The organism is Nocardia sp. NPDC049526 (assembly GCF_044465765.1).
Taxonomy (GTDB): domain Bacteria; phylum Actinomycetota; class Actinomycetes; order Mycobacteriales; family Mycobacteriaceae; genus Nocardia.
In genome coordinates, this window is the sequence record NZ_JBITMA010000010.1 from 285,952 (window position 1) to 341,900 (window position 55,949).

The 55,949-nt window shown below is 64.3% G+C and carries 57 protein-coding genes (1 of these 57 running past the window's edge); 12 read left to right on the forward strand and 45 right to left on the reverse strand.

Annotated features, from left to right (window positions below):
• Positions 1-895 precede the first annotated feature (895 nt).
• The 4 genes from ACIBW7_RS30285 (at position 896) to ACIBW7_RS30300 (ending at position 3,651) form a co-directional block, all read left to right on the forward strand.
• Positions 896-1,372 carry a TetR/AcrR family transcriptional regulator gene (locus ACIBW7_RS30285; RefSeq protein ID WP_397052198.1) on the forward strand — a complete coding sequence of 159 codons (477 nt, stop codon included), beginning with the start codon at positions 896-898 and terminating at the stop codon, positions 1,370-1,372.
• Between the two features lie 610 nt (positions 1,373-1,982).
• Complete coding sequence (locus tag ACIBW7_RS30290; protein ID WP_397052200.1) at positions 1,983-2,723, forward strand: hypothetical protein; 741 nt, start codon at positions 1,983-1,985, stop codon at positions 2,721-2,723.
• Entirely contained in the window at positions 2,720-3,379 is a 660-nt protein-coding gene (locus tag ACIBW7_RS30295; RefSeq protein ID WP_397052202.1) for a cytochrome c oxidase subunit 3, read from the forward strand. The genes ACIBW7_RS30290 and ACIBW7_RS30295 overlap by 4 nt, the downstream gene beginning before the upstream one ends.
• Positions 3,376-3,651 (forward strand): cytochrome C oxidase subunit IV family protein, encoded by a 276-nt coding sequence (locus ACIBW7_RS30300; protein ID WP_397052204.1) that lies wholly within the window; start codon positions 3,376-3,378, stop codon positions 3,649-3,651. Before ACIBW7_RS30295 ends, ACIBW7_RS30300 begins: the two co-directional genes overlap by 4 nt.
• A 136-nt stretch (positions 3,652-3,787) precedes the next feature.
• Here ACIBW7_RS30300 and ACIBW7_RS30305 read toward each other — a convergent pair whose 3' ends face one another.
• The 18 genes from ACIBW7_RS30305 to ACIBW7_RS30390 all read right to left on the reverse strand — a co-directional run bounded on the left by ACIBW7_RS30305 (position 3,788) and on the right by ACIBW7_RS30390 (position 19,768).
• Positions 3,788-3,937 carry a hypothetical protein gene (locus ACIBW7_RS30305; protein WP_397052206.1) on the reverse strand — a complete coding sequence of 50 codons (150 nt, stop codon included), beginning with the start codon at positions 3,935-3,937 and terminating at the stop codon, positions 3,788-3,790.
• Positions 3,925-4,137, reverse strand: coding sequence for a zinc-binding dehydrogenase (locus ACIBW7_RS30310; RefSeq protein WP_397052208.1), 213 nt, complete (start codon positions 4,135-4,137; stop codon positions 3,925-3,927). The genes ACIBW7_RS30305 and ACIBW7_RS30310 overlap by 13 nt, the downstream gene beginning before the upstream one ends.
• A gap of 48 nt (positions 4,138-4,185) precedes the next feature.
• Positions 4,186-4,524 carry an alcohol dehydrogenase catalytic domain-containing protein gene (locus ACIBW7_RS30315; protein ID WP_397052210.1) on the reverse strand — a complete coding sequence of 113 codons (339 nt, stop codon included), beginning with the start codon at positions 4,522-4,524 and terminating at the stop codon, positions 4,186-4,188.
• A gap of 10 nt (positions 4,525-4,534) precedes the next feature.
• Positions 4,535-5,506: a hypothetical protein gene (locus ACIBW7_RS30320; RefSeq protein WP_397052212.1), complete on the reverse strand. Its 972-nt coding sequence runs from the start codon at positions 5,504-5,506 to the stop codon at positions 4,535-4,537.
• Positions 5,503-6,552: a phosphotransferase family protein gene (locus ACIBW7_RS30325; RefSeq protein WP_397052214.1), complete on the reverse strand. Its 1,050-nt coding sequence runs from the start codon at positions 6,550-6,552 to the stop codon at positions 5,503-5,505. Before ACIBW7_RS30325 ends, ACIBW7_RS30320 begins: the two co-directional genes overlap by 4 nt.
• A gap of 2 nt (positions 6,553-6,554) precedes the next feature.
• The gene (locus ACIBW7_RS30330) at positions 6,555-7,790 is read right to left on the reverse strand and encodes an enoyl-CoA hydratase-related protein (RefSeq protein WP_397052216.1); all 1,236 of its coding nucleotides are present in this window, start codon (positions 7,788-7,790) and stop codon (positions 6,555-6,557) included.
• 92 nt (positions 7,791-7,882) lie between these two features.
• On the reverse strand, positions 7,883-8,878 hold the full coding sequence (locus tag ACIBW7_RS30335) for a lytic murein transglycosylase (protein WP_397052218.1): 996 nt from the start codon (positions 8,876-8,878) through the stop codon (positions 7,883-7,885).
• Positions 8,879-8,945: 67 nt separating this feature from the next.
• The gene (locus ACIBW7_RS30340) at positions 8,946-9,971 is read right to left on the reverse strand and encodes an ABC transporter ATP-binding protein (protein ID WP_397052220.1); all 1,026 of its coding nucleotides are present in this window, start codon (positions 9,969-9,971) and stop codon (positions 8,946-8,948) included.
• Between the two features lie 24 nt (positions 9,972-9,995).
• The gene (locus tag ACIBW7_RS30345) at positions 9,996-10,643 is read right to left on the reverse strand and encodes a hypothetical protein (protein ID WP_397052222.1); all 648 of its coding nucleotides are present in this window, start codon (positions 10,641-10,643) and stop codon (positions 9,996-9,998) included.
• Positions 10,640-11,098, reverse strand: a complete 459-nt coding sequence (locus tag ACIBW7_RS30350; protein ID WP_397052224.1) for a hypothetical protein — start codon at positions 11,096-11,098, stop codon at positions 10,640-10,642. Before ACIBW7_RS30350 ends, ACIBW7_RS30345 begins: the two co-directional genes overlap by 4 nt.
• A gap of 107 nt (positions 11,099-11,205) precedes the next feature.
• Positions 11,206-12,657 (reverse strand): MCE family protein, encoded by a 1,452-nt coding sequence (locus ACIBW7_RS30355; protein WP_397052226.1) that lies wholly within the window; start codon positions 12,655-12,657, stop codon positions 11,206-11,208.
• Positions 12,657-13,784 carry an MCE family protein gene (locus ACIBW7_RS30360; protein ID WP_397052228.1) on the reverse strand — a complete coding sequence of 376 codons (1,128 nt, stop codon included), beginning with the start codon at positions 13,782-13,784 and terminating at the stop codon, positions 12,657-12,659. The genes ACIBW7_RS30355 and ACIBW7_RS30360 overlap by 1 nt, the downstream gene beginning before the upstream one ends.
• Entirely contained in the window at positions 13,781-14,992 is a 1,212-nt protein-coding gene (locus tag ACIBW7_RS30365; protein WP_397052230.1) for an MCE family protein, read from the reverse strand. Before ACIBW7_RS30365 ends, ACIBW7_RS30360 begins: the two co-directional genes overlap by 4 nt.
• Entirely contained in the window at positions 14,989-16,011 is a 1,023-nt protein-coding gene (locus ACIBW7_RS30370) for an MCE family protein (protein ID WP_397052232.1), read from the reverse strand. The genes ACIBW7_RS30365 and ACIBW7_RS30370 overlap by 4 nt, the downstream gene beginning before the upstream one ends.
• Entirely contained in the window at positions 16,008-17,030 is a 1,023-nt protein-coding gene (locus ACIBW7_RS30375) for an MCE family protein (protein ID WP_397052234.1), read from the reverse strand. Before ACIBW7_RS30375 ends, ACIBW7_RS30370 begins: the two co-directional genes overlap by 4 nt.
• A complete protein-coding gene (locus ACIBW7_RS30380) occupies positions 17,027-18,193 on the reverse strand; it encodes an MCE family protein (RefSeq protein ID WP_397052236.1) in 1,167 nt (388 codons plus the stop codon). The genes ACIBW7_RS30375 and ACIBW7_RS30380 overlap by 4 nt, the downstream gene beginning before the upstream one ends.
• Positions 18,190-19,074: an MlaE family ABC transporter permease gene (locus ACIBW7_RS30385; RefSeq protein WP_397052238.1), complete on the reverse strand. Its 885-nt coding sequence runs from the start codon at positions 19,072-19,074 to the stop codon at positions 18,190-18,192. Before ACIBW7_RS30385 ends, ACIBW7_RS30380 begins: the two co-directional genes overlap by 4 nt.
• A 13-nt stretch (positions 19,075-19,087) precedes the next feature.
• Positions 19,088-19,768 carry an MlaE family ABC transporter permease gene (locus ACIBW7_RS30390; RefSeq protein ID WP_397052394.1) on the reverse strand — a complete coding sequence of 227 codons (681 nt, stop codon included), beginning with the start codon at positions 19,766-19,768 and terminating at the stop codon, positions 19,088-19,090.
• Positions 19,769-20,174: 406 nt separating this feature from the next.
• Between ACIBW7_RS30390 and ACIBW7_RS30395 the strand changes: the two genes are divergently transcribed.
• Positions 20,175-21,209 carry an MBL fold metallo-hydrolase gene (locus tag ACIBW7_RS30395; protein WP_397052240.1) on the forward strand — a complete coding sequence of 345 codons (1,035 nt, stop codon included), beginning with the start codon at positions 20,175-20,177 and terminating at the stop codon, positions 21,207-21,209.
• Positions 21,210-21,275: 66 nt separating this feature from the next.
• On the opposite strand, the gene ACIBW7_RS30400 is transcribed toward ACIBW7_RS30395, so the two are convergent.
• Together ACIBW7_RS30400 and ACIBW7_RS30405 are read right to left on the reverse strand one after the other, a co-directional pair.
• Complete coding sequence (locus ACIBW7_RS30400; protein WP_397052397.1) at positions 21,276-22,250, reverse strand: NAD(P)H-dependent flavin oxidoreductase; 975 nt, start codon at positions 22,248-22,250, stop codon at positions 21,276-21,278.
• A gap of 234 nt (positions 22,251-22,484) precedes the next feature.
• Entirely contained in the window at positions 22,485-22,763 is a 279-nt protein-coding gene (locus tag ACIBW7_RS30405) for an alpha/beta fold hydrolase (protein ID WP_397052242.1), read from the reverse strand.
• 212 nt (positions 22,764-22,975) lie between these two features.
• Here ACIBW7_RS30405 and ACIBW7_RS30410 point away from each other — a divergent pair, with 212 nt between their 5' ends.
• The gene (locus ACIBW7_RS30410; protein WP_397052244.1) at positions 22,976-23,701 is read left to right on the forward strand and encodes a TetR/AcrR family transcriptional regulator; all 726 of its coding nucleotides are present in this window, start codon (positions 22,976-22,978) and stop codon (positions 23,699-23,701) included.
• A 10-nt stretch (positions 23,702-23,711) separates the two neighbouring features.
• Here ACIBW7_RS30410 and ACIBW7_RS30415 read toward each other — a convergent pair whose 3' ends face one another.
• On the reverse strand, positions 23,712-23,903 hold the full coding sequence (locus ACIBW7_RS30415) for a ferredoxin (RefSeq protein WP_397052246.1): 192 nt from the start codon (positions 23,901-23,903) through the stop codon (positions 23,712-23,714).
• A 77-nt stretch (positions 23,904-23,980) separates the two neighbouring features.
• Between ACIBW7_RS30415 and ACIBW7_RS30420 the strand changes: the two genes are divergently transcribed.
• Genes ACIBW7_RS30420 through ACIBW7_RS30430 form a run of 3 tightly spaced genes read left to right on the forward strand, consistent with a single transcriptional unit; the run spans position 23,981 to position 26,978 of the window.
• Positions 23,981-24,637 (forward strand): TetR/AcrR family transcriptional regulator, encoded by a 657-nt coding sequence (locus ACIBW7_RS30420; protein ID WP_397052247.1) that lies wholly within the window; start codon positions 23,981-23,983, stop codon positions 24,635-24,637.
• Between the two features lie 39 nt (positions 24,638-24,676).
• Positions 24,677-25,828 (forward strand): acetyl-CoA C-acetyltransferase, encoded by a 1,152-nt coding sequence (locus ACIBW7_RS30425; RefSeq protein ID WP_397052249.1) that lies wholly within the window; start codon positions 24,677-24,679, stop codon positions 25,826-25,828.
• Between the two features lies 1 nt (position 25,829).
• Entirely contained in the window at positions 25,830-26,978 is a 1,149-nt protein-coding gene (locus ACIBW7_RS30430) for an acyl-CoA dehydrogenase family protein (RefSeq protein ID WP_397052251.1), read from the forward strand.
• Positions 26,979-27,252: 274 nt separating this feature from the next.
• Here the strand turns inward: ACIBW7_RS30430 and ACIBW7_RS30435 are convergent, their stop codons facing one another.
• From ACIBW7_RS30435 to ACIBW7_RS30455, 5 genes are all read right to left on the reverse strand, one after another.
• On the reverse strand, positions 27,253-28,416 hold the full coding sequence (locus ACIBW7_RS30435) for a CaiB/BaiF CoA transferase family protein (protein WP_397052252.1): 1,164 nt from the start codon (positions 28,414-28,416) through the stop codon (positions 27,253-27,255).
• Between the two features lie 405 nt (positions 28,417-28,821).
• Positions 28,822-30,195 carry an aldehyde dehydrogenase family protein gene (locus ACIBW7_RS30440; protein ID WP_397052254.1) on the reverse strand — a complete coding sequence of 458 codons (1,374 nt, stop codon included), beginning with the start codon at positions 30,193-30,195 and terminating at the stop codon, positions 28,822-28,824.
• The gene (locus ACIBW7_RS30445; protein WP_397052256.1) at positions 30,192-31,457 is read right to left on the reverse strand and encodes a cytochrome P450; all 1,266 of its coding nucleotides are present in this window, start codon (positions 31,455-31,457) and stop codon (positions 30,192-30,194) included. Before ACIBW7_RS30445 ends, ACIBW7_RS30440 begins: the two co-directional genes overlap by 4 nt.
• 33 nt (positions 31,458-31,490) lie before the next feature.
• The gene (locus tag ACIBW7_RS30450; RefSeq protein ID WP_397052258.1) at positions 31,491-33,038 is read right to left on the reverse strand and encodes an acyl-CoA synthetase; all 1,548 of its coding nucleotides are present in this window, start codon (positions 33,036-33,038) and stop codon (positions 31,491-31,493) included.
• 40 nt (positions 33,039-33,078) lie between these two features.
• Positions 33,079-33,483: an SCP2 sterol-binding domain-containing protein gene (locus ACIBW7_RS30455; RefSeq protein ID WP_397052260.1), complete on the reverse strand. Its 405-nt coding sequence runs from the start codon at positions 33,481-33,483 to the stop codon at positions 33,079-33,081.
• Positions 33,484-33,733: 250 nt separating this feature from the next.
• Between ACIBW7_RS30455 and ACIBW7_RS30460 the strand changes: the two genes are divergently transcribed.
• Positions 33,734-34,294: a TetR/AcrR family transcriptional regulator gene (locus ACIBW7_RS30460; RefSeq protein WP_397052262.1), complete on the forward strand. Its 561-nt coding sequence runs from the start codon at positions 33,734-33,736 to the stop codon at positions 34,292-34,294.
• Here the strand turns inward: ACIBW7_RS30460 and ACIBW7_RS30465 are convergent.
• The gene (locus ACIBW7_RS30465) at positions 34,262-35,248 is read right to left on the reverse strand and encodes a MaoC family dehydratase (RefSeq protein ID WP_397052264.1); all 987 of its coding nucleotides are present in this window, start codon (positions 35,246-35,248) and stop codon (positions 34,262-34,264) included. The genes ACIBW7_RS30460 and ACIBW7_RS30465 overlap by 33 nt on opposite strands.
• Positions 35,245-36,123, reverse strand: a complete 879-nt coding sequence (locus tag ACIBW7_RS30470) for an HpcH/HpaI aldolase/citrate lyase family protein (protein WP_397052266.1) — start codon at positions 36,121-36,123, stop codon at positions 35,245-35,247. Before ACIBW7_RS30470 ends, ACIBW7_RS30465 begins: the two co-directional genes overlap by 4 nt.
• A 77-nt stretch (positions 36,124-36,200) precedes the next feature.
• Here ACIBW7_RS30470 and ACIBW7_RS30475 point away from each other — a divergent pair, with 77 nt between their 5' ends.
• Positions 36,201-37,358 carry an acyl-CoA dehydrogenase family protein gene (locus ACIBW7_RS30475; protein WP_397052268.1) on the forward strand — a complete coding sequence of 386 codons (1,158 nt, stop codon included), beginning with the start codon at positions 36,201-36,203 and terminating at the stop codon, positions 37,356-37,358.
• Positions 37,359-37,441: 83 nt separating this feature from the next.
• On the opposite strand, the gene ACIBW7_RS30480 is transcribed toward ACIBW7_RS30475, so the two are convergent.
• The 4 genes from ACIBW7_RS30480 to ACIBW7_RS30495 form a co-directional block, all read right to left on the reverse strand.
• The gene (locus tag ACIBW7_RS30480; protein WP_397052270.1) at positions 37,442-38,893 is read right to left on the reverse strand and encodes a wax ester/triacylglycerol synthase family O-acyltransferase; all 1,452 of its coding nucleotides are present in this window, start codon (positions 38,891-38,893) and stop codon (positions 37,442-37,444) included.
• A 259-nt stretch (positions 38,894-39,152) separates the two neighbouring features.
• Positions 39,153-40,037 (reverse strand): SDR family oxidoreductase, encoded by an 885-nt coding sequence (locus tag ACIBW7_RS30485; protein WP_397052272.1) that lies wholly within the window; start codon positions 40,035-40,037, stop codon positions 39,153-39,155.
• A gap of 182 nt (positions 40,038-40,219) precedes the next feature.
• Positions 40,220-40,378: a hypothetical protein gene (locus ACIBW7_RS30490; protein ID WP_397052274.1), complete on the reverse strand. Its 159-nt coding sequence runs from the start codon at positions 40,376-40,378 to the stop codon at positions 40,220-40,222.
• A gap of 134 nt (positions 40,379-40,512) precedes the next feature.
• Entirely contained in the window at positions 40,513-41,751 is a 1,239-nt protein-coding gene (locus ACIBW7_RS30495; RefSeq protein WP_397052276.1) for an NAD(P)/FAD-dependent oxidoreductase, read from the reverse strand.
• A gap of 149 nt (positions 41,752-41,900) precedes the next feature.
• On the opposite strand from ACIBW7_RS30495, the gene ACIBW7_RS30500 reads away from it, so the two are divergent.
• Positions 41,901-42,215 carry a protein kinase gene (locus ACIBW7_RS30500; RefSeq protein WP_397052278.1) on the forward strand — a complete coding sequence of 105 codons (315 nt, stop codon included), beginning with the start codon at positions 41,901-41,903 and terminating at the stop codon, positions 42,213-42,215.
• Here ACIBW7_RS30500 and ACIBW7_RS30505 read toward each other — a convergent pair.
• From ACIBW7_RS30505 to ACIBW7_RS30565, 13 genes are all read right to left on the reverse strand, one after another.
• The gene (locus ACIBW7_RS30505) at positions 42,205-43,509 is read right to left on the reverse strand and encodes a phytoene desaturase family protein (protein WP_397052280.1); all 1,305 of its coding nucleotides are present in this window, start codon (positions 43,507-43,509) and stop codon (positions 42,205-42,207) included. The genes ACIBW7_RS30500 and ACIBW7_RS30505 overlap by 11 nt on opposite strands.
• A gap of 14 nt (positions 43,510-43,523) precedes the next feature.
• Complete coding sequence (locus tag ACIBW7_RS30510; protein WP_397052282.1) at positions 43,524-44,387, reverse strand: SDR family NAD(P)-dependent oxidoreductase; 864 nt, start codon at positions 44,385-44,387, stop codon at positions 43,524-43,526.
• Between the two features lie 34 nt (positions 44,388-44,421).
• The gene (locus tag ACIBW7_RS30515) at positions 44,422-45,582 is read right to left on the reverse strand and encodes an acyl-CoA dehydrogenase family protein (protein ID WP_397052284.1); all 1,161 of its coding nucleotides are present in this window, start codon (positions 45,580-45,582) and stop codon (positions 44,422-44,424) included.
• A 9-nt stretch (positions 45,583-45,591) separates the two neighbouring features.
• Complete coding sequence (locus ACIBW7_RS30520; protein ID WP_397052286.1) at positions 45,592-46,368, reverse strand: enoyl-CoA hydratase/isomerase family protein; 777 nt, start codon at positions 46,366-46,368, stop codon at positions 45,592-45,594.
• 100 nt (positions 46,369-46,468) lie between these two features.
• Positions 46,469-47,662: an acetyl-CoA acetyltransferase gene (locus ACIBW7_RS30525; protein WP_397052288.1), complete on the reverse strand. Its 1,194-nt coding sequence runs from the start codon at positions 47,660-47,662 to the stop codon at positions 46,469-46,471.
• Positions 47,659-49,023: an OB-fold domain-containing protein gene (locus ACIBW7_RS30530; protein ID WP_397052290.1), complete on the reverse strand. Its 1,365-nt coding sequence runs from the start codon at positions 49,021-49,023 to the stop codon at positions 47,659-47,661. The genes ACIBW7_RS30525 and ACIBW7_RS30530 overlap by 4 nt, the downstream gene beginning before the upstream one ends.
• The gene (locus ACIBW7_RS30535) at positions 49,023-50,219 is read right to left on the reverse strand and encodes an acetyl-CoA C-acetyltransferase (protein WP_397052292.1); all 1,197 of its coding nucleotides are present in this window, start codon (positions 50,217-50,219) and stop codon (positions 49,023-49,025) included. The genes ACIBW7_RS30530 and ACIBW7_RS30535 overlap by 1 nt, the downstream gene beginning before the upstream one ends.
• 69 nt (positions 50,220-50,288) lie before the next feature.
• A complete protein-coding gene (locus ACIBW7_RS30540) occupies positions 50,289-51,545 on the reverse strand; it encodes an acetyl-CoA hydrolase/transferase family protein (protein WP_397052294.1) in 1,257 nt (418 codons plus the stop codon).
• A 1-nt stretch (position 51,546) separates the two neighbouring features.
• The gene (locus ACIBW7_RS30545; protein ID WP_397052296.1) at positions 51,547-51,789 is read right to left on the reverse strand and encodes a hypothetical protein; all 243 of its coding nucleotides are present in this window, start codon (positions 51,787-51,789) and stop codon (positions 51,547-51,549) included.
• Positions 51,790-51,800: 11 nt separating this feature from the next.
• Positions 51,801-52,286, reverse strand: a complete 486-nt coding sequence (locus ACIBW7_RS30550) for an aromatic-ring-hydroxylating dioxygenase subunit beta (protein WP_397052298.1) — start codon at positions 52,284-52,286, stop codon at positions 51,801-51,803.
• Positions 52,286-53,518, reverse strand: a complete 1,233-nt coding sequence (locus tag ACIBW7_RS30555; protein ID WP_397052398.1) for a Rieske 2Fe-2S domain-containing protein — start codon at positions 53,516-53,518, stop codon at positions 52,286-52,288. Before ACIBW7_RS30555 ends, ACIBW7_RS30550 begins: the two co-directional genes overlap by 1 nt.
• A gap of 113 nt (positions 53,519-53,631) precedes the next feature.
• Positions 53,632-55,332: an AMP-binding protein gene (locus tag ACIBW7_RS30560; protein ID WP_397052400.1), complete on the reverse strand. Its 1,701-nt coding sequence runs from the start codon at positions 55,330-55,332 to the stop codon at positions 53,632-53,634.
• 2 nt (positions 55,333-55,334) lie between these two features.
• On the reverse strand, positions 55,335-55,949 hold the final stretch of the coding sequence (locus ACIBW7_RS30565) for a class I adenylate-forming enzyme family protein (RefSeq protein ID WP_397052402.1). Its footprint extends 1,011 nt past the window's final position; only the last 615 of its 1,626 coding nucleotides appear in the window; its start codon lies beyond the right edge, outside the window; it ends in the stop codon at positions 55,335-55,337.

A 55,949-nucleotide genomic window follows, 5' to 3' on the forward strand; every position in this document is an offset into this window, starting at 1 on the left:
TGTGACAACACAACTAGTCGTTCACCGACTTCCGGGGATCGATCCGTCCGCAGAGAACGGTGCTAAGACATGGCGGCCGCCTGAATTTCAGGCCCGCCTGCAGATTCTGCCGCCGTCGATCTTCTTACTCACGTCGTACTCGCAGCACATCCAAGTCCAACCCGCGTATCGGGCCACGCGCTCTCACCAGGAAGTCTGCCGCCAATCCACTTGTTGCAAAGGAGTTTTCCCGTGCGCTCTCTGTCTGATCGGTCGAATGACCCGCCCCAGGTAATCGCATCGAATCCCGCACCCCTGCGCTACTCAAACCCACAACCGGCATTAACAGTGAGCCAAGCGACGTAATTTGCTGTCCGCCTGCGTATGTCGCTGTACCGATAAACGCGAGGTGAGGGCATGCTTCCTGCCTGACGTAATCCGTTGCCGTACAATTGTGTACGCGAACGTGTGTGATCACCCTACACACGATCGCCTGCCCCGATGGGTGCCGCGGTCACGTTCGCGTTTGTAGCAGCCAGTCTGTTCACAATCATGCAGAGACCATCTGACCCGCGGCCGAGTACTGCTCATCTGATCAGTGATCTGGCGCTACGCGAGACCGTACTCACGAGCAGCCCGAATCGTCGGCACGATAGCCTCATTGAGGTACAATGTGGAGTCGCTGGTACCCCAATTCTGCGTTCCGCTAAGAACGGAGGGATGGGTGAATTTTTCCCACACCGGCCTACCCGGCAGAATGTAAACAAGCCCCGCCCTCCCTGCACAAAACTGTTGCGACGCTTGGGAAATCATCTCCGGTCCGTTGCCCATCGGCGGTGTTACAAAACCGATCTGTTTCCAATGCCAGGAAAACAGATCGGTTTTCGAACCGCAAGTTACTCGGCAGTCTGTGACTATGACCGACCCGACAACGCCGACACGGGTGGCAGCCGTTGGCGCCACCTCGACGCGCGACCGGTTACTCGACACCGCCGCGCAGCTGTTCTACGAACAGGGCGTCCACATCGGCGTCGACATGTTGTGCCGCGCCGCCGGGGTATCCAAACGTTCGATGTACCAGCTGTTCGACAGCAAGGATGATCTGGTGGCGGCCAGTCTGCTGGAACGCACGGCGCACGACTATCAGGCCGCACTGCTACCAGCCGAAGACGACGAACGCCCGCCGCGAACACGGATTCTGCATGTCTTCGAACGATTGGAAGCCCTAGAGCAGCAGCACGAATTCCGTGGCTGTCCGTTCGTCGCGGCGGCGGTCCAAGTCAAGTCACCCGAGCATCCGGCGAGCCTGGTCGCCCCTTGGCAGAAGGACAAGCTGACGCGTTCTTCCAACAGGAAGCCGAACGTAGCGGCGCAGCCGACCCGGCCCAGCTAGCCAGACAGCTGACCCTCATATTCGACGGAGCCAGCGCCAGGTCTGTCGTACAGACACAGCGTCTCTACAGTCTCGCCGTCGCGACCGCCAGCACATTCCTCGATGCCGCCGGCGTCCGCGATTCCCTGCCTGACAACCGCTGACCTACCGCCTACCGGAAGATTACCCGACATCTGGCCGGGTACCGAATATCGTTGTCGCACTGGCCATTCCGTACCGCTTTAGCTACGGACGCCAACTCAGGCCGTCGCCGCCGTGCCAAGCGTCCAACGTCCCCAGTTCGAGGACGCGGAAACCGTCAGCCCGTTCGGAACGAGAGCGAGCCGACCTCGACACCGACGACATCCCCGCCCTACCGGTCATGCTGGTCGGCGTATTGCAGGCAACCGAGTCGAATGACGAGTGGCGCAGATACCTCACATTGATCATGGATGCGACCAAACCAGCGATCACACCGCGGGTGCACTTGCCGAGGACTTCGCGGCAGGACCGCAAGCTCGCCGAACTGACGCGCTCCAGAGATCGCGTTCCCAGTCTTTCAGCGACAGTAGCCTTCCCCCTAGAATCGGTGATTATTTTAATATAGATTATTTTTGTAAGCAGTCGACGGTTGACCGTCGACCCGCACCGAAGGATGCTCATGAACGCTCGAGTCAGGAATATCTGCGCGCTGGGCGGGCCCGCAGCGCTCATAGTCACCCTCATCGGATGGGCGATCGCGGGCATGCTTCCGGTACCGCTGAGCCCGTCGGCTTCGGCCGAGGAGGTCATGCGCTTCTACACCGAAGACCCGACCCGGGTGATGATCGGTTTTGTCACAGCCTCGGTGGGTGTGGCGTTGATGCTGCCGATGTTGGCGCTCATCTCTATGCATATGCTGCGCATGGAAGGGCGGACGCCGCTACTGACCTTTGTTCAGCTGATCGCCGCCGCGGTCACAGTCATCATCAACACAATTCCGCAGATGCTGTTCGCGCTCATGGCATTTCGTAGTGATCGCGATCCGCAGACCCTCCAATTGATGAACGACATCACCTGGATGATCCTGTTCACGCCGATCATGCCGTTCATCATTCAAAACGTCGCGATCGGCACCGCCGTGCTGAGCGATAAGCACGCCATTTTCCCGCGCTGGAGCGGCTATCTCAATCTGTGGGTCGCCTTCGCGTTTGTTCCCGACGTGCTCGCGTACTTCTTCCTGTCCGGCCCGTTCGCATGGAACGGCATCTTCGTGTTCTGGCTGGCTCTCGGCGCGTACGGCGCATTCCTCGTCGGGATGTGTTTCGCTGTCCGCCAAGCGAATTCCACGCTCGACGCGGCCCTCGGCGAACCGGCGCGGGCAACCGCGTGACAGCGGCAGGATCCTTCGCCGCTGTCGAGCTCCCCGCGTTTGTCTGGGACGAGAGCGAACCGCGGTCGGCGGTCGATACCCCGAAACAACCCGGCAATGGCGATACACCGGGCGAGCTGGGACTGTGGGTTTTCATCCTCGGCGACATGACGTTGTTCGGTCTCTTCTTCGCCGTCTTCCTGTGGGAGAACCGACGCGATCGGCTGGCCTTCGCCGAGTCGGCCGCGCACCTTCATCGCTCGATCGGCGCCGTCAACACTCTTGTGCTCCTGCTGAGTTCCTACCTCGTCGTCATCGCATTGCACGCGCACCGACGGGGATCGACGTCGAAAGCACGCGCCGTGCTGGTCGCTGTTCTGGGGTGCGCCACAGTGTTCGCCGCATTGAAGCTCGTCGAGTACAGCACCGCGATCACGTCGGGCCACGTCGTCACCAGCAACATGTTCTGGACGTTCTACTTCGTCTTGACCGGAATTCATCTACTGCATGTGCTGATAGGCGCAGTTCTGGTGACGCTGTGGCGCAAGAAGTGCCGCTCCGACCGGAGCGCGACCAGCGCCGGTCGGTTTCCCGAGATCGCCGCCGTGTACTGGCACATGGTCGACCTGCTGTGGGTCGTGATCTTCACACTCCTCTACGTGGAATGTTTCGCATGAACGCACTCGATATCCCAAGTAGGACGACGTGGGTTTGGATCGGCCTGGTCGCCGCTACCTGTGTGACGTGGTGGTTCGGCGTCGATCACCCACTCGCGTCTATAGGCGTCGAGTTCGCGTCCGCGAGCGCGGTGACCATCGCGTTCGCCAAGGCGTTCTTCATCGGATCGGAATTCATGGAGCTGCGATCGGCGCCCCGGGCGCTGCGGCGGGCGTTCGAGTGCTGGGTCGTCGTGGTCGGCGCAGCCGCCGTAATCCTGTCGGTTTTCTGAACCACGCATGTGATCGCGGGGGCGGCGGCTAACGCCACTTGTTCCGCCGCTCCCGCCGATGCGACATCACCCCTACCATTGTCACCGTACCGGCCACGATGAGGAAGTAGGGCCGCGTACAGGGCGAGCAGTATCGTCATCTCGGGACAGGTGATTCGATGACTGCTTTCCCGATGATCGATCCCTGTTCGAGCGCGGTCAACGCGACGCCTGCGTCGGCCAACGAGTAGCGCGCGCTCACATATGGCCGCAATCCCGACGCGACCAAGTAGCTCAGGGCAGCCATCGACTCCGCGAAAGCGGAAGGGCGACCACATGGTCAGCGCCGAGCGCGGCGAGTTGCTGTGCGACACCCTGCCGACGCGCCACCGCGATCACGGTGGCGCCCAGTGCCTTTGCGATCTGGATCGCGGCGGTGCCGACGCCGCCGGCCGCACCGAGAACGAGTACGCTCTGGCCTGGACGGACGTCCGCACGGCGCGTCATCGCGAAATGCACCGTCTGGAAGTTCGCCGGCAATGCGGCGGCCTCGCCTCAATCGAGTTCGGGCGGCTTCACGGTAACCATCTCGGGAGCGGCGGCAACGAATTCCGCGTACCCGCCCAATTCCGGGCGGAACGCCACCACCTCATCGCCCTGGGATACGGCACCTCCGGCAGGTGCGGAGACAACGACACCGGACACTTCCACGCCAGGGACGAACGGCGGCGACGCGCGCAACTGGTATTTCCCTTGCGTCATCAGCAGATCGGGGAAGTTGACGCCCACCGCGCGGACGGCGACGAGGACCTTGTCATGGACGACGGGCACCGGCAATGCGGTGACGTGCAGGGCCGACGGCCCCGTCAGATCCGTCGCCTGCACGGCCGCCATGAGTGGAACCTCAGACACCGAGACCCACGGGAGAGTCCTTCACGATCTGATCCAGATATTCGCTCATACCGAACAGTTCGGTACCGTCGTCGGTGATCCATCGAGTCTGGTTTTCGAGAATTCGGGTCAACTGCTCGGTGCCCGAGGCGTCACGTTTGCGGTGCCGCAGCGGCACTGTGGCACCGACATCGCCGATCATGCGCCAGCTCCTGCCGTCCGCGGCGACGAGCTCTGCCCGAATGCGGCGCGGCGTGTGGTCCTCACCCCGTTCCGTACTGACGCGCACGTCGGTGCAGCGGTGCACATCTCGGCCATCCCAGACGAATCCGCCCGTCACCGGCTCGCCGTCTTCGACTCCGAAGAACGCTCCCATGAACCCGAACTGCGGACTCGATCCGTGCAGCCAGCGATAGAACCAAGGCGCTTGCCATGACCGCGGGCCCCACGAGTGATCGCGCAATCCCGCGCCGGCGATCTCGAACACGGTGCCGTCCACGGTGATCGATCCCGCGACGGCCATAATCTGCTCGTAGTGGTTCGGAGCGAAAGCGGGACCGTCGCCATCGAAGTTCTGCGCATAGGGTTCGCTGAGTCGAGTGAAGGTCAGACCCACAGCACACTCGACCAGCGGCGTGCTGGCGAGTCTGCGTGGGTCGGAAAGGATTTCGGGCACGTCGAGAAGGTTCACCTCCCCGCGAAAGGTGGCGTGGAGTGTGGTGAACGGCTCCTCGACGTGGAACTCGAGACCGGCGCCCGACATCTTCTCGTTCGTCGTCGCCTCGGGCCGCGCGAATCCGAAGGCCACACTCCCATCAGGCAGGTAGAGGCATATCGTCCGCTCGCCGCGGCCCTCGTTCGGGCGGTTGGCCAATCTCACGAATCCGCTGATCCGATTTCCCGGCGAGTGAAAATGGAAGTACATGGATTCATTGAAGTTGGGCTCGGTCCCGACCGGATGCGTGTAATCGTCTTCGGGCTTCATTGGTAATCTCCTTGGCCTTTCCGGTGCCTGCCGGGGCGCCCGCCGTGGATCAATGCGGCCGCCTCCTCGAGCAGATAGCCGATGGTCGAATCCAGCTCGACGAGGTCGAGCGAACCGTGTTCGCCCATGGCTCCCGATCGGCGTCGCAGCAGAACGCCTTGCAGCAATGTCGCCGCCCGCCAATGCGTGAAAGCGCGATAGTAGTCGATCGAATCCACATTCAGACCGGTTGCCGCACAATACATCTCGATCAGTTCCGCCCGGTTCGGGAAGCCACCGGCGCGCGTCGGGCTCGGCATGATGATCTGCGGTTCGTCGGGACCGCGCCAGTCGTCGAGCAGCCAGGCCAGATCCGCCTGCGGATCACCCAGAGTCGCCAGTTCCCAGTCGAGTACCGCAGTGATCCGGGCGAAGTCGACGAGCAGGTTCGACAGCCGATAATCGCCGTGCGTGATCACCGTCCGCTGCTGCCGGGGCACCCGGTCCGCGAGCAATGACCGGACGTACTGCCAGATCCGATCGTGCGCGGTCTGCTCACCCCACTGTGTCCAGTTCCGGACCGCCCGTCGCATCTGCCGCGGCAGATATCCGGTGTCGGGTCCGAGGTCGTCGAGACCGACGGCCGCCGGTTCGAGCGAGTGCAGGTGCGCGAACACCTCGATCACCTGCCGTCCCAGCGCCGAACGCTGCTGCGGGCTCAGTTCCGCCGCATCGGACTCCGACTCCAGCGGCGCACCGGCCATCCGGGTCATGACGTAGAACGGGCTCGTATCGTCCGTACCGATCACCGTTGGGAGCGGAATACCCGTGTCGGCCAGTGCGTTCAGGATCCGCGCCTCACGTAGCACATCGTGCGCGGTCGGGTCGTGTCCGCCCGGCGGCGGCTCGCGCAGCACCCAGCCGGCTCCCGACTCGTCGCTGATCAAGCTCGTTATGTTCGACTGGCCGAAGCCGATGCGCTCGATCCGCAGCGCGCCGCTCACGTCGGCGCGCTCCGCCAGCCATTTCTGAAGCTGTTCTGCCCGTCCGGCTTTCGTGTTCAGCACCGCTACCTGCCCTCGAAGATCGGCTTGGATTTCGTGATGAAACTGCGTACCGCCCGAGCTGCGTCCACCGTCGCCGCAGTGCGAGCCAGTGCGTCGATTTCGGCGGTCAGCTGTTCGGACAGCGTCGAGGATTCGGAATTCCGGAGCAGGGTACGGACTTCCGCGTAGGCACGCGTCGGTCCAGAGGCCAGGGTTTCGGCCCGGTTCAGCGCGATCTCCTCGAGCTGTTCGGGGTCGACGACCTCGGAGATCAAGCCCCACTCGCGGGCTTCGCGCGCATCGAGGACGCGGCCCTGATACAGCGCCTGCGCCCGGCGCATCCCGACCAGGCGGGGCAGGTACCACGAGGTGCCGCCGTCACCGGACAGTCCCAGCGCCGAGAATCCCGTCGCGAACTTCGTTTCCTCCGCAGCGAGCGCGATATCGGCGCAGTAGACCATGCCGAGCCCACCACCGCCAACGGAGCCATGAACGGCGGTCACGACCGGCGCCGGCAGCTCAGCGAAGATCCGGAGGGCTTCGTGGTACGGCGTCACCATCCGCCGCAGAGTTGTCGACAGTTCTTCCGGTTCGGTGTCGGCGAAGACCGTGATGTCTCCCCCAACAGTGAAAGTCCGGCCATTGCCCAGTATCACCAGAGCCCGCAGGTCCGATCGCGCGGCGCAACGTTGCGCGGCCTCATACAGATCGTCGGCCATCGTTTGGTCGATCGCATTGCGCTGGTATGGCCGGTTCAGCCGGAGAACGGCTATCCCGTGCGTCACCGAGAACTCGACCGCGCGCAGACCACTGTCCGGGGTCAGGGCCTCACGCCATCGCTCACTGTCGGTGAGTTGGATCAGCCCGCTGATCCGGCCCTGCGTAAATGTCAGAATGTGGATGAATTCCGCGTCCAGTTTGCCGTGCCCGACGCGTGCGTTGCCGGTGTAGCGGCCGGTGATCGCGAGGCGCCCATCGTCGAGCCAGTTGAATCGCGTCGGCACCGCCCGAGCCGTGTAGTGCTTGGCGATGCGACCCCAGAAATCCCGTTGCATCGCGTCGGGCCCGCGATAGACACCGCCGAGTTCGAATGGGAGCCCCTCGGTGGTCCGTCCTTCGAATCGAGGGTGCAGAAGGGCGACCAATCGCTCCCGATCCCCCGCTGCCAAGGCGTTGTACAAGTCGGCCGCCAACTCCTTGGCCGCGTCCCGTTCGCGCTCCGGCAACGGAGACGTCGAACCATCGCTTTCAGCGTTCATCGTCGAACCCAGCTCTCAGCAAATTTCTTCTAATATAGATTTAAAACCGTAGGCCATGTCGGGTTACCCGGTCAAGCGGCCACCTGTGTCCGTCAGCGTTGATCGGCCGGTGGTGGGCACAGGATGCCACAGGGAATCGGCGGCAGACCGGGGATGATGATCATCGGCGGTTGTTGAACCGGAGGTCCGGGCTCCGACGGAGTTTCCGGCTCGGCTGGCTGGGATTCCGGCGCGGGCTGGGTAGCGTCCGGTTGCGGTTGGTCGGCGTCGGATTGCGGGGACGGCAATGGAGCCGGTACGGCCGACGGCAGCGGTATACCGCCACCTCCCCCGTAGAAGGCGGACCAGCGCAACACATCCGAGGCATAGGACATCGAGTTGTTGTAACGCAGGACAGCGTGTAACTCCAGGTCCGGATCGCGCAGGTCCGTGCCGCCCGCGCACAGATATCGCCCTGCGGCCAGGGCCGCGTCGAACACATTGTTCGGATCGGCGTAACCGTCACCGTCACCGTCGCTGCCCCAGGCGACCCACGTGCTCGGCAGGAATTGCATCGGGCCGACGGCCCTGACAAATCCGCCCCGCCCATCGGCGATGGTTTCGTTGCCGGGCAGCGTGCCATCGAGCGCGGGTCCGAGAATGGGTCTGACGGTGGTTCCGTGCGCGTCGACATCGCCGCCGCTGGCATGGCCCGATTCAATTCGTCCGATTCCGGCCAGTAGATTCCACGGCAGGCCGCAATTCGGTTCGGAGCGAGCGATATTCAGCTCGGCATTGCGATAGGCCGCGAGCACTGTCTCCGGGATTCCCCGCACAGTAGGCAGATTCGGTTCCGCCGCCATTTCGACGGCGATCGACGGCCTGGACATGAGTTCGCTGGAGTCCGAGGCGGGCACCGCATGCGGGCGGATCGGCCGAGACACCGCGGGCACAATTCCCACACTCGGGCTCGGCTCGGTCTGCTTCCCTGCGGCCGAATCCCCCAGTGCAAGTAGTTCGGTTCTATGCGGAGGGCTCACCATCGACGAGGTGGACATGAATACGCCGACAATGCTCAACGCGGCGAGGGTGACGCGGTGCAAAGCCATCGCAGCTCACCTGGTCTCGGCCTTGTGTTCACAGCGCGGCGAGGCGGCGCGATAGTGCGGGTTCGGTTCACTGCACATGGCCGACTCCTTCGAGCACGGCGGTCGGCGAATCGGAAACCTGATCAATATCCGCCAGAATCGCTTCCTGCGCGACCGGCGGCAGAGTGTGCAGGATAGAGCGGACGCGTTCCTTGCGGCGAATCACGGCCTGGCGCACCGGCATACCCGGAGTGGCCCGCATCTGCGGAATGATGCCCTCGACCTCTTCGGCGCCACCATGATGGTGCCCGGCGTCCACGAGGGCCTGCTCGCGCGCCATCTGCGCCTCGTCCTTTTCCTCCGACATACCGATCGGACCGATCATCCGGCCGTTGAGGAACTGCTTGACCACCGGCTCCTCCGAGGTCAGCAGCACCTCACGTGGACCGAACATCACCAGCGAGCGACGGAACAGCATCCCGATGTTGTCGGGCACGGTACGCGCCAGGTTGATGTTGTGGGTCACGATCAGGATCGTCGCGTCGATCTGGGCGTTGATATCGATCAGCAACTGCGACAGATACGAGGTACGCACCGGGTCCAGACCCGAGTCGGGCTCGTCGACCAGGATGATCTGCGGGTCCAACACCAGCGCACGGGCCAGACCGGCACGCTTGCGCATACCACCGGAGATCTCACCGGGCAGCTTGCCCTCCGCGCCCAGCAGACCGGTCAGCTCGAGCTTCTCCATCACGATCTTCTTGATGTCGGACTCGGACTTCTTGGTGTGCTCACGCAACGGGAACGCGACATTGTCGAACAGGTTCATCGAGCCGAACAGCGCGCCGTCCTGGAACAGCACACCGAACAGCTTGCGGATTTCGTAGAGCTCCTTATTGGAGCAAGTAGTGATATCGGTGCCGTCGATAAAGATGGAGCCGCGCTCAGGGCGCAGCAGACCGATCAGCGACTTCAGAAAGACGGATTTACCGGTACCCGAGGGGCCGAGCAGCGCGCTGACCTCACCCGAGGGCAGCGTCAGGGAGACATCCTGCCAAATACGCTGTGAACCAAAAGACTTGGTAACACCCTCGGTCCTGACCTCCACGCCCATGATGAATTCCTTTCCGGGTTACTGTCAGACGGGTGTGATGTCGGAGATCAGCCAGGTCCCCGCAGCATCGGCCATGGTTACCCGGATGCGGCTGCCATCCAGCCGCGGTCCCTGGTACTTGGTGCTGGTGGTCTCCTGATTCAGGAACAACAGCAACGTCACCTTGTCGCTGTCGGCGGATACCACCGAGGCGCCGACGATCGTGGCCTTCGTGACGATCGAATCGCGGTGTGCGGCAGGAATGATCACACTCGTGCCGAGCTTTGCGAAGTCGTCGCGGAACTTTCCGGTCAGATTTTGCGCTACGGCAGGGAATTCGATGTCGATGGTGTTGTAGTCGTAGGAAAGCACCTTGGGGATACGCGATTGCGCGGACTCGCGCGCGGCGCTTGTCGCTGCCACGGTGGCACGGTGCTCCGCCGCGCTCCGGGCGAAGACGATCGTGGTCACCGTCCCCGCCCCCACCAGCAGTCCGAGTACCAAGAGGGTCGCGATGGCCGAGCGGCGGCTCAATGTCGACAGCCGATGGATCCGGCGACGAATCCCGACTCGCTCGCCCGAGTGCGTCCCGCCGGCTGGCGATTCCTCGTGCTGCTTTTCGTTTTCCGCATCGATCGCGGTAGCTGCCACGCCGAGGGCCTCGATGTCGGCGATTGCGGTGTCGGTGGTCATGCGACGAACTCCACGTTCGAGACGAGCCAGCGGCCGTCGGAGTGGTCGAGGGTCATCTTCATGCGGTAGACCCGCTGCTGTCCCTCAGGGGCTTCGGTGTTCTTGACCGTGGAGGTGACCGCGGTCAGCACGGTGGCATGCGCGTCATCGATATCGGCGAGGCCGGATTCCTTGACCTCACCGGTGGATTCGACCTTGCCGTTCTGCAGCACGCTGGCGAAGTTGCCGGAGATCTTGTTCCACTGGTCGCGGAACGATCCTGTCGAGTCGGCGGCTATCGCGTCGAGGTTCTGTTTGGCCGAGGAGTGATTGAGAGTGACGAGCTGCACGGCAATGCGATTCGCGGCTGCCAGCGCCGCGTGATCGCGCTCGTCGGCACGTGCGTTATCGCGGACATCGAGCCCGAACTTCACGCTCACACCCGCCAGAACCAGTACGGCGACAGTCGACAACACGACCACCCACGCGAGCCATGGCCTCGACGGCCCACGAGGCGATTCCGCTCGGCCGGCGCCGAGTTCCCCCCGACTCGGGGCTTGCACCCGAGCTTTTCGATCGGCTTCTACTTGATCAGCAATGATTGCCATCCCTGGTTCTCCTCTCCGTAGGCGGCACTACGGGCCGACAGCCCGAAGACATAGGTGAGACCGTCGGGGCCTCGGAAGGTGCCGTCGCCTTCGGCGTACGGCACGGCCAGTGCGGCCGGCGCGGCGGTTCGCGGTGCGGCAGCGGGCTCGGGATGCGCGGGCGCAGCCGGTGCCGCCGGCCTCGGTACCGCCGCCGGCTCCGAATCACCGGGGTGCGCAAGCATTTCCGGCCAGGTCGACGGCAGCCCCTTCGGGCAGTTGGCAACATCTGCGGTACGGACGGACGGATCGGTGGCGCAAGGCGTGTTGCGGGCACCGCGAATAACCTTCGGATCGTCCGGGGCGACCTTGCAGTAGTTGTCGCGCGGGACCGCGGCCGGGCCGGTGTCGGACGGGTCGCGTCGTTGCGTGGCCTGGTATCCCTCGGTACACGGTGGCGGGTTCAGGGTATTGCCGAGTTTGACGTCCAGCGCCGCGGCCGGCGCGAGCAGATTGCCGTCGGTCTGGAATCCTCCGCCCACCACGCTGTAATCGACAGCCGCGGCGAGAGCCGGGTAGACCACCAGGATCTGGCGCAGTCCGGGAACGTTGACACGCAGCACCTGACCAACCGTCTGCAGATCGGCAAGCATGGTCGGCAGCGGTGTGCTCAGGTCCGTGAGTGTGCCCGCAACGGTGTCCGCGGCGGACGGGCCCTGGTCGAGAACGCCGCGGAGGTCGCCGTCGCTGTGCACGAGCTGATCAGTGAAGGAACCCAGATCCCGTACCGCGGAACGGAGTTCGGTGCGCACAGAGTTACCGGTGCGCAGCAACGGTTCCGCGTCGTTGATCAGGGTGATGGTCGGCCCGATATCGGCTTGGGCCAGATCGAGGAACTTCGCCGAGGACTCGATCAATGAAGCGAGTGCGGGACCGGTGCCGTTGACCGCCTGGAAGGTTTCGTCCAGCGCGGCATGTAGTGAGTCGGTGGACACACTGGCCAGCAGGGCCTGCGTATCATCGAGCACCTTGCTCGTCGGGATGGGCACGGTCGTTCGTGACTCGGAAATCTCCGAGCCGTCCGCAAGGTAGGGGCCTCGCTCGTCCGACGGAATCAGGTCGACGTACTGCTCGCCGATCGCGGACGTGCTCTTGATCGCGGCCGCCGCCGCGGCCGGAATATGCCAGCCGCTGCGCAGCTGCATCCGGACCCGGACAGTGCCGTTGTTCAGATCCACGCCGGTGACCCGACCGACCTCGACGCCTCGGTAGGTTACCGTCGCGGATTCGTAAATCCCACCGGCGTCGGCGAAATCGGCTGTCACCGTGTAGGTTCCGATCCGGGTAACGCGCTGGATGCCGATGTAGTTGATGGCGCCGTAAACCAGGCTGACGGTCGCGAGCAGTGCGAATACGATCAGCTGGCCCTTGATCAAGCGGGTCTTCATCACCGGCCTCCGTCCTGGTCGGCGTTCACGGGCGCGGGCTGACCGGCGGGACCTGTTTGTGTCGGCGCGATCAGCGGATCGACCGCCCGGTTGGACATCGGAATCAGGTCTCCGAGCGGAATACTGCCGATGATCTTGTCGCGGATGGTCTCGACGCTGAGGTCGAGGGTGAGGAACAGATTCACGTAGTCGCCCTTGATGGCCTTGTCGGCGACCGTGACCGGGAATGGGAAGGTCGCGGCGACGAGCAGGGAGCCGGTGAGATCGGATCCGGCCGCGGCCAGTTGGCTCAAGACCGGCTCGAGGTTGTGCAGCTCCGCGGTGAGATCGTCGCTGCTGGACCGCAGCACCTGCGTCGCTCGCTGACCGAACGCACCGACTCGGTCGAGCATCGATACCAGCTGTGTCTTCTGCTCGCCGAGGATGCTCAGCGCCGGTTGGATCTGCTCGATCCCGGTGCCGAGGGTGTCCTTCTGCCGGGCGAGTTCCTGGGAGAACGCGTCGAGGCTGTCGATGGCGCGCACGATGTCGTCGCGCTGGACATCCAGGCCGTCGACGAATGTCGCCAGGCGGCTGAACGACCGATTGATCGCGTCCTCGTGACCGGCGAATCCCTGGTTCAGCTCAGACATGATGGTCCGGATCTGTTGTAGGCCACTGCCATTGAGCACGAGCGACAATGCGGCGAGCACCTCCTCGGTCGCCGGGTACTCCGAACTCGCCGACAGCGGGATCACATCCCCGTCGCGCAGTTGTTCGCCACCGGATGCGTCACCGGGCGTGGTGAGTTCGAGATACTGGGCGCCGAGCACACTGGTCTGCGCCAATCTCGCTTTCACGGTGGCGGGCAGGCGCACACCCTTATCGAGCTTCAGGGTGGCCACCGCGATGTTGTGACGCACCGCGATGGAGGTGATCATGCCGACTGTGACGTTGTCGGCCTTCACGAATGAATTCGCCACCAGATTCTGCGTATCACGCAACTCGACCTGCACGGTATAGGCACCGTCATGAATCGCGTTGCCCGGCAATGGAATCGAGTTTGCGCCGTCGAATCGGCACCCCGTTGTGAGTAGCGCGCTCATGAGCAGCACACCGCCCGTGCGCAACATGGTGGAGGATGTCATCGTCCTGCTCCCGGGATGAGTATGTCGGTCAGGCCGGGGATGGCCGGCAATCCGGGCGGCAATCCAGGAAGTTCGCCGGTCGGACTGGGCGCCGGAGCGGGTGCCGCGCCGCCCATGGCCGCCCGAGCAGCCGCGCCGAACAGGTCCCCGAAGTGCGCGCTCGCGCGCGAGCACTCTTCCTGAGGCGCGTTCACCGTGGTCAGCAGCGCGCAGATCAGCGACATCGGATCCGGGAAGTCCGGTACCGCCAGATTGCCGGTCAACGAGTGCGACTGCGGATCGTAGATGTTGTAGAAGTTGTCGATCGCCGTCGGTCCGAGATGCAGGATCTGGGCGAGATCGTCCTCACGGTCGACCAGCAACTGCGTGATATGGGTCAGGTCCCCGACATTTTTGGTCAGCGCGTCGCGGTTGTCGGCGACGAACGTCCGGATCTGCGGCAGCATCGCCTGGAGGGACTGTAGCGCCGCGGCCAGCTGAGTCCGATTGTCGTTCAACAGATTCGATACCCCGGCAAGCTGGTTGACAAAGGTTTGGACCTGGTTGTCGTTGGCGGTGAGGGCCGAAACGACGGCCTGCAGGTTCCGGACCGTCGCGAACAGATCCGGGCCGCCGTCGGCAAGGGTCCGCATCGCCTGCGACAGATTCACCAGTGTCTGATTGAGCGTTGCCCCGTTGCCCTGCAACGCTTTGGCGGTCGCGTCGGTGAACCGAGTCAGCGTCCCGGTGGGGTCGCCGTCCTTGGGGCCGAGCTGGGTGGCCAGATCGGTGACTTGACGCTTGATCTGGTCGTATTCGATCGGCACCGCGGTGCGCTCGAGCGGGATCACCGAACCGTCGGCGAGTATGGGCTCGTTGCCGCGTTTCGGTGTGAGCTGGATGTATCGACCCGACACCAAGGTCGGGGCGACGATGACTGCATGGGTATCGCCGGCGACCGGATGTGATGCGTCGAAATGCATTGTGACCCGGACGCGATCGCCGACCGGTGCGATGTCATCGATCTCGCCCACCGGAACACCGCGCAGCGTCACCCGATCACCTGGGTAGAGCCCCACCGAGTTGGTGAAGAATGCGGTGATACGCACGGTCGAACGGTTGGTCACCCACCACGTCGCGGCAGTGGTCACCAGAGCCACGGCGATCAAGACGGCCAGGATCCGGCCGGGCAACGGAATACGGGATATACCCGCGCGCAAGGATTTCATCGGTGACTGCCTTGTCCAGGGCTTCCCGGCTGCTGCCCATTGAGGTTCGCCGGCGCAATGTTCTGCAGCAATGCGCCGAAGAAGGGTCCGCTAGCGACCGCCTCGCCGAGCTGGCTGACATACGGGCGCAGCCCGAGAATCGCGGCGTTGATGTTGTCGTAATTCGTGTTGAGCAGGCCCACGACCCGGTCCAGTTCGGCGAGCATCGGCGCGGTGGTCGCGGTGTTGTCCTTGACCAAGGCGCGCAGTTCGTCGCTGACGGTCTTCACGTTCGTCAGCAGCGCCCGAATGACCTGTGCTCGGTCGTTGAGCGCCGCGAACAAGGATCCGCCATCGGTCAGCAGCGCGGTGAGATTCTGATTGCGCTCGGCGAGAACGCCGGTGACCGAGTTCGCGTGCCCGAGCAGATCACGTAACGCGCTGTCACGGGAGCCGATCGTCGCCGACAACCGTGATACGCCGTCGAGTGAGGACTTCAAGTTGTCCGGGAGCGTGTCCATCACCTTCGACAGGCTGTCGACCGCATCGGCCAGCTGCTTCTTGTCCGTGCCCTGCAGGCGGCCGGTGAGCTGGTTCAGTGCTTCGGTGAGGTCGAATCCGGATGTGGTGTGGTCCAACGGAATTCGCTTCACCGAGCGACCGTCGCCGTCGGGCTGCAATTCGACGAACCGTCGGCCGAGCGCTGTCTCGACCTTGATCGCCGCCATAGTGCGGCTTCCGAGGGCCTGTCCGTGTGTATCGATCTTCAGGGTGATATCGACGTGGTCGCCGCTGAGCCCGATGGAATCGACCTTGCCGACCTTGATGCCCGAGATCTGGACCGCGTCACCGGTAGTCAGCCCGCTGGCATCGGCGAACTCGGCCACGATCGTGCTCCGTCCTGGCCACCACGGGATGTTGTCGTAGTTGAAAACAATTACGAGCAACGCGATCACGATCCCGGTGCCGACGAGTCCGAGCCGGACCGGATTGCGTTCGGAGAACGTCTTCCGCTGCTTTTGCTGCTTTTGCTTTGTCATCTGGCTTGGCACCTTTCGGCGGGAGCGACGAACATCGGGGTGTCCTGGTAGCCACCGCCGATGGCGGGGTATCGGATCGCCAGACCGCATACGAACCAGTTGACGAAGCTGCCGTAGCTGCCTACCCGCGTGATGAGCGGATAGGTCGTGGGCAGCTTCGCCAGCAACAGCGACAATGTGTTCGAGTCGGCGTTGAGGTTGCTCGCCAACTGCTTCAGCCCCTCGATGTCACCGCCGATGGCGGGCCGGTTGTCCACCAGGAGTTGCGCGACTTCGGCTGCACCCGCATCGATTTGGTCCAAGCCCGCGGTGATGGTGGCGCGGTCGTTGTCGAGCCCGCTGATCAGGGACTGCAGATCGACGACCAGATGGTCGAACTTGTCGCCGGTGTCGTGGATGGCGCCGAGCGCGACGTCCAAGCTCTGGATCGTCTCGCCGATAACCTGGTCGCGGTCGGCGAGGGTGTTACCCAGCGACCCCATCTGCCGGATGAAGTCGGCGATGCTCTGCTGCTGACCGTTGAGCACCGCGATCAGGGACGCGGACAGCTTGTTGGCATCGTCGGGATCGAGGCCTTGCAACAACGGCTTGAACCCGTTGACCAAGCTGTCGATATCAAGCGCGGGTTTGGTCTGCGACACCGGAATCGGATCACCTTCCGGCCGCTCCCCCGAGCCGTCCGGCGCTACCATCACCTCGAGATAGCGGTCGCCGATAAGGTTCTTGTACCGGATCGCGACAGTGGAACTGCGCAGGACCTCGATGTCGCGGTCGACGGTGAACGCGATCTCGACGAGCTTGTCGTGCGCGAAGTCCACCGACTTCACCTTGCCGACAGGCACCCCTGCGACCTTCACATCGTCGCCGACCTTCATCCCCGATGCGGAGGTGAACAAGGCGTGGTAGCCGCGGGTGGACACGAAACGCAGGTCACCGATGACCACGACGAGCATGGCCGAGACGACGGAGGTGATCGCCAGGAAGATCGTCAGCTTCACTCCGGCGTGGCGGGCGGTCATCGGGTCAGTCCGTAGATCAGCGGGGCGAAGGGGTTGCCGATGAAGTCCTCCGCTGACCGGGCCGGGCCGTACACCGTTGTGCCGGTGTTGAAATCGGTGTGGCCGAGCGGGGCACTGCCAGGTCCGAAGGGATAGCCGTGGCAGCTCGGCGGATTGTCGGCACCGTTCACGGGAAGATCCTTCGCGTAGGTGTACGGCGGGTCACCCATCAAGATGGTGCCCAGGGCATTCAGGCCCGGCCGCCCACCGCCGAACGCACGCTCGAAATACTTGCGAGCGTCATTGAGCGCGGACAGGAAGCACGGGTACGACGGCGCTTGCTCGGCGAGTACACGGGTCGTCGGCTCCAACGCCTGCACCGCGCCGATGAGCGGGGTTGCCGAGGAGTCGAGAAACGAACTGCCGGTATTGCCGAAGTTGGTGAACGAGAGCAGGAAAGCGCTCAAGCTCGCCTGCTTCTCGACGATCGTGGAACTGCTGGTCGAGAAATTCCGCATCGTCGTCATCAGGTCGGGAGTTGCCGCCGCCAGGGTGTCCAGATTGTCGGCGATCAGCGGGACGTCGCGCTGCAGCGTCGGAATCGAATCGTTGAACTGCCCGAGGTAGCGGTCGAGGGCCACCATGAGGTCCCCGAAACGTCCGCCATGCCCGTCCAATGCGGTCCCCAGAGCGGTCAGGGTCGCGTTGACCTTCTGCGGCTCCAGGGTTTTCAGAACGGTGAGCAGTGTCTGGAAGATGTCGTTGATTTCGACGGTCACCTTCGAGCCGTCGATTATGGTCCCGGCAGTCAGTGTGGTGGCCGTCGGCTGTTCGGGCAGCAGCAGTGTGACGAACTTGCGTCCGAACAGTGTGGTAGGCGCGATTTCGGCGCCGATATTGGCCGGCAGACGTCGAGCCTGACTCGGATCCAGATCGAGGGTGAGCTTTGCCCGTTCGTTGTCGAGGTCGATCGTGCTGACCCGACCGATCACCACGCCTTGCACCTTGACGTCCGATCCTGGTGCCATCAACAGACCGGCTCGATCGGAATACAGGTATACGCGCGTGGTCGAGACGAATGTTCCACTGCAGGAGGCGATCGCACCCGTCACGGCCAAAACGAACGCGAACACGGCGCTCAGACCCAGAGTGAGTGCGCGGCGGCGGGAGACTTCGAGTTTCATCCGGACACCCGCACCGTCGAGTGAATGCCGCCGTAGACGGCGATGCCGATGATGAGGTCGATGATCATGATCGAAATGAGCGAGGCGCGCACCGCGCGCCCCACGGCCACGCCGACACCCGCCGGTCCACCGGAGGCGTGGTAGCCGTGGTAGCAGTGCACGGACATGACCACCAGCGCGAACGCGATCACCTTGACCAGCGACCAGAGCACGTCGCTGGGCACCAGGAACACATTGAAGTAGTGCGAGTAGGTGCCCTGCGACTGGCCCGACAGCACGATGCTGACGAATTGGGTAGAGGCGTACCCCATGAAAAGCGCGATCCCGTACAGCGGCACGATTGCGATCAACCCGGCGAGAATGCGGGTGGTGACCAGGTACGGCACCGCGGGCACCGACATCACTTCGAGTGCATCGATCTCCTCGCTCACCCGCATCGCACCCAGCTGCGCGGTGAATCCGGCGCCGACCGTCGCGGTGAGCGCGACACCGGCCACGACGGGAATGGCTTCGCGGGTATTGAAAAAGGCGGAGATGAAGCCGGACAACGCCTCGATCCCGACTCGGCCGAGCGAGTTGCTGCCCTGTTGACCGACTTCGTAACCGGCTGCGGCCGTGAGGAATCCGACGATCACTATGGTTCCGCCGATGACCGCCAGCGCACCAGTGCCCAGGCTGACCTCGGCCACCAGTCGAATCGTCTCGTGCCGATAGCGGCGTAGCGTGCGTGGGATCCAGCCGATGCCGTGCAGATGGAACGACAGTTGATCGCCGAGTCCGGCGACCCCGTCGACCTGGCTCGCGGCAGCACTGAATATCCTGCGCCCCAGCCCTTTCCGACGCAGCGCATCGGCGACGCCGTATTCGCTGGTTGTACTCATCTCGATGGTCCGTTCAGTTCAGCCACAGGGTGGTGATGATGGAATTGGCAAGAAAAAGCAGCACGAAGCTGAAGACGACGGTCTGATTCACGGCGTCGCCGACGCCTTTCGGCCCGCCCTTCGCGTTCAATCCGAGATGGCAGGCGACCAGCGCAGCGAGCAACCCGAACACACCGGCCTTCAGCTCACTGACCAGCAGATCCGGTATTCCGGTGAGGATCGGAATCGCGGTGATGAACTGGCCCGGAGTCGCGCCCTGCAGGAATACCGCGTACAGATATCCGCCCGTCAGGCCGACCGCGGTCACCAGACCGTTGAGGAAGACCGCCACCATGGTGGAGGCGAGCACTCGCGGCACCACCAACCGCTGCAGCGGGTCGATCCCGAGTACCCGCATGGCGTCGATCTCCTCGCGGATGGTGCGAGAGCCGAGGTCGGCGCAGATGGCCGTGGCGCCACACCCCGCCACCACCAGAACCGTCGCCACCGGCCCGATCTCGCGGATGACCGCCATGCCCGCACCGGCGCCGGACAGGTCGATGGCACCGACTTCGTTCAGCAGCACATTGATCTGGAAGATCACCATGACGCAGAACGGGATCGCGATCAGCAAAGTCGGGACGATCGATACACTCGCGATGAACCACGACTGCTCGATGAATTCGCGAACCTGGAACGGACGCCGCGGGACCATGCGCAACGTATCCAGTGTGGTTCCGAAGAACTGCCCCACGGCACGCGGCACGATCGCGACCTTCGCTGCCGCACCGTCCCAGCGACCCGGTGCCGACCTCTCGACGGACACAGCACTGTCCACCATTGACGAGCCTTCCCGCACTCCTGGTCAAATGAACAGAAGTCTTATCTATGTTTGATTAAATTCCACGACCCTAGAGCTCCCGCGACACCAAAGCGCGGAAGGCATGCGAGCCGATCTCGCGTCATCCGAATAGGCGATCACAGCGTGTGCCCCGGATCACATCGGAAGCGTAACATAAGTCGGCTTATCCACAAGTGTCACATGCCACTCGATCTGCGAACACTTTCTAATCTATAGTAGATAAGTATTGTCCCCCATATATGAAAAGGGAGTGGTGCATATGCCGCTGGTTACCGATCAACCCGAGGATTGGTCCGAACCCGGCGCTCACCAGGTCGCGCGCGGTATCCACCGCGTCCCCCTCCCACTTCCCCTCGATGGGCTCGGCACCGTCAACGCTTACGTACTGGAGACCACGGATGGGCTCGTGGTCATCGACCCGGGCTGGTATGGGCCGCAGACCGAAACCGCCATGATCGAGGCGCTGCGCCAGCTGGGATACCGGCTCGACGACATCGTCACCTGCCTTGCCACACACCACCACTGGGATCACTACTCCCAGGCCTACGCTTGGCGCAGCACACTCGGCTGTGAGCTGTTGGTCGGCAGGGAAGAACGCCACAGCATCATGGGATACCGGACCGATGCCGGACGCTTCCCCAATCACGCCCAGTTGCTCACCCGCTGCGGCGCACCGGAACTCGCCCGGGAACTCGCCTACACCCCGGCACCCGATAACGAGGTGGGTATTTCCTTCGGGGCGCCAGACCGCTGGCTCGAACACGGTGACCGAATCCGGCTCCGCCACGGGGACATCGAGGTGATCTCGACGCCCGGACACACCCGGGGCCACGTCGTGTTCTATCACGCTGACAGCCGATTGCTGTTCTCCGGCGACCACATTCTTCCGCACATCACGCCATCGATCGGTTTCGAATGGGCGCCCGAAGCGCATCCGCTGCGCTCCTACATTTCCTCCCTCGAACTGGTGCACGGGCTACCGGACTCGGCCGTGCTGCCGTCGCACGGTCCAGTGACCACCAGCAGCCACAGCCGCATCGAACAACTGCTGCACCACCATCAACGTCGGTTGGACGAAATCTGCGACGAGGTGGCGGCAGGCTCGTCGACCGCCTACGAGGTGGCCCGCGCATTGCGATGGACTCGCCGGGACCTCCGACTCGACGAATTGCCGATCGACCACCAACTGTCCGCGGTTACCGAGATCCATGCGCACCTCGATGTGCTGGCCATGCTCGGCCGGGTGACCTACACCGATCGGCGCAACGTGCGCACATACGCTCTCAGCGCGTAATCGGCTGGGCCCCATATTCGATCGCCGGTTCGGCGGACACCCGCGGCTGTCCGCCGAACCATCACATCAAGTGTTCACCCATGCCGCCGCGGTGATGGAGTCCATCGCCTGCTCGTACTCGGCCCGCATTCGCTCCACGATCGCCGCAGTGCTCTCGACCTTGTCGATCACGCCGATGCCCTGGCCGGAGCCCCAAATCTGACTCCATGCCTTCGGTTTCGACTCGTCGGCAACCGAGCCGAACGTGCGCCCAAGGGCAGCGGGCAGATTGTCAGGGTCCAGCCCAGCGTCGGAAATACTGCTTCGAAGGAAGTTGCCGTGCACGCCGGTGAAGTAATTCGAGTACACGATGTCGGACGCCGCGCTGTCGACGATGCACTGCTTGTACTCGGGAGCAGCGTTCGCTTCCCGGGCCGCGATGAATGCCGAACCGACATACGCGAGATCAGCGCCCGCCGCCTGAGCGGCCAGCACCGATCGGCCGTGCGCGATCGCACCGGACAGGAGCAGCGGACCATCGAACCACCGCCGGATCTCCTGCACGAGCGCGAACGGAGACAAAGCCCCCGCATGACCGCCCGCACCGACAGCGACCAGCCCGTCCGCGCCCTTCTCGATCGCCTTTCGCGCGAACCGGTCATTGATCACATCGTGCAGCACTATTCCGCCGTAGGAGTGCACGGCATCATTGACGTCCTCGCGAGCGCCGAGCGAGGTGATGACCAACGGAACCCGATGGCGCACGCACTGCTCGAGATCATCTTCGATGCGCGCATTGCTCTTGTGCACGATCAAGTTCACGGCGAACGGCGCCGTCTTGCGCGAGCCGTCGATTGCCGCGTCGTGAGCGGCCAATCGCTCGGAAATCTCCGCCAGCCAATCGTCCAGCATGCACACCGGCCTCGCATTGAGTGCCGGAAACGACCCTAAAACCCCCGAGATACATTGCGCCACAACTAGTTCCGGACCTGAGACAATGAACATCGGCGCTGCCACGACCGGCAGCGCAAGTCGTGAGCAGAGGACATCGGGAAGCATCAGCTACCACCGTTCATGGTTCGGCCGACGGAACATCCCGTCGGCGGGCATCAGTTTCTACATTATATTAAATTAATATATGAAGTTGACTCAGTGCACGGCGCGCCATGTCAGGCACGGCGGGATGCGCCGCGAACCGCATGGCCGGCGCTACCTGGGAGAATCTGCGGAACTTCCGCCGGACGTCCTCAACGGCGGCACTACCGGGCTGCCAGAGTCCAGCAGGCGCAACCGCGGTCACTGACCGCGGTTGCCCACGAGCCGCGAGCTCCAGGGCCAGCCACCGAGCGAGTTCCTGGCCACGTGCGCGTCGGCCCATCCGACATCGTCCATTTGACGCTCGAGGAAGTCCGTGAAACCGGCGATCGTCAGCGGCCGATCGGCCTCCGGACCTCCCCAGCGGCCGGGCAGAGTCGGCGCGAGCACATCGAAGTCGGCGCTCAGCTCGTCGATTACGCCGCCCCACGATTGCCAGTTGAGGGTGAATCCGTGTATCAGAAGTACGGGTTCACCCATGCCTGCCCGGTACGCTGCGAGAGGAACCGCCGCCGAACGCTTCGTTGGGTCGCCCATAGCGCATCCTGTGGATCTTCAGGGTCTCGGTTCAGACAGGCCGACACAATATCATATAATATAGATTCGAAAATGTGGACAGAATCGGATAAACCGGTTCCGCAGTGTGCCGTGTCACCACAGAGCTCACACCAGAGCTGCCCTATAGTTGAACGGTGGCTAGAAAACCAAAGGTGCAGCACAACGCGACGGACGAGGATCAATCAGCGGAGACCAAATCGGCCCGGACTCGTCAGCGCATTCTGGACGCCGCTGCGCATGTGCTGAGCATGAAGGGCTACGCCGGGACGCGGCTGAGCGATGTCGCCGAGTACGCCGAACTCCAGGCTCCCGCGATCTATTACTACTTCCCCTCGCGTGAAGAACTCATCGAGGAAGTCATGTGGAGTGGAATCGCGGAAATGGTCAAACATCTACAGGGCGTCCTCGACGAGATTTCCAGTGATGTCGCGCCGATCGACCGCATCATGATCGCCATCGATGCTCATCTGCGCCACGAACTCGAGCTATCCGACTACGCGACCGCGGCGATCCGCAACAGCGGCCAGGTACCCGAGCATCTGCGCGCCCGTCAACTCGCGGAAGAGGCGAATTACGGCACGATCTGGCGCAAACTGATCAAAGATGCCGCCGCTGAGGGACAGATCCGCAGCGAACTGGACCTGCATGTCACACAAATGCTCATCATGGGTTCACTGAACTGGGCCGCGGAGTGGTGGACGCCTCGTCGAGGATCGCTGGAAACCGTCATCCGCACAGCACAATCATTGATTCGCACCGGGATCGCGACAGCCGATACGTCCGGCGAGTCCACATCGGCACCGCGGCGCCGACGGGCACCGCGGAAGACGACTGTCAAAGCCGAAGCCGAATCCGCCTGAGCCCCGGCGCTCAGCGCACGATACGGAGCGCCTCCGTCGGGCACCCCTGCACCGCCTCTTCGACAGCGGCGAGCTCGGCGTCGGTGATGTCCTCCTTGAGCTGGACGAGTTCGCCGTTGTCGTCGATTTCGAAGAACACCGGAGCGAGGGACTCGCAGATACCCAGCCCCGTGCACTTGCTCCGATCGACCACGACCTTCATCATTGCCTCCTTTGGTGCTAGTTTTGAATCGAAGATAAATTAGATTACCCCACCGGTCAATAGACGAGGAGCCGATGATGACCATCGCATCCCCGATGAACGCCACTCGAGAACGCATCCTCGCCGCGGCCGCCCACATCCTCAGTCGACGAGGTGTCGCGGGCACCCGCCTGGCCGACATCGCCGCTCAGGCTCAACTGCGCACACCCGCCGTCTACTACTACTTCCGATCACGCAACGAGCTGGTCGCCGAGGTGATGCGGGAGGGGCAGCGCCGGGTGCGTGAACATGTCCAGCACGCAATCAGCTCGGCTCCGCCGGAGACTCCGGTGATCGATCTGATCGATGCGGCCGTGGCGGCACACCTGCGTATCGAGCTAGAACTGTCCGACTTCGCCTCTGCCGTGACCCGCAATGCCGGTCAGTTACCTCCGGATATCGTCGCGTCGCTACATCTGGAAAGCGCTGCTTATCACGCGATTTGGCGCAACCTGCTGGAACGACTCGCTGACTCCGGAGCGTTGCGCCCAGGGCTGGATATCGGCATAGCTCGCATGCTCGTTGTCGGGGCACTCAACTGGACAGCGGAGTGGTGGAGTCCCGACCACGATTCACTCGACAACCTCATCGCGACCGCGCAGTCGATCGTGCACAACAGCCTCGCCGCAGATCGCGCGACTCCCCCACTCCACCTCCGACCTCGTAAGACCCGTTCGACACTGTCCGAATTTTAGTCTACATTAAATTAATCAGCTTCACTTCAGGAGGAACCCATGCCCGAGGCGTACATCATCGATGCCGTTCGCACCGCGGTTGGCAAGCGAGGCGGCGGCTTCGCTCAGTCGCACCCGGCGGATATGGCCGCGCATGTCATCAAGACGGTGGTCGGCCGCAATGAATTCGATCCCGCGGACATCGATGATGTGATCCTGGGCTGCCTGGACAACATCGGAGCGCAGGCGGGCGATATCGCACGCACCGCCGCCCTGGCCGCGGGCCTGCCGGAGTCGGTTCCCGGCGTCACCATCGACCGCCAGTGCGGTTCGGCCCAGCAGGCCGTGCATTTCGCCGCACAGGCGGTGATGAGCGGAACGAGCGATATCATCGTGGCCGGTGGCGTGCAGAAGATGAGCCAGTTTCCCATCTTGAGCGCTTTTCAGGCGGGTGAACCGTTCGGCTCGACCGACCCGTGGACAGGCTGCGAGGGTTGGGAAGCCCGGTACGGTGCGGAGGAGATTTCCCAGTTCCGCGGTGCCGAGATGATGGCCGAGCACTGGAACCTGAGCCGGGAAGCCAACGAGGCCTTCGCTTTCGAGAGCCACCGCCGCGCGTTGCACGCGATCGAGGCGGGTCACTTCACACGTGAGATCACCGAGTTCGCCGGTGTTTCGGTCGACGAAGGACCACGCGCCGACACGTCGTTGGAGAAGATGGCACAGCTGAAGACCCTGACAGAGAGCGGACGGCTCACCGCCGCCGTGGCCAGTCAGATCTCCGATGGCGCCGCGTCGCTGTTGATTGCCTCGGAGGCGGCGGTCGAGCGCTACGGATTCACTCCCCGTGCGCGTATCCACCACTTGTCCGTGCGTGGTGCGGATCCGGTGATGATGCTCAGCGCTCCGATCCCCGCCACCCAGCACGCGCTGAAGCGGGCCGGGTTGTCGATCGACGATATCGACGCGGTGGAGATCAACGAGGCATTCGCGCCGGTCGTGCTCGCCTGGCTGGCCGAGACCGGGGCGGAACCCGCCAAGGTCAACATCAACGGTGGCGCGATCGCCCTCGGACACCCGATCGGCGCCACGGGCGCCCGCCTGATGACCTCGCTGCTGCACGAACTCGAGCGCACCGGCGGCCGCTACGGCCTGCAGACCATGTGCGAGGGCGGCGGTCAGGCCAACGTAACGATCATCGAAAGGCTCTGAAATGCGCCGGGGGTTATACGAGGCCGACCACGAGGCGTACCGCGAGACGGTTCGCGCTTTCCTCGAACGGGAGGTCGCACCCAATAAGGACAAATGGGACGAGAACCACTGGATCGACCGCGAGGTCTACAAGAAAGCCGCGGCCGCCGGCCTGTACGGACTCGAAATCGCCGAGGAGTACGGCGGTTCGGGCGTTCACGACTATCGGTATCGGATGGTCGTCTGCGAGGAAGTGTCACGCATCAACGCGCTGTCGTTCAACCTGACGATCAGTTTGCAGGACGACCTGGTCCTGCACTACCTGCTCGATCTCACCAACGACGAACAGAAGTGGCGCTGGCTACCTGGCTTCGCCGCGGGCGAGATCATCGGCGCCCTCGCCATGACCGAGCCCGGGGCGGGTAGCGATCTGCGCGGAATTCGCACAAGTGCGGTCCGAGACGGTGACGACTGGCTTATCAACGGGCAGAAGACGTTTATCTCCAGTGGCATCATGGCCGATCTGGTGGTGGTCGCCGCCTGCACCGATCCGGAAGCGGGCTCGCGTGGTTTCAGTCTCTTCGTTGTCGAACGGGATACTCCCGGCTTCGAACGCGGACGCAAACTCGAAAAGATCGGGCTGCCCGGTCAGGACACCGCAGAACTGTTCTTCGAGAATGCCCGTGTCCCACACGCGAATCTGCTCGGCGAGGAGGGAAAAGGTCTGCAGTACTTGATGAGTCATCTGCCACGCGAGCGGCTCGGTGTCACGGCCAAGGCGCTGGCGACCACGCGGGCGATCCTCGACCAAACCATCGAATATTGCAAGCAGCGGCGGGCTTTCAGCCAGCCGATCGCCGACTTCCAACATGTCCGTTTCGAACTGGCCGAAATGCAGACCGAAGTCGACCTCGCCGAGGCATACACCGACAAATCTGTGCTGGCCTACAACGCGGGCGAACTCGACCCTATCGATGCCGCCAAGGGCAAGTGGTACGTCAGTGAGCTCCAAAAGCGCGTAATCGACCGCTGCCTGCAACTACACGGCGGATACGGCTACATGACCGAGTACCCGGTCGCCAAGGCGTACACCGATACTCGGATCCAAACCATCTACGGCGGAACCACCGAGATCATGAAGGAACTCATCGGACGGGCGATTGCCCGCTGAACCCGATGGCAACCCGCTAGCTTCGGCTCAGCCAGGTGAACAACGCTGAGGGCCCCGGACCACAAGGTCCGGGGCCCTTATCGGCTGTTCATCCGGCGACTGTATCAGCCACCGCGGCTCGAATCCCGGCGCGTCACGCTGCCTGACCGATCGCGGCGGCCATGGACCGCTCGACACCCACACTCCGTCCGAGGAACTGCGGAATGACCTGTCTCGCAAACGCTTCCATGCTCCGCCTGGTCTGCGTATCGGCGCGCTCATATCTCAGGTGTGCTCAACCTGCTACGCCACGCTCGATCAGGTTGTCCACGTCCGCGATTTTCCACTCCGTCAGGACAGCCCGGGTGTGCTGGCCCGGCGACGGCGGTGGGTTCCCCAGCGCGGTCCGTGACATTGAAAACCGCGGCGCCGGAGCAGATTGCAGCGCACCGCCGTGATCGACGATCGAGCCACGCGCCTCGACATGCGGATGTGCCGCAGCTTCGCGCAAGCTGACGACGGGAGCGACACAAGCGTCGGATCCCTCGAAGACCTCGCACCATTGCGCCATGGTCCGCGTCGCGAAAGCCGCGGCGATCTTGATCCGAATGGCCGGCCACGCGCGGCGATCATGTTGCCGCGCTGGGTCTTCGTCGATGCCCAGCCGCGCCAGCAACTCGGAGTAGAACTTGCTTTCGATCGCGCCCACCGCCATGTGACGGCCGTCGGCGGTTTCGAACGTCGTATAGAACGGCGCGCCGCCGTCGAGCATATTGGCGCTTCTCCGGTCGTTCCATGCTCCGGAGTTCAGGAAGGCGTGGATTCCGGTCAGCAGATGTGCGGTGCCGTCCACGATCGCCGCATCCACCACTTGACCTCGGCCGGTCTGCTCTGCCACCCGTAGGGCGGCCAAAATGCCCACGACGAGATACATTCCGCCGCCGCCGAAATCGCCGACGAGATTGAGCGGAACCTGTGGTGCGCCCTGGCCGGCGCCGATGGCGTGCAGGGCGCCGGTCACCGCTATGTAGTCGATGTCGTGCCCGGCGCTCTGTGCGAGCGGACCGGTCTGGCCCCATCCGGTCATACGTCCGTAGACCAGGCGCGGATTCCGCTCCCAGCAGGGGTCCGGTCCCAGCCCAAGGCGCTCGGCGACTCCGGGCCGGTAACCTTCCACGGCTACGTCCGCCCGCTCGAGCAACTGCAGCACGACCTCGACCGCTTCGGGTTGTTTGAGGTCCAGGATCACCGATCGCTTGCCACGGTTGAGCAGGTCCTCCTCCGGTTTGCCGGGAAACACACCGGCAGCCCCAGGGCGATCGATGCGGACAACATCGGCACCGAGGTCCGCCAGCATCATGGTCGCGAACGGACCCGGCCCCAATCCCGCCAGCTCGACCACCCGCACACCCGCCAGCGGACCGGAATGTTCGGTCACGCCGGCAGCTTTGTCAGTCATTGATCTCTCCGATACGTCTGCCCCGGTCGATAGCGGAAGCACCCTGCGAACCGGTGCCGAAGCCGATGTCCGGTTCGCAGGGTGCGTCGCTTGCTGTGGCCGACAGCAAGAACTTCTCCATACCCGAAGCGGTGGAGAGGGTGCCCTGTGACCATCGAGTTCGGGCGGCTCAGAGTCCCAGGGCGCGCGTTCCTCGCTGCGCTGGGGGCTCACTCGGCAGCAAGGAGATTCTCCGGCCCGTCGGAATCGGCTCGTGCGGACGGGGCTAGTAATCCGCACGAGCCGAGAGGCACATCCAGGGACAGGAATTCGGGTAACCGAGCGAGAGGCTCGTGCCCCGGGTGCGCCGACCTTGCCGCCATCAGGTTGTTCCGACAGCAAGGAGCTTTCATCACACCGAACGCGCTAGAAGACCTTGCGCATGATCTTCATCGCGAAATCGGTGTAGGGCGGATACATGAGCCGAAGATCTGGACGGAACGTCTTCTTCAGCACCGCTTTCCGGTGGCTCAGCGCCTCGAAACCCCAGCGACCGTGATACGCGCCCGTACCACTCGCACCGACACCGCCGAAGGGGAGTTGCGGTACCAGGTAGTGCATCGCGATGTGGTTGATCACCGCACCACCGGATGGGATTTCGTCGACGAGCCGCTGTTGCACCGCCGCCGACCCGCTGAAGAAGTACGCGGCAAGCGGTTTCGACCGGCCATTCACGAAAGTAATGGCATCGTCCAGACTTTCGTAGGACAAAATCGGCAGAATGGGCCCGAAGATCTCGTCTCGCATCAGCCGCTCGTCCGGATCCGGATCGACGACCACGGTCGGCTCGATCGACAACGACGAACGAGTGCTCCGTCCGCCGACCGCCACCGTGCCCCGCGTCTCCTCGAGGTATCCGGCAAGGCGGTCGAACTGTCGCTCATTGACGATGCGCCGTCCGTCGGCACTACCGTCGCGCTCGAACTCGTCGATCCGCTCGACGATCTTATCCACCAACCGATCCCGAATCCGGTGATCAGCGAGGACATAATCCGGCGCGATACACGTCTGCCCCGAGTTCATGAATTTGACCCAGGACAACCGGCGTGCGACAACATCGAGATCAGCGTCGGCGGTGACGATCACCGGGCTCTTACCACCGAGTTCCAATGTGACCGGGGTGAGCGTCGGTGCCGCGGCGGCCATTATCTTCTTGCCGACCTCGGTGCCGCCGGTGAAGATCGCGTGGTCGAATCCCTGGGCCAGCAGTTCCTGGGTCAGGTCGGCACCACCCTCGATGACCGCGACCGCGTCCGTGTCGAAGTACTTCGGCACCAGCTTGGCCAACAGCGCCGAGGTCGCCGGTGCCAGCTCCGATGGCTTGATCACCGCGCAGTTACCCGCGGCCAGCGCCGCGATCAGCGGTCCCAGAGTCAATACGACCGGATAGTTCCACGGCCCGATGATCAGAACCACCCCGAGTGGCTCGTACTGGATCCATGCCGAGCCCGGATACTGGATCACCGACAACGGCTGCCGCTGCTTTTTCATCCAGCCGCGCAGGTGCTTGATCGCGTAGACGGCTTCGCCTCGAGTGGAGGCGATATCACCGAACCACGCCTCCTGCTTGCTCCGTCCGAGATCCTCGGCGAGCGCCGCCGCGACCTCGTCCTCCTGCTCATCGAGCAGCCTGACCAAATTCCGCAGCTGCTCGAGGCGCCATTCCAGGCCGCGGGTCCGCCCCGAGGCGAACCCGCGCCGCATCCGCTCGACTACTGCGGTGACCGGTTCGGCACTCATCGCAGCGTCGCCGGCAGATGCTTGACGGCGTGGACGAAATTGCCGACCAGGTAGGACGGTTCACCTACCTGAAGATTCGGCACGCGGTGCAACAGCTGGTCGAAGATCTCGCGCAGTTGGATCTTCGCGACGAAGTTGCCCATGCAGTAGTGCGGGCCGCCACCGCCGAAACCGACATGCGGATTCGGCGAGCGAGTGATGTCGAAAACGTGCGGATCGGTGAAGACGGACTCGTCCCGGTTTCCGGAGGAGAACATCGTGGCGACCCACTCCCCCTTCTTGATCTCCTGCCCGCCGAGCACCGTGTCCTGGGTCGCGGTCCGGCGGAAGGTCATCACCGGCGTCACCCAGCGCACCAATTCCTCGGTGGCCGTACCGATTCGGCCGTCGAAATCTTCCAGCAGCAGGGCCTTCTGTTCCGGGAAATCCTGCAGCGTCTTGAGGCCGAGGGAGATCGTGTTCCGGGTGGTGTCGTTGCCCGCGACCGACAGCAGCACGAAGAATGAGGCGATCTCGTCATCGGTCAACCGGACGCCGTCGACCTCCGCCTGCACGAGGTTCGTCATCAGGTCCGAAGCCGGGTTCTTGCGCCGCTCCTGTGCGAATTCGATACCCATCATCAGCAACCCGACGAGGGAATCGTTGAGCAGTTCGACCGGCGCGCGACCGGCGGCGACATCCTCGTCCGCCCAGGCGACCATGGCATCTGCCATATGCGCCGCCTCGTCCCGTTGCGACGCGGGCAAACCGAGCATCTCGTAGATGGTCCACATGGGCAGCCGCTTGGAGACCTGGTGCACGAAGTCGAACTCGCCGTCACCGACCGCGAGCATATCGTCGACGATGACCCGGGCCTGGTTCTTGATCTGATCGTGGATCTTGGCCACCTGCTTGGGGGTGAACGCCGAGCTGATCAGCTTGCGCAGCGCGGGGTGCCGCGGCGCGTCCAGCGCCAGGAACGAGGACGCGGCCTCGAGGATGTCCGCAGGCACTTCCTCGAGTTGGACGCCGAGGCCGGAGCAGAAGATGTCCGGCTTCTTGCTGACCTCGGTGATCAAGCGATGGCTGGTAACCGCCCACACGCCCGCGTTCTCCGGGGGCATCAGCGCGCCTTCGATCGGCGGGTGCCAGCTGACCGGCCGTTCGGCGCGCAACACGCGGAAGGTCTCGTCGCGCTCGGCGGCCGTCTTCGACCAGAACGACAGAGGCGAGATGCTCAGCGGATCGTAGGCCCGCGGAGTTGATTCGATTGCTGTTGTCATATCAGCACTTTCTTGGAAGATGATTGAGCGTCATCAGCTCTGGGTCACGGACGCTGAGCTGTACAGCTTCTCGAGCTCGCGCTTGACGAGCTTCCCGGTCGCGGTGCGCGGCAAGGAGTCGACGAAATCAACGCTCTTGGGTGCCTTGTATCGCGCAACCCGTTCTCGCGCGTAATCGATGATCTCCGTTGCCATTTCCTCGGTCTGCGCGACACCCGGCTGCAGTTGGACGACCGCCTTGACCTGCTGGCCCATCTCCGCGTCGGGGACACCGATCACGGCCACATCGAAGATCGCGGGATGCAGAGTGAGAACGTTCTCCACCTCTTGCGGATAGATGTTCACACCACCGGAGATGATGACGAACGACTTCCGGTCGGTCAGGAAGACGAAACCATCCTCGTCCACGTACCCGAGGTCGCCGACCGCCGTCCAGGTCGGATGTTCCGGATGCTGTGCGGCCGCGGTCTTCTCGGGATCCTTGTGGTAGGTGAACGGTAGCGTCTCGCGCTCGAAGTACACCGTGCCGACCTCGCCGGGGGGCAGCACCCGGCCTTTCTCGTCACAGATGTGAGCGGGTCCGAGAACGCTGCGCCCCACCGATCCCGGCTTCTTCTCCCACTCCGGGCTCGTGATCACGGTTAGCCCATTGCCCTCGGTGGAGCCGTAGTACTCGACCAGAATCGGCCCCAACCACTCGATAGTCGCGCGCTTGACATCCGGCGGGCACGGCGCTGCAGCGTGGACGGCCAGGCGCAGACTCGAGAGGTCGTAGCGGTCCCGAACCTCGGCGGGCAGCTGCAGCAAACGTACGAACATGGTCGGAACCACCTGAGTGACCGTCACCCGATACTGCTCGATGGCCCTGAGCAGTTCCTCGGCTCCGAACTTTTCCATCATCACCACGGTCCCGCCATAAGCCTGGACGGCGCCACACCACCGCAACGGTGCCGCGTGGTAGACCGGAGCGGGCGACAGGTAGACATCGGATTCGTTGACGCCGAACAGTTTTCCGACTGCCATGATCAGCGGGTCGCCCGGCTGGTCGACCTCGATCGGCAGCAACGGCGGCTTGATGCCCTTGGGACGTCCGGTCGTACCGGACGAGTACAGCATGTCGGAGCCACGCGGCTGCTCCCCGAGATACGGCCCAGCGTCGGCGAGACAGTCCGCGTAGGAACTGTACCCCTCGACCTCGCCTCCGAATGCCACCCAATATTCGACCCGTGGCGCTAGATTCCGCACCGCGGTGGCGAGTTCGCCGACGCCGGCGGAACCGATAACTGCCCTCGCGTCGGAGTCGTCGAGGATGTAGGCCGCCTCCGCCGGCGTCAGATGCCAGTTGATCGCGGTCACGTACAGGCCGGAACGCAGTGCCGCCCAGTAGATTTCGAAGCATTCGGGCGCGTTGTCCGACAGCAGCGCGATGACATCACCCTTGCGCAGCCCGAGGTCGTGCAGCACGCGAGCGAACCGTGCCGAATTTTCGTCCAGTTCGCGGTAGGTGATCGTCTTGCCGGAACCGGCCATGATCACCGCGGGTTTGTCGGGTGTGGACAGGGCGTGGACGCCTGGAAACATCGTGCGGTACCTCTCCGCTAGATCTGTTGCACTCTGCCCGCTAGACCAGGAGGTCCGCGCGACCGTCCTGCTCGAGGCTGTCGATGTAGACCGGGTAGAGCTTGCTGGCCAGCGGAGCCAGCTTGAGCATGCTCGCAACATTCCCCCCGATCTTGATCTTGCCCTTCGCCATCGCGAGCGGCAGATTGACCTTTCCTTGCCAGTAGGCATTGCCCGTGTCGGCCGTCATCCGCATGGTCGCGGTCGATTTGCCGAAGTACTCCTGCCCCAACTCGATAACACCCGCAGGTGCGTCGACGACCAGGAAAGCGTCCGGATCCGAGAACTCGAAGCCGAGAACGACACCCGTGGCCGCCAACTTCGGGCCGATCTCCGGATCGGCGAATGCCGACTCGAAGATGCCGCCGATGTACTTACGCACCTCGCCCGCGTCCTTGAAGGCCATGTCGTTTTCCTCTCCCACGGGACAGCGCCCCTGCGTTTATAGAATATATCTTTGATTAAATTTCTGTCCGACACTTCACTTGAAAACCTTTGGGTCAGGTTTCTGGGCGACCGTTGGCGGAGTGAGCCTTGTGGTGTGCCTCACAAGCGATGCGAGTATCGTAAGCATAAGTCGACTTATGCACAAGTCCCGGGGAAACTTGCAGCCTGACGTGGTCGACAACCCACCTGACACACCGAGACGGAGATCCATGGCCAGCAAGCAGGACTACTTCGACACCGCGTTCGAGCTACTGTCCGAGCAGGGTTACAGCGCGCTGAAACAGGCGCCGTTGTGCAAGCGGCTCCGCGTGACGACCGGGTCCTTCTATCACTACTTCGAGAACTGGCACGACTTCACCTCACAGTTGCTCGAACACTGGCGCACCGAACGCACGACCCAGCTGGTGGAGCTGGCACAGCAGAGCAAAGACCCGATCGACCAGTTGGACGCGCTACTGCAGTTCGCACTCGATCTCCCCCATCGCGCCGAGGCCGCGATCCGAGTATGGAGCAAGGTCGACCCCGAGGTCCGCGCGGTCCAGGAAGCGGTCGACGCCCAGCGTTTGGAAGTGGTGCTGCGGGCCGCGCGGGCGATCCTCGACGATGAGGACGAAGCGCTGAATCATGCCCGCTGGGGTCTCTACCTCCTCGCCGGATACCAAGAGCTGGACTCCGGCGAGGATCCCGCTGCGCTCGAGTGGGTCTTGCGCAGACTGCTGAACGAGTTGACGGAGAAATCACGCGAAAAGGGCAACGTAACGCCAATCTAGAACCGGCCGTTCGTGATCGACGATCCCGCCGCCCGCGAAAACCTCCGATCGAAGGTGTACCAGGTGAGCGCCGGCACCGGCCGGAGCCACCTCTTCGACAGTGATCACGCTGCGCAATGTGTCGCCTTCGTGAACCGGCCCGACATGGTCGCACCCATGCCAGCCGAGCACCGTTGCCAGATTCGGGAACGCCCGCGATGCCTGCGACAACGCGATTCCAATGGTGTGGCCGCCGTATACCAGCCGACGACCACCGGCCGCGTATTCGTCGTGGTGCACCCTGGCGATATTGAGGCTGATCCGGGCGAGCTGCGGAGCCGAATCGACCACGTCGCCGCCGATCACCGCCACCTGCTGCCCGGTTTCCGGAATCAGGCTGCCTGAGCCAGGCATCGACGACAACGTCTTCATGTCCCAATACTGCACTGCTGCAATCCAATTCAGATCTGCACCGGCACCTATTCCGTCCAAGTCGTCGGCATGCCCGGTGTCGTGATCAGTGCGCAAGGGCAGCATGGCGCAGCGCCAGAAGTCGAGGACGTCATGGCCTTGCTGATCGACGGTGCGAATTCGCAAGGCGACCAGTCCCGTCGGTGCCCGATCGGGACGGCGCCGATTCTGCCGCAGCCCTTCGACCGTCGTCGTGGTGGTCAGGGTTTCCCCCATGTGCGGCATCCGCCGAAAGACCAGCCCGCGATAGAACAGGTTGGCCTTGACGTGATGGGTGACCACCGTGGACTGGCCGATCGCTATGTCCCACACCAGTGCCGGGTGCGCGAGACCGGCCGCGCCGGTCACGGCCGCCGACAGGTCATAGTCGAGCGGAAGACGAAGGCGATCGCCGACTATCGACTGATGCACGGCCGCGAGTCCCTCCGACAACGTGACCGGTGGTGCGCCGTCGAACACCTGACCGGGCTGGAGCTCCTCGAAGTACGGTCCTTCCGCGTTCACAGCGACACTCCGATCTTCTGCAGGGTCCTGCGTGCGGCCACCGCGATCGCTTCGTCGATCATCTGACCATCGAGTTCCACCGCGCCGCGACCCCCGTCGTGAGCAGCGGCCAGCGCGTCCACCACACGGCGCGCGTACCCCACCTGCTCGCTGGACGGCTCGAAGGCAAGTTTGATCGGGTCCACCTGCCGAGGATGAATAGCCCACTTGGCGTCGAAACCGATTCGCACCGCATGGCTCACTGCCGCGCCGAAGCCGTCATCGAGTCCCACGCCGAGATATGGGCCGTCCACTGCATCCAGGCGATTGGTGCGCGCGGCGGCAATCACTCTGTCCTGCACCGCGATCCACAGCGCGGGATCCCCACCAGCGGCCCGGCCCAGCGATGCGGCGAGGTCCGCGTACCCGGTGATCAGCGCGGACAGCCGCGATGAGGCCGAGGCGATCTGTTCGATCCGGCTCAGTCCGTCGGCGGTTTCGATGAGCGCTTCCACCGCGAGCCGATCGACGCCGCCGACACCGGCTTCGATGCCGTCGAGCAGGCGATCGACGAACTCGAGATCCCCCGGTGACTCGACCTTGGGCAGCACGATAGAACTCGCCGGGATCGCGGACCGGACGACAGCGTCGATATCCAGGTGGCACCAGCGGCTTCGAGGTGCGTTGACCCGCACCGCGATCGAAGGCAGTGCGGTGCGATCACCCCGGGCGATCGCACCCAGCGTTTCCCGCGCACGATCCTTATCCGCGGGCGGCACCGCATCCTCGAGATCGATGATCACCTGATCCGCGCCCGACGCCAAAGCCTTGCGGATCTTGCGTTCGTCGCCACCTGGTACGCAGAGGACCGACCTCCGCGGTGGACGTGCCGTCATCAGACAACCACCTTTCATGGTTTTTAATCTATGTTAAAGTATATTGATAGTTGTCGGAGTCCAGCGAGGAGTCAATGGTGAGCGAGCTGTCCGCCGAGGAACAGCAGGTAGTGGCGACGGTGCGCGAATGGGTCGACCGCGAGGTCCGACCTGTCGCTCGCGACCTCGAACACGCCAACGAGTACCCGGAAAAGCTGATCGAGCAGATGAAACAGCTCGGCATCTACGGCCTGGCCATCCCGGAACCCTATGGCGAAGCACCGGTTTCGATGCCGTGCTACGTCGGCGTCACCGAGGAGCTGGCCCGCGGTTGGATGAGCCTGGCCGGAGCGATGGGCGGCCACACGGTCGTCTCCAAGCTCATCCTCAGCTTCGGCACCGAAGAACAGAAGCAGCGGTACCTGCCGAAGATGGCCACCGGCGAGATCCGAGCCACCATGGCCCTCACCGAGCCAGGCGGTGGCTCCGACCTGCAGGCCATGACCACCGTCGCCAAACGCGACGTGGACGGCTACACGATCAACGGCGCGAAGACGTGGATCAGCAACGCGCGCAAGTCGCAGTTGATCGCACTGCTCTGCAAGACCGATCCGGCCGCCGAACCCCGCCACCGCGGCATCAGCATCCTGCTCGTCGAACATGGGCCCGGCCTGACGGTTTCGCGCGATCTGCCCAAGCTCGGCTACAAGGGCATCGAGAGCTGTGAGCTCATCTTCGACGGCTACCGCGCGCCCGCCGACGCCGTGCTCGGCGGAGTCGAGGGCAAGGGCTTCGGTCAAATGATGAAGGGGCTGGAAACCGGCCGCATCCAAGTCGCCTCGCGTGCCCTCGGCGTTGCCCAGGCCGCTTTCGACGACGCCTTCGCCTACGCCCAGCAGCGCGAGAGCTTCGGCGTCCCGATCTGGCAGCACCAGGCCATCGGCACCTACCTGGCCGAGATGGCCACCAAGCTCACCGCCGCACGACAACTGGTCCTGCACGCCGCACGCAAGTTCGACGCAGGCGAGCGCTGCGATATGGAAGCGGGCATGGCCAAGTACTACGCCTCCGAAATCGCCATGGAAATCGCGCTCAATGCGGTGCGGATCCACGGTGGCTACGGCTATTCGACCGAGTACGACGTCGAGCGGTATTTCCGCGACGCGCCCCTGATGATCGTGGGCGAGGGCACGAACGAGATTCAGCGCAACGTCATTACCTCGCAGCTAGTTGCCCGCGGCGGCCTCACACGGTAGGTCCGAGAAGCCGAAGCGGCCGGTGCCGGCGACTCCCCGTCGCCTGCACTGGCCGCGTTCGTTTCGGCATCCCGACGTGACGGCTAGGTTGAAGCCTCGTCCGGTACAACGGATCCGGGCGAAGGTTCGATGCCGAGCGCCTGCTCGACCTCCTCCAGCGCCTCGCCCGTGTACACGGCCAGCCGCTGCACATGCGGCAGCGATCTACTGCACGCCGTGAAACTGATGACAGCTTTCCCTGCGTAACTCGACATCGTCACATTCAGTGCCTGCCCGTGGAACAGCACCGACGGGCCGTAGATCTCCTCTACCGGCGCACCGTCGAAGTACAGCTGCTCGGCCGGGCCGGGCACGTTCGAAATGACCAGATTCGCGGCCGGGCGACCGAAGCCGCCGAGACCGAGCAGCAGCAAGGCCATCTGCGGGCCCGACAGCAGCATCGTGAACGGCATGACCGCGGACGGCGGCAGCGCCTGGTGAAAACCTTTGGCCGCCAGCGTGGCTCGGTGTACTGCTCGCAATCGCAGGACCGGGTCGGCGATGTCGGTGTGTAACCGTGCGAAGACGAAGCCCAGCGCATTGCCCATCGACGCCGAGTTCAATTCACGCAGGTTCACCGGAATCTGTCCGACGATCGGACCATCCGGCACCGCGTCCAATTCCCCCAGGTACCGCTGCAACGCTCCGCCGAACGCCGTCAGGAAAACATCGTTGATGGTGACATTGCCTGCCTTCGCCACCCGTTTGAAACGCGCCAGCTCGCAATGCTGGGTCGCGAACCTGCGCTGGTTGCAGATCCGATGGTTGAAGAGGGTGGTCGCGGACCGGAACGGGCGAGTCAGATCGCCTGTCCGATCCTTGTGCACGGCCACGGCCATATCCGCCAGCGCCCGCACGGCCACTGCCGTGGAACCCACTGCGCGACATAATCTTCCGACGGCTCCGAGCCTTCCCCACGCCGATACAGCGGTCGCGGCGGTTTCGGTGGCGATGGGCTGCCGAGCGGGTGCGTTGCCACGGATACCCGCACTCCACGGCGGCAACATGCCCCGGGCATCCGGATCGGTTGTGAAGACCCGCCCGATGAGGCGCGCGGTGGCGACGCCATCGAGCTGCCCGTGGTGGAACTTGAGGTAGATCGCGAACCGGCCGCGCTCGAGCCCCTCGATCACGTGGCACTCCCACAGCGGCCGGCGCCGGTCCAGCGGGAGCGAGTGCAGGTGTGAGACGAGTTCTCCCAGCTCCCGTTCCCCGCCCGGGGAAGGCAACGCGATGTGGCGCAGGTGGTAGTCGAGATCGATATCTCCGTCCGGCACGCTGTCCCAGCAGGGGATCGGTCTATTGCGCAGCACGGAGTTGAAGGGGGGCGCGAAGGTCTCGTTCTTCCGCCACTGCGCGACCAGATCTCGCACGTATGTCGAGGGCGCTTCCTCCGGCGGTGACAGAATGGTCAGTGGGCCGAAATGCGCAGGCGCATCACTCCTTTCCACGAAGAACCATGCGGCATCAAAGAGGTTCAGAAAGGTTTTCGTCATCTACCTGTTCTCAATCGACTGGAACGGACGGATGGCGTTCGTCATTGAATGCCGTTGCTGCGAAACCGTGGACTCCAGCCCCGATCCCCAACAGAATCTAATGTACTTTAGAATCTATGACATATGCGGCGATTGCACGGCATGTGGCGCTTTACACAGCAACCTGAACGATCAGACGGCGCCACGCGATCAGGTGAGTACGAAAAAGGGTGGCCCCATAGGGGACCACCCTTATTTCCACTGACCGAACGCAATAGGTTCAGCTGCGCACCCCTCGTGCCGAGGTGGACTTCGGCGCTTTCGGCGCACTGTTGATCCGGGCGTCGTAGCCGCTGCGAGCCGACTTATCGACTGTCAGGAAGGTCTTGTCGGCGTCGAGCATATGGTTCATGAAATCGCGGATCTTGCGCCCGAATACCGGCTGCAGCCGTGCCACCGGCCCGAGAATCCCCGGCAGGTAGACATCCGGCTTGCGCGCCGCGATCGCGCCGACGATGCCCTCGGCAACCTCTTCGGGCTCGAGATTGCGCACGAACTTCGTTCCGGCCGTGCCCGCGACCAACTCGGTATTGGTAAACGACGGCAGGACACAGGTGAACGACACACCGGACTTCGCGAATTCCACGCGCGCCGTCTCCGTCATCGAGATCACCGCCGCCTTGCTGGCGCCGTAACTCAGACCACCGGGAATCGGTGCGGTACCAGCCATGGAGGACACATTGACGATGTGCCCCCGGCCGCGCGAAACCATGCCGGGCAGCGCCGCTCGCATCCCGATCATGGGTCCGGCCACATTGATATCGAGCACCCGCTTCGACAGCGACGTCGACTCCTCGAGGAAGGGGCCGATAGGCATGATGCCGGCATTGTTGATCAAGATGTCGAGCGGACCGAAGCACTCCTCGGCCTTGGCGAGAAACGCGACGAACGACTGCTCGTCGGTGATGTCGACCCGCACGGACTCGACGTCCGGCCCGATCTCGGCCGCCGCCCGCGCGACAACGTCGCCATCGATATCACCGATCACGACCTTGGCGCCGCGCCGATACAGCGCCTTCGCGGTCGCCAGGCCGATTCCCCGTGCCGCACCGGTGATGGCCACCACGCGACCTTCGATCCGGCGAGTCAATTGCGATTCCTTCATTCCCTGCCTACTTCGTTGGAGGTCGTCGGCGCGAGTCCGACGGTTCGAGTTGCACCGCGCCGCGACGGCACATTGTTTTCCGTCGTCGCGGTCAGCCGACCGTAACTCAGTATATTGGAAGATAGATTAAATTCTAGCCCCAGATCGTCGGCCGAAACCGAACATCCGGTCGGGCTCCCGCCTCAGGCGTACTGCCAGAGGTCGCGGCACGGTAATGGCCGCAGCCCTCGGCGCACCTTCCGGTCCACCAGCACCCGATAGCCGCGCCGGATCATGACAGCGGCGAAATGACGAGCTTCCGCGGTCGTGGCCGCGTACTCGAGCCGCATCTCCCCCGCCACGCAGTCGAACCGTATCTCGACGCGAAGAAGCTGCTGACGTACGAGAGACACCGTCTGTCCGCCGCGCATACCACTGACCACCTATCCCGTCAGGGTCACTAGGCCTGTTCAGACCGCGCGACACCTGATGCGCGTCATGAACTCGAAACCGGGCTGGTCCGGCGGGCGGCGGCGAAGGTGAGGGCCTCCTCCCAGCTCGCCTTCTTCATGAGCAGGCCGCGGTATTTCATGATGACGTTCTGGCCGTTGAGGGTGAGCGCTCCCGCGAGCCGATCGCCCTCGCGATACAGCGCGACCCAGCGCCCGTCGGCGTCCGGATCCCCATCTACGACCTGGACCTCGTCCGCGGTCGGCACACCCACGAACTGGATCCGGCTGTCGTACCAATCGGACCAGAAATACGGCACCGTCTGGTAGGGCTTGGCGGCCTCGGGCTCCAGCGCGTTGCGGGCCGCGAGTGCCCCCTGTTCAGCGGCGCTCGTCCAGTGTTCGAGCCGCATCAGCCGGTCGAACAGCGGGTTGTGCCATCGTGCGACGTCGCCCGCGGCGTACACCCCGTCGACGCCGGTCCACAGCGTCTCGTCGCACACCACGCCGTTGTCCAGACACAGCCCGGAACCCTCGAGCCAACCGGTCACCGGAATCGCGCCGATGCCCACCACCACGAGGTCGGCTTCGATCGCCGTGCCGTCGCTCAGCAGTACGCGCTCGACGCGACCATCTCCCTCCAGACCAGTCACACCGACACCGCAACGCAACGGGGTGCCGTTGCGCTCGTGCAGCGCGGCACAGGCCGCGCCCATGCGCTCGCCCACCGCCCGGACCAGCGGGGTCGGTAGCGCCTCGAGAATAGTGACGTCCAGGCCGCGTTTGCGTGCGCCCGCAGCCACCTCCGAACCGATGAAACCAGCGCCCACGACCACGGTGCGCGCGCCGGCATCCAGGGCCCGTCGGATCGCGATCGCGTCATCGAGGGTCCGCAGCGTGTGAACACCGCTCAAGCCCTCCGCTCCAGGCAGCGTGCGCGCGTCGGCACCGGTCGCGATCACGAGCGCGTCGTATGCGACGGCACGGTCGCCGACCAGGACGCGTTTGCCCTCGGTGTCCAAACCTGTTGCCGGCGTGCCGAGTACGAGTTCGACACCTAGTTCGTCACGCAGGACGTCTGCTGTCCGGAAAACGGTCGACGCGGGCCTCTCGCCCTCGGGCAGTTGATCCAGGTACGCCTTCGACAGCGGCGGCCGGTCATACGGCAAATGTTCTTCGGCACCGATGAGCGTGACGCCGCCATCGAAACCCGCTTTGCGGGCAGCTTCCACCGCCCGCAACCCAGCGAGGGACGCTCCGACCACGACGAGGTTCTCCTGGGACAACTCGCTCACCTTCCCGCGATGCGACTTTAATTGAGATTAAATTAGATTATCAGCACCCGTCAACAGGTGGGTAGAAGCCGCCGAGTGCCACCCGGTTGCCCACGGCCGTATCCTTGATCCACGAACGGAGACCGGGTCAAGGACGATTCATGAGTACCGTCGACGATCCGGCGAGCACCCAGCGGCGCTCGGTGGTCGGAATCGAAGTGGAACTGGAGGCAGAAGGGTTCGAAGGCGCCGAGTTGATCGGCCGCGGCGGCTTCGGCACGGTGTATCGCTGCCTCGAGCGGGCCTTGGAACGACAGGTAGCCGTCAAGGTGCTCTGGACCGGCCACGGTCCCGACGACCTCGACAGATTCCTGCGCGAACAGCGCACCCTCGGCAAGTTGTCCGGGCATCCCAATATCGTCGCGGTGCTCCATGCCGACGTCACCGTGACCGGTCGGCCGTGTATCAAGTCGTGACCGGGAACCGATCGCGGATCTTGTCCACGACGATCTTGGCGGTTTCCGCGCACGCGGTAGTTCCGCCGTTGCCGTACTCCTTCACCGCGTCACCCACATTCCACAGATTCGGAATCGGTGTGACGTGCGGCAGGTCATAGCCGGCGACCGCTCGCTGGGGCGGCCAGCCGTCGCGAGTGACGTTGATCGACAGGATGCGCGCCTCGTCGAAGCCGGGGACCTGATCGCGCAGATCCTCGAGCAGCAACTGGGTTTCGGCTTCCTCGTCGAAATCGCCGACGGCCGGCTTGGGCACTGCGGTTCCCTGGTAGAGATGCCAGCCATCCGGAGCCATCTCCGGGCAGATGTCGGTGAAGTTGGCGACGTAGCAGAGCCGGCGAGTCGTGGCGAAGCTGGTCATGCCGGGGGCCTTCACCAGCGGGCGCTGACTCGCGAAGTTCACCGAGATCATGGCACATGGCCGGTTGGCCTTGTCGACCTGCGTAACATAGTCGGCGGGCAGATTCTCCCGGCCGACCAGATCCAGGGTGGCGAACGGCCCGACGTCGCTGACGGTGAAACGCGCTGTCACTTTGACCGTTTCGTCACCACGCGCGATCACCGCTCCGGTGATCCGGCCGTCGGTCAGGGTCAACGAGGTCACCTCGCTGTCGAGCCAGACCGCGCCGCCGTTGTTCTCGACCACCTCGGCGAGTGACTTCCACACGCCGATGGTGCCGTCGGGGCAGTACCCGAACTTCTTGAACGCGCTCTTGCGGGTGAAATAGGTGAGGAATACCCGCGCGGGCAGTTCCTCGGAGCCGACCGCGAACACCGAACCGCACATATTGCGGAAGATGCCGTGTACCGACTCGTTTTTCGTGTACTTGGCCACCCACTCGGCAGTGGACAACTCATCCTCGGGCATGCCGCTGTCGTTGCGGGCCGCACCGAGGCCCTGGACCAGTTTCGCGCCCTGGCGGGTGAGCTTGGAGAGCAGGAAGCCCCAGCCGCCGCCGGTGACGTCGACATCCTTGCCGCCGATGCGGTACAGGATGGGCGGTTCCGGCTTGCGCACGTCGAATTTCGCGCCGACCTCGTCGAAGGTCTCCTCGGTGATGCCGCCGAGTTCGATGACGATGGCGCCGTTGTTCACTTTGAAGCCATCGACGTCATCGGTGGAGGCCCGGCCGCCGACCTTGTCCAGACGCTCGACGACAAGTGTCTTGTAGCCCAGGTGCGATAAGCGTGCGGCTGCGAGCAATCCGCCCGCACCCGCACCGATCACCAGTGCGTCCCAATTGTTTTCGGTCATGTTCGGTCCTCGATTCAGCCGAGCGGGTTGGCGCCGGGCTCCGCACCCGACATATCGGTGATCTGGTTCCACTGCGCCGCGACCTCGTCGATGCTCGGCGGGGCGGCGAAGACGGCGCCCTTGTTCTGGAACTGCTGCACCCGGTACACCTGGCCGCCGCCGGCGACGATAACCGTTGCGGTGTCGGTGCATTCGTCGCTCATCAGGTAGCCGACGACGCCGGCGACGTGGGCGGGCGGCAGCTTGTCGAGCATCTCCTTGGGCGCGATGTCCTCGGTCATGCGGGTGGCGGCCAGCGGCGCGATGGCATTGGCGAGGACGTTGTTGCGGCCGCCCTCGATCGCGAGGGTGTTGATCAGACCGACGAGACCGAGTTTCGCGGCGCCGTAGTTGGCCTGGCCGAAGTTGCCGAAGAGTCCGCTGGTAGACGCCGCGACGACGATGCGGCCGTGGTTCTGCTCGCGGAAATACGGCCAGGCGGCGCGCGTGACGTAGTAACCGCCCCACAGGTGTACCTTCTGCACCGATTCCCAGTTGTCGGCGGTCATCTTCGCGAAGGAGCCGTCCCGCAGGATGCCCGCGTTGTGGATGACGCCGTGCACAGTGCCGAAGTTGTCGACAGCGGTCTTGATCAGCTCGGCCGCGCCCGCTTCGGTGGCGATGTTGTCGTAGTTGGCCACCGCGGTACCGCCGGCTTCGCGGATCTCCTGGACCACGGCATCGGCCATCGAGGTGCCGGAGCCGGAGCCGTCCCGAGCGCCGCCGAGGTCGTTCACCACGACCTGGGCGCCCTCCTTGGCCAGCAGCAGAGCGTATTCGCGGCCGAGGCCGCCGCCGGCTCCGGTGACGACGATGACACGATCGGTTACTCCGGGCATTAGTGTTGTCTCCCTTGACTTTCCAGAGTTGATTTCAGTACGACGCGGGCAGCTTCAGGCTGGTCTGCGCGACGAAGTTGAGGACCATTTCCCGGCTCACCGGCGCGGTCTTGAGCAGGCGCGCGGAGAACCAGAGTTCGGCCAGGCCGTATTCGAGGGACAGGCCGTTGCCGCCGTGGGTCTGGATGGCTTGATCCAGCGCCTTCAGCGAGGCGTCGGCCGCGGCGAATTTGGCGATATTGGCGGCTTCGGCTGCGGGCTTCCCTGTATCGAACAGCTCGGCGGCGCGATACGCCGCCATGCGAGCGAGTTCGACGGCGATGTGCGCCTCGGCGAGCGGATGCGAGATACCTTGGTGCGCACCGATCGGCACCGACCACACCTTGCGGTTCTGGGCATAGGACACAGCCTTGGAGACCGCATAGCGGCCGATGCCGGTGCTGATGCCCGAGGCGAGAATGCGCTCCGGATTCAGTCCGGCGAACACCTGACGCAGCCCGTTGCCCGCTTCACCGATCAACGCCTCGGGACCGACGCGGACTTCGTCGAAGAACACGGTGAACTGGTGATCGGGCGAAACCACCGCGGTCGGCAGCGGCTGCAGCGTCAGACCGGGTGTGTCGGTGGGCACGACGAACATCGACAGCGGCGACCGCGAGGCCCCCACGAACTCCGGGTCACGCGTGATCAACAGGATCGCTTCACACTCGTCGATGGCCGAGATGAAGTACTTGCCGCCGGAGATCACCCAGCCGTCGCCGTCGCGGCGCGCGGTGGTGCTGACGTTGTGGCTGTTGGAACCGGCGTCGGGTTCGGTCAGGCCGAAGGCCATTTTGCGGCTGCCGTCGGCCAGGCCCGGCAGCCATTCGGACTTCATCCGCTCCGAGCCGTGCCCGGCCAGGATCGAACCACAGATCGCGGGCGAGACGACTGCGAGTAGCAGCGGAAAGCCTTGCGCGGCAAGCTCTTCGACGACGATGAGCATTTCCGACAGCCCCGCGCCACCGCCGCCGTACTCCTCGGGCAGATGCACACCGAGCAGGCCCGCCTGACCGAGATCGCGCCACAGCTCGTCGACCTTGGCTCCCGAGCGGGAACGCTCCAGAAAGTACTCCTGACCGTACTTGGCGGCCAGTTTGGCGACACTTTCGCGCAACAGCGCCCGCTCGTCGGTATCGATGATGAAGGCAGACAACGGTCTATCTCACTTTCCGGTGAAGGTCGGCTGTTGTTTGGCGAGGAAGCTCCCGATGGCGCCGGTCGCATCGGCCGTGTGGGCGATGCGACGCAGGGCCGCCGTCTCCTCCGACAGCGCGTGGTCGAGCGTGGTGGTCCAGGAGTTGTGCAACAGCCTGCGCATCTCGCCGTAGCCGCGGGTGGCGCCGGCGGCGAGCCTGCGTACCGTCGCCTCGGCTTCGGCCGCCAGCTGGTCAGCGGGGACGACACGATTGATCAGACCCCAGTCGACCGCGGTATCGGCGTCGATGACCCGGTCTTCGAACAACATTTCACTCGCCCGCCGAATGCCGATGAATTTCGGCAGATACCAGGTGTTTCCGGAGTCAGCGGTAATACCGATGCGCCCGAAACCGGTGGCGAACTTGGTCCCGGTGGCGGCGATCGTGATGTCAGCCGGATACAGGAACCCCAGCGCCCCACCCGCGCACGCGCCGTGCACGGCCGTGACGATCGGCACGCTCACCCGAGCCAGCAGCCGGATCGCCTCGTGCATGAGCAGCGCCATCCGGGTGAGGGTGTCCGGCAGGTCCGCGGCTCCGTCGGAGAACGCGCCGATGTCACCGCCGACGCTGAACACCGGACCGTTCCCAGTGATCAATACCGCCCGCAGCCCGTTGTCATTGGCGATCCTGGTCGCCGCCTCGAGCAGCGCCTCCCCCGCCGCCTTGTCGAGGGCGTTGCGCGCTTCGGACCGATCCAGCCTGACGTAGGCGATGTCGTCGACGACCTGGTACGAGATCAACGTCGCACCTCCTTTTCGAATTTAATGTAAATTAGGAAATAGGCTTTGGTCAAGCCCCGCGCAGCGGAACCCGGCCGGTGTGGAAGTTTCGGTTACCGCTTCAGCCCAGCTCAGCGCCGACAACGGAGACAAAGGAGACGCAAGCGCCGGGACGACCACCGAGGTTGTGAGTCAAGGCCATCCGCGGATTCGCGATCTGACGTTCACCCGCCTCGCCGCGGAATTGCAGCCAGCATTCGTAGAGCATGCGCAGGCCACTGGCGCCGACCGGGTGGCCGAAGGATTTGAGGCCGCCATCCGGATTGACCGGCAGTCGGCCATCCAGGTCGAAATCTCCTGCCACACTGTCTTTCCATGCCTGTCCGCGATCGGTAAAGCCGAGATCCTCCATGAGGACGAGCTCGGTCGGCGTGAAGCAGTCGTGGACCTCGGCGAAGGAGATCTCGGATCGGGGGTCGGTGATTCCGGCCTGGGTGTAAGCATCCTTCGCGCTGGCCACCACCTCGGGAAAGGTCGTGAAATCGTAGTCCGGATCAACCGCCCCGCGGCCCGGTCCGGCAGTGAGCGAGAGCCCTTTTACATACAGAGGTGTGTCGGTGTAGTTCAGGGCGTCCTCGGCTCGGACGATCACCGCGCAGGCCGCACCGTCGGAGACACCGGAGCAGTCGAAGATGCCCAGGCGTCCCGCAACCAGCGGGGCACCGGCGATCTTCTGCTTCGCGACCTCGGATCGAAACTGCGCCTTGGGATTCAGCGCGCCGTTGTGGTGATTCTTCCAGGCAACGTGCGTCATCGCCTCTCGCATGAGGGCGGGATCCACTCCGTACTTGCCGCAATATGCCGGATCCAGCAGCGAGAAGGCGGCCGGTGCGGTCAAGGACAGCTCCGAGGCCGTGCCATCGCTGGGCGGGTCGCCGCGCAACAGACCGGAGAAGCCCGAGTCCTTGAGCTTTTCCACACCGATGGCGACGACGCGGTCGTAGGCGCCCGACGCGACGGCGTAGCAGGCGTTGCGGAAAGCTTCGGAGCCGCTTGCGCAATAGTTCTCCACCCGGGTGACCGGCGTGTTTTGCAGGCCGAGCGGCTTGCTGGCAGTCAGGCCGCTCTGCCCGGTACCAAGTGTGCCGAGCCAATAGGCGTCGATATCGGCGCGGTCGAGTGTCGGGTTGCCGTCGAAACAGTCGGCCATCGCCTCGACCAGTAGGTCGTCGGCGGAGCTTTCCCAGCGCTCACCGAACCGGGTGCAGCCCATGGCGACGATGGCGACCTTGTCGCGGATTCCATTGCTGCTCATAGCAGTTGCGCCTTCCAGAAGTAGTTGTGCACACCCTCGGCGCTGTGCAGGCGGCGGAAAGTGGTGCGCACGCGGGAGCCGACGGCCAGCCGGTCCGCCGCACCGTCGGCGACCTCGAGTGCGTAGCGGCCACCGTCGTCGAAGTCGACGACTGCCTCCACGACCGGTGGGGCGGGTGAGTAGGCGAGCCGGTCGACGGTGAAAGTCGTGACAGTGCCCTCGCGATGAGCCATGGACACCTCGGTCATGGCGTCGATCGCGCCGCAGCGCTTACAGATTCGGCCCGGCGGCAGATGCACCAGCCCACAGGAACCGCAGATACTGCCGGTGAACGCGAACTTCCAGCGGGCGGCACGGGCCGACGGCGGCGCGGCCACCCGATCGGGTTCCGGGCGACGCGGCGGTTCCCGGTCGAGGAGGCCACGCCAGTTCAGGTAGGTCGTGTAGGGCACCGGTGCACCCTGCTCGAGTTGCGTTGCGAGCGGAATCGGCTGTCGTGCTTGCAGTATGCGCTCAGTGGTGCGAAGCACGAGGGCATCGCAACCGTCGGCCGCCGAGATCACGAGCACCGTCTCCCCCGGCTCGGCCTGGTCCAACGCGGCCGCCAAGGCAAGCCCGACGTCGGCGGTGCCCGCATGGCCGATGGGCGAGTTTCGGGTGGACAGTTTCCCCGCCACGACCTTTGCGGCACGTTTGGCGAGCGTGAGATTGGGTGAGACCAGGACGACGTGATCCGCCTCGTCGATCCCTGCATCGGCCAGAGCGTCGGCAGCCGCGCGGCGCACTAGCGGCAGGTACTGCTCGATGCCGAAACGCTCCTCCCACTGCTCCCCCGTCGCCACCTGCGGATCGCGCCATCGGTCGAGGAACTCGGTGGTCAGTGCGGATCTGGCAATAATTTCGGCGATTGGGTCGGTCCCGAAGACGAACGCCGCGGCGCCGTCGCCTCCGCCCCGCTCATCGGCGGATCCGGGGCGGCCGATGCGCATATCGGCCAACACCGCAAGCCCGCCGGCGCTCGCGGCCGCGAGCAGCGCGGCGATGCCGCTGCGGGCGGAACCGGCCAGATCCGCGGCGAAGATATCGGCGGGAAGACCGAGTGCCGCGTGGATGCCTGTCGCGTTCGCCTTGTCGGCGTAGGCTGGCGTGGTGGTCGCGAAATACAGCCCGCTGGGTGCAAGGCCGGGGGTGAGCGCGGCCGCGGCGGCCGCGACGCCCATCGTGGTGCTGTCCTCGTCGAAGGCGGCCGCGACCCGAACTCCCTTGCCCGCGTTGGTGTTCAGGGTCGCTCCGATATCAGCGAGCGATACCCGGTGGGCGGGCAGGTAGGTGCCGTAGGAGGTGATTCCGTAGTTGGTCATCAGGGTGCCTCGAATAGTGCCGCCATGCCCTGGCCGCCGCCGATGCACATCGACTCCAGGGCGTATCGTCCACCGCGCCTGCGTAATTCGTGCAGCATAGTGGTGAGGATGCGAACGCCGGTGGCGCCGATGGGGTGGCCGAGTGAGATGCCCGAGCCGTTGACGTTGAGCCGATCGTGGTCGTCGAAACCCCAGCCCTTCAGCACCGCAAGTACCTGGACAGCGAAGGCTTCGTTGAGTTCGACGAGATCGATATCGTCGAAAGTGCGCCCGGTGCGTTGGAAGAGTTTCGCCACGGCGGGCACCGGACCGATGCCCATCTCGGCGGGTTCGCAGCCCACAGCCGTCCAGCCGACGAGGAATCCGAGGGGGTCGAGTCCGAGTTCGTCGAGCTTGTCCTCGGCGACGACCAGGCAGGCCGCCGCGGCATCGTTCTGCTGACTCGAGTTCCCCGCGGTCACGGTGCCGTCGCGCATGATCGCGCGAAGGCGCCCGAGGGATTCCGGCGTCGAGTCGGCGCGAATGCCTTCGTCGCGGACGAACTCGATCGGATCGCCCTTGCGTTGCGGTACCGAGACCGGCACCACCTCGTCTGCCAACTTGCCCGATTCCCAAGCGGCGGAGGCCTTCTGGTGACTGCGAGCCGCGAATTCATCAGCCGCCTCACGGGTGATGGAATACCGCCGCGACAGGTTCTCGGCGGTCTCGATCATGCCGCTGATGCGACCGAAGCGCTCGACCGGTTGGGAGCGTTCCCGACCACGGTCGAGGCGGTCGTAGCAGGCGACATTGCCCGACCGTGCGCCCCAGCGCATGTCCTGGGTGTAGTACTCGATATTGCTCATGCTCTCGACGCCACCCGCGAGCACCACGTCGGCTGCCCCGGTCTGCACCATCATCGCGGCGGTCACGACGGCTTGCAGGCCGCCGCCGCAGCGGCGGTCGGTCTGGAAGCCGGGCACCTCGATGGGCAGGCCCGCCGCTAGTGCGGCCCAGCGACCGATGCAGGGTGCTTCGGAATTGGCGTAGGACTGCGCGAACGAGACATCGTCGATGCGCGCCGGATCGATGCCGGAGCGCTCGACGACCGCCGTGATGATGTGGGCGGCCAGGTATTCGGCGGGGACGGGGCGCAGTGTGCCGCCGAAGATTCCGACGGGGGTGCGCAGCGGGCTGACGATCGCCGCTCTCTTCATGATTCCACCTCGATGCTGAGTATTACTGTGCCGCTGTAGTTTTCGAACGGCTCCGCGTTTCCGGCCAGGTCACCAGTTACTCGCCATCGCGCGCAGGACATCACGCTGGTCGGGGTGGGCGATGGCGAGCATCCGTTCGCGCCGCTCGGTCAGCGGTAGACCGCGCAGGTCGGCGATGCCGAATTCGGTGACCACGATGCCCGCATCACTGCGTGCGATGCTGACCGGCCCGGACAGCCGGTCCACGATCCGGCTGCGCGAGCCCGCGGTGGACGGCAGGGCGATGATCGGCAGACCGCCGTTCGACCGCGCCGCGGCGCGCAGGAATTCCCCGCCGCCGCCGACTGCGCCGACGTACCGGCCGCCGGCGACCTCGGCGTTGACCTGGCCGGTCAGATCGACCTCGACAGCCGAGTTGATCGCCACGAAACGATGTTGCGCCGCGAGGCGTTCGGGATCGTGGGTGTAGGTGATCGGCCGCAGCGAGACCGCTGGGTTGCGGTGCACGTGCTCGAACAATCGCCGCGTACCGATCAGCACCGCCGCAACGGAGACGCCGCGGTCGGTGGTCTTGCGGACATTGGTCACCACACCCTTGTCGATCAATTCGACCGCCGCATCGGTGAGAATGCCGGAGTGGATGCCGAGGTCATTGCGCACACCGAGCGCGCCGAGCACCGCCTCGGGCACCGAGCCGATCCCGAACTGCAATGTGGCGCCGTCGGGCACGATGCTCGCGACAAACGCGCCGATGGCCGTCGTCTCGGGTGTCGGCGGGGCGGCAGGACTCTCCGCCACCGGGCGTGAGGTCCGGATAACGATGTCGATGTCACGGTCGGTCAGATGCCGGGCGCCGGGCGTAACAGGCACCTGATCGTTCACCTCGGCGACCACCACCCGCGCGCTGTCGATGGCGGCGGTGAGATAGTCGTCGGCCAACCCGAGGCTGTAGCACCCGCGCGCGTCCGGCGGTGCACACTGCACCAGCACCACGTCGGCACGCGAGACGAACTCCGGCAGGGTCGAGTAGTGGCCGGGGTACACCTCGAGCGCCCCGGCCGCGGCCAGCGCCCGATTGCTGCCCGTACCGCAGTAGCTGACGAACCGAATATGGTCGGCATGCTCGGGTTTCACCGTCTCGCCCGCGGGGATGCCGATGAAGCAGGTGATGCCACCGAGGTCCGCCCGATCGGCGAGCAGACGCTGTGTCAGCGTCACAGGTTCCGCGCACGACTGACCCAACACCACGAAGTCGCCGGGACGGACGAAGTCGCGGAAATCGAGGTTCGGTGCGGGAACCGCTCGTGGCGGCATGGCGTCCGGCATATCAGTCCTCCCGCCAGCGATCGGCGGATGGATCAAGCAGACGTTCCATGTGCCCCTCGGCCAGCCACACGATCGTCTCCAGTTCGAGGGCGTCCAGAAAACGGACGCGGCCGGACTTCAAGTCCTCCAGCCGCAACCGCGGACCGTTCGCCGTCTCGTCGATGTCGACCCGCACCTGAGCGAATTCACTGTGCACGACGCCGAATTCACGGCTGGCGCCGCCATCCGATCCTGGCCTGTCCATCTGCCAACCCCTCAGATCAGAAAGCCCATGCTGGGCACGGCTTCCGCGCTGTTGACAAGTACCACGGTCTTGCGGACCAGCTTCAGCTCACCATTCACCCGCCGCAGCACGTAGGTGTAGCGGCCGGCCCAGGTGTGAATTCCGCGCGGTTTCGACTCGTAGAGAACGAAATTCGCGCCCACAGTGATTTCATCGCCCTCGACGCTGAGCAGTTCGACATTCGAGATCGTGCGGCGCAGATTCGACGGCGGCGACTGCGCGTACCGCTTGCCGGTGCGCAGCTGTTGCAGGCGGGTGGAAATGCGGCGGCGGTTGTCGTACATGATCGACACGTGCCGCTCCGGGTCGTACCTGCCGCCGTCGACGGGCACCCAGTACAGGGCGTCGTCGGTCCACAGCGCTTCCCACGAGTCGTAGTCGTGTTCGTCGGCGAAGCGGGCCTCGCGGTAGATGAACTGCTCGAGCTCGCGCAGATCGATATCTATCAGGGCAGTCATCATGCCTCCATCAGAGTCTTGTAGTGCTGCCAGAACGCCCGCATGGCGGTCTCGTCGGTCGCACCGCCAATTCGGAAACCGTTGTCGTCCAACGATTCCCGAGCCAGTCCGCGCCGCAGGTCGAGCCATTCGGGCAGCAGCTGTGCGACCCCGACCTGATTGCGTTCGTACATCTCGGTGTCGTCGGCCAGCAGCATGCCCGCCGGCCCGACCGAACCGATGGACTGCGACAGCATCCGCTTGTTCAGCTCGTCGGCGCCGTCCAACTGCACCGAGGTGGAGAACTGGATGCATTCGTGCGCCGACAGCGGCTGGATGTTGAACACCTGGATCTCGGCGATGAACAGGTTGGGGAAGATCATGACGTGCGGCGCGCCCTCGATCATGATCTCTTCGGCGGCTTCGCCGTGGACCTCGCGCATCTTCGCCACATACCCCGGGACCCGGTCCGCGGTGGTGCCGAACCAGCGCATGGGCTCGGCGAACTTGCGGAACTCAGGCCGCAGATCGTTCTCGCTGTGCCCGTTGCCGAGCGCGCGGGTGACCGCAGTCGAGGCGTCGCTGTAGAGCGGGCCGATGGTGGAGCCGGTCACCGAGAAGATGGAGCCGTGCACGAACTGCGGGTGGTATCCGTCGGTTTCGTTCTCCGCCAACAACTTCCAGTTGGCGTGCGTGCGGTGCCTGAGCCAGCCGTTATCCAGGCGCACCGTGCCTGTGGGCGAGAGCCGGGCCAGCCGGTCGATTTCACCGGCGGCGGCGCCCAGATGCTCCAGCAGTGGCGGGACGTCGGGATTGAAGCTACCGAACACGAAGCCGTGGTAGCTCTCCACGCGGGGCACCACACCGAGTCCGAGGTTCAGTTTGCCCTTGCCGCCATATCCCTTGTTGTAGGGATAGCCGAGCATGTCGCCGGTGTTGCTGTAGGTCCAGCCGTGATACGGGCAGCGAAAGGAGCTGGAATTGCCGCTCTGTTCATCGCACACCAGGTTGCCGCGGTGCGCGCACCGGTTGGTTACCAGGCGCACGCCCCCGGCGCGGTCGCGGGTCATGATGATGTCCTGCGGCCCGATGTTCTTGCGCACATAGTCGTTCGGCTGCGGCACCTCGGATTCGTGGCCGACGAAAACCCAGCCGCCGTACCAGATGCGTTCCAGCTCGTCGGCGAACACGGCCGGATCGGTGTAGAGCGAGCCGTGCACCCGCTCGGGCCGAATGAGCAGCGAATAGTCCACTCGCGGTGCTTGTTTCGCGACCGGGCCGGTTTCGCAGGCCGCGTCCGGATCGCAGATCGAATGATCGCCCGGTTCGCGCGCGGCGTCCGGAGGTGTCGTGACCGTCATTTCTGTTACTCCAATCGTGCTTTCGCGTAGCTCACGAGACGGAACTTCTGCACCTTCCCCGTCGGGGTGGTGGGCAGTTCCGCTGCCGTGAGGAATACGACGTGTTTGGGAACCTTGAACCGGGCCAGATTCGCCTTGCAGATCTCGATCACCTGCTCGGCGGATATCTCGGCGTCGGGCGCGCGCACGATGCATGCGCAGCCCGCATCGCCCCATCGCTCATCGGGGACGCCGACCAGATACGCCTGGCTGATCTCCGGACGGCCGGTCAGCAGTTCCTCGATCTCCTTGGGCATCACCAGTTCTCCGCCGCTCTTGTAGAGCTCCTTGCTCCGGCCAGTGATCTCCAGATAGCCGTCCGGACGCACCCGACCCAGATCACCGGAGAACACCCAGCCGTCGCGGAGTCCCTTGGCGGTCTCCTCTGGCTTGCCCCAGAACCCGAGCATGCTCGTCGGGCCATGGGATACGAGTTCGCCTTCTTCCTCGTCGGGTAACGGCGCTCCGGTGATCGGGTCGACGGTGCGATAACGCACCAGCGACCCGTCAGCGATTCCGGCCGCTCCGGCGGATTTCGGTCGACCGGCAGTGGTTGCGGTGAGTTCCAGCGAGTCCTCGGGCCGGGTCAGCGTCATCGCACCGCCGCATTCGGTCATGCCGTAGCCGGTGACAATCTCGGATGCGCCCAACTCGTCGCGGACCCGCTCCCAGAGCCAGACCGGGGCGGGCGCGGCGCCCGACAGCACCGCCGACAACGATGACAGGTCATAACGGTGGCGGTCCGGATGTTCCAGCAGCGCGACTGTCATCGTGGGGACGCACAGAATGTCGTCGGCGCGATGCCGCTCGATTCCGGCGAGGTACTTCGTGGCGTCGAAGGCGGGCAACATGATCACCGCGCCGCCCACCATCATGGCCGCGATCAAGCCCTCGACGTAGCCGAACATGTGGTAGCACGGCAACGAGAACAGGATCCGGCGACCGTCGTCGAAGGCACGGGTGAGCGCGGAGGCGTACCCGGTGCGCAAGACCGCGTCATGCGTGATGAGGACCCCCTTGGGCGATCCGGTGGTGCCGGAGGTGTAGAGGATGTCGCCGACCGCCATCGGGTCCACTCGAACCTGGGCGGTCGCCCCGCGGTGCCGGGCGCCGACGAAGGCCAGCTCATCTACGGTGAGCACCCCGGCGCGCTCGCGTCCGTCGGTGGGCAGCTGAATAACCGTGTGCAGCTTGGGAAGTCGCGACTTGTCGCGGTCGGGCGATTCCCATGCCGGTGCGACCTCGTCGAGCATCCCGGGGTAGTCGAGTCCCGCGAAACTGGTCATGGTGATGAGAACCCGGCATTCGGATTGGCCGAGCACATAGGCGAGTTCCTCTGTGCGGTAAAGGAAATTCAACGGCACTGCGACCGCGCCCGCGAGAGCGATGGCGAACTTCACCGGCACGAACTCCGGATAGTTCGCCATCAGCACCCCGACGTGATCGCCGGGGCGGACGCCCAGCGTGGCCAATCCATCGGCGAGCCTGGTCGCGAGGTCCGCGGTCTCTCGATAGGTCAGCGTGCGTTCGTCGGTGATGACCAAGGGGCGTTCGCCGAACTCGTCGACGCAATGCAGCAGCCAGTCCCCCAGCGACCGTGGTTGCCAGTTCGGGAACCGCTCCGCCAGCCTTTTCCGTCGAACGTCGAAGTCATTGTTACTCAAAATATTCACCAGATCTCGTCGACGGCACCGTCGAGAATTGCCTCGCGGAGTCGGTATTTCTGGACCTTGCCCGACGGGGTGACGGGAAGGGTGTCGGTGACGAACCAGCGTCGGGGCGTCTTGAACCGCGCGAGGGTGTCGCCGAGTTGTTCTTTGACCGATGCGACCAGATCCTCGGGCCGCTCACCACGAACCACGAGCACGGCAGCCACGGTCTCTCCCCATTTCTCGTGCGGGATGCCGACGACTGCTGCCTGCTGGATCGAATCATGTTCGACCAGGCGAGATTCCACCTCAGCCGGGGCTATGTTCTCGCCGCCGCTGATGATCATGTCCTTGAGCCGTCCGGTGACGGTGACGAATCCGCGTTCGTCCATCATTCCGAGATCGCCGGTGTGCAGCCAGCTTTCGTCGTCGACTGCCACTGCGGTCGCGGCCGGGTCGCGGTAATACTCGATCATCTGCTGATAGCCGCGAGCGCAGATCTCACCGATCACACCCAGCGCAGCCACCCCGGTGCCGTCCGAACCGGCGATCTTCACCTCGACTTGCGGGATGGGGCGGCCCACCGTGCTGAGTTGCTCGGCGATCGAGTCGCTCTTCCGGGTAAGGGTGATCAC

Excerpts from the sequence above, each read along its gene's own strand:
- ACIBW7_RS30365 (WP_397052230.1), bottom strand. The coding sequence starts at position 14,992 with ATGAAATCCTTGCGCGCGGGTATATCCCGTATTCCGTTGCCCGGCCGG.
- ACIBW7_RS30485 (WP_397052272.1), bottom strand. The coding sequence starts at position 40,037 with ATGAAGGAATCGCAATTGACTCGCCGGATCGAAGGTCGCGTGGTGGCC.
- ACIBW7_RS30445 (WP_397052256.1), bottom strand. The coding sequence starts at position 31,457 with ATGACAACAGCAATCGAATCAACTCCGCGGGCCTACGATCCGCTGAGC.
- ACIBW7_RS30330 (WP_397052216.1), bottom strand. The coding sequence starts at position 7,790 with ATGAACGCTGAAAGCGATGGTTCGACGTCTCCGTTGCCGGAGCGCGAA.
- ACIBW7_RS30470 (WP_397052266.1), bottom strand. The coding sequence starts at position 36,123 with ATGACGGCACGTCCACCGCGGAGGTCGGTCCTCTGCGTACCAGGTGGC.
- ACIBW7_RS30500 (WP_397052278.1), top strand. The coding sequence starts at position 41,901 with ATGAGTACCGTCGACGATCCGGCGAGCACCCAGCGGCGCTCGGTGGTC.
- ACIBW7_RS30420 (WP_397052247.1), top strand. The coding sequence starts at position 23,981 with ATGACCATCGCATCCCCGATGAACGCCACTCGAGAACGCATCCTCGCC.
- ACIBW7_RS30340 (WP_397052220.1), bottom strand. The coding sequence starts at position 9,971 with ATGGGCGTGGAGGTCAGGACCGAGGGTGTTACCAAGTCTTTTGGTTCA.
- ACIBW7_RS30435 (WP_397052252.1), bottom strand. The coding sequence starts at position 28,416 with ATGACTGACAAAGCTGCCGGCGTGACCGAACATTCCGGTCCGCTGGCG.
- ACIBW7_RS30370 (WP_397052232.1), bottom strand. The coding sequence starts at position 16,011 with ATGACAAAGCAAAAGCAGCAAAAGCAGCGGAAGACGTTCTCCGAACGC.
- ACIBW7_RS30530 (WP_397052290.1), bottom strand. The coding sequence starts at position 49,023 with ATGACCAACTACGGAATCACCTCCTACGGCACCTACCTGCCCGCCCAC.
- ACIBW7_RS30455 (WP_397052260.1), bottom strand. The coding sequence starts at position 33,483 with ATGGCCTTCAAGGACGCGGGCGAGGTGCGTAAGTACATCGGCGGCATC.
- ACIBW7_RS30285 (WP_397052198.1), top strand. The coding sequence starts at position 896 with ATGACCGACCCGACAACGCCGACACGGGTGGCAGCCGTTGGCGCCACC.
- ACIBW7_RS30510 (WP_397052282.1), bottom strand. The coding sequence starts at position 44,387 with ATGCCCGGAGTAACCGATCGTGTCATCGTCGTCACCGGAGCCGGCGGC.
- ACIBW7_RS30480 (WP_397052270.1), bottom strand. The coding sequence starts at position 38,893 with ATGACGAAAACCTTTCTGAACCTCTTTGATGCCGCATGGTTCTTCGTG.
- ACIBW7_RS30430 (WP_397052251.1), top strand. The coding sequence starts at position 25,830 with ATGCGCCGGGGGTTATACGAGGCCGACCACGAGGCGTACCGCGAGACG.
- ACIBW7_RS30390 (WP_397052394.1), bottom strand. The coding sequence starts at position 19,768 with ATGGTCCCGCGGCGTCCGTTCCAGGTTCGCGAATTCATCGAGCAGTCG.
- ACIBW7_RS30550 (WP_397052298.1), bottom strand. The coding sequence starts at position 52,286 with ATGACTGCCCTGATAGATATCGATCTGCGCGAGCTCGAGCAGTTCATC.
- ACIBW7_RS30415 (WP_397052246.1), bottom strand. The coding sequence starts at position 23,903 with ATGAAGGTCGTGGTCGATCGGAGCAAGTGCACGGGGCTGGGTATCTGC.
- ACIBW7_RS30545 (WP_397052296.1), bottom strand. The coding sequence starts at position 51,789 with ATGGACAGGCCAGGATCGGATGGCGGCGCCAGCCGTGAATTCGGCGTC.
- ACIBW7_RS30305 (WP_397052206.1), bottom strand. The coding sequence starts at position 3,937 with ATGGCTGCCCTGAGCTACTTGGTCGCGTCGGGATTGCGGCCATATGTG.
- ACIBW7_RS30540 (WP_397052294.1), bottom strand. The coding sequence starts at position 51,545 with ATGCCGGACGCCATGCCGCCACGAGCGGTTCCCGCACCGAACCTCGAT.
- ACIBW7_RS30335 (WP_397052218.1), bottom strand. The coding sequence starts at position 8,878 with ATGGCTTTGCACCGCGTCACCCTCGCCGCGTTGAGCATTGTCGGCGTA.
- ACIBW7_RS30425 (WP_397052249.1), top strand. The coding sequence starts at position 24,677 with ATGCCCGAGGCGTACATCATCGATGCCGTTCGCACCGCGGTTGGCAAG.
- ACIBW7_RS30375 (WP_397052234.1), bottom strand. The coding sequence starts at position 17,030 with ATGACCGCCCGCCACGCCGGAGTGAAGCTGACGATCTTCCTGGCGATC.
- ACIBW7_RS30315 (WP_397052210.1), bottom strand. The coding sequence starts at position 4,524 with ATGGCGGCCGTGCAGGCGACGGATCTGACGGGGCCGTCGGCCCTGCAC.
- ACIBW7_RS30355 (WP_397052226.1), bottom strand. The coding sequence starts at position 12,657 with ATGAAGACCCGCTTGATCAAGGGCCAGCTGATCGTATTCGCACTGCTC.
- ACIBW7_RS30440 (WP_397052254.1), bottom strand. The coding sequence starts at position 30,195 with ATGAGTGCCGAACCGGTCACCGCAGTAGTCGAGCGGATGCGGCGCGGG.
- ACIBW7_RS30310 (WP_397052208.1), bottom strand. The coding sequence starts at position 4,137 with ATGACGCGCCGTGCGGACGTCCGTCCAGGCCAGAGCGTACTCGTTCTC.
- ACIBW7_RS30525 (WP_397052288.1), bottom strand. The coding sequence starts at position 47,662 with ATGAGCAGCAATGGAATCCGCGACAAGGTCGCCATCGTCGCCATGGGC.
- ACIBW7_RS30450 (WP_397052258.1), bottom strand. The coding sequence starts at position 33,038 with ATGTTTCCAGGCGTCCACGCCCTGTCCACACCCGACAAACCCGCGGTG.
- ACIBW7_RS30345 (WP_397052222.1), bottom strand. The coding sequence starts at position 10,643 with ATGACCACCGACACCGCAATCGCCGACATCGAGGCCCTCGGCGTGGCA.
- ACIBW7_RS30405 (WP_397052242.1), bottom strand. The coding sequence starts at position 22,763 with ATGGGTGAACCCGTACTTCTGATACACGGATTCACCCTCAACTGGCAA.
- ACIBW7_RS30460 (WP_397052262.1), top strand. The coding sequence starts at position 33,734 with ATGGCCAGCAAGCAGGACTACTTCGACACCGCGTTCGAGCTACTGTCC.
- ACIBW7_RS30300 (WP_397052204.1), top strand. The coding sequence starts at position 3,376 with ATGAACGCACTCGATATCCCAAGTAGGACGACGTGGGTTTGGATCGGC.
- ACIBW7_RS30380 (WP_397052236.1), bottom strand. The coding sequence starts at position 18,193 with ATGAAACTCGAAGTCTCCCGCCGCCGCGCACTCACTCTGGGTCTGAGC.
- ACIBW7_RS30385 (WP_397052238.1), bottom strand. The coding sequence starts at position 19,074 with ATGAGTACAACCAGCGAATACGGCGTCGCCGATGCGCTGCGTCGGAAA.
- ACIBW7_RS30320 (WP_397052212.1), bottom strand. The coding sequence starts at position 5,506 with ATGAAGCCCGAAGACGATTACACGCATCCGGTCGGGACCGAGCCCAAC.
- ACIBW7_RS30535 (WP_397052292.1), bottom strand. The coding sequence starts at position 50,219 with ATGAAGAGAGCGGCGATCGTCAGCCCGCTGCGCACCCCCGTCGGAATC.
- ACIBW7_RS30360 (WP_397052228.1), bottom strand. The coding sequence starts at position 13,784 with ATGACATCCTCCACCATGTTGCGCACGGGCGGTGTGCTGCTCATGAGC.
- ACIBW7_RS30395 (WP_397052240.1), top strand. The coding sequence starts at position 20,175 with ATGCCGCTGGTTACCGATCAACCCGAGGATTGGTCCGAACCCGGCGCT.
- ACIBW7_RS30505 (WP_397052280.1), bottom strand. The coding sequence starts at position 43,509 with ATGACCGAAAACAATTGGGACGCACTGGTGATCGGTGCGGGTGCGGGC.